Annotated in this window: 51 protein-coding genes and 1 tRNA gene (1 of these 52 running past the window's edge); 19 read left to right on the top strand and 33 right to left on the bottom strand. The window is 36.5% G+C overall.

The window, feature by feature from the left end; genetic code table 11:
- Positions 1–449: 449 nt before the first annotated feature.
- The 6 genes from GWJ05_RS06700 (at position 450) to GWJ05_RS06725 (ending at position 6,613) form a co-directional block, all read left to right on the top strand.
- On the top strand, positions 450–1,976 hold the full coding sequence (locus GWJ05_RS06700) for an L-lactate permease (RefSeq protein WP_036934847.1): 1,527 nt from the start codon (positions 450–452) through the stop codon (positions 1,974–1,976).
- A gap of 123 nt (positions 1,977–2,099) precedes the next feature.
- Positions 2,100–2,819 carry a (Fe-S)-binding protein gene (locus GWJ05_RS06705; RefSeq protein ID WP_036934849.1) on the top strand — a complete coding sequence of 240 codons (720 nt, stop codon included), beginning with the start codon at positions 2,100–2,102 and terminating at the stop codon, positions 2,817–2,819.
- A gap of 12 nt (positions 2,820–2,831) precedes the next feature.
- Positions 2,832–4,253 carry a LutB/LldF family L-lactate oxidation iron-sulfur protein gene (locus tag GWJ05_RS06710; protein WP_036934851.1) on the top strand — a complete coding sequence of 474 codons (1,422 nt, stop codon included), beginning with the start codon at positions 2,832–2,834 and terminating at the stop codon, positions 4,251–4,253.
- A 1-nt stretch (position 4,254) separates the two neighbouring features.
- On the top strand, positions 4,255–4,959 hold the full coding sequence (locus GWJ05_RS06715) for a LutC/YkgG family protein (protein WP_036934852.1): 705 nt from the start codon (positions 4,255–4,257) through the stop codon (positions 4,957–4,959).
- Positions 4,960–5,478: 519 nt separating this feature from the next.
- On the top strand, positions 5,479–5,823 hold the full coding sequence (locus tag GWJ05_RS06720; protein ID WP_036934853.1) for a DMT family protein: 345 nt from the start codon (positions 5,479–5,481) through the stop codon (positions 5,821–5,823).
- 406 nt (positions 5,824–6,229) lie between these two features.
- A complete protein-coding gene (locus tag GWJ05_RS06725; RefSeq protein ID WP_036934854.1) occupies positions 6,230–6,613 on the top strand; it encodes a YkgJ family cysteine cluster protein in 384 nt (127 codons plus the stop codon).
- Between the two features lie 476 nt (positions 6,614–7,089).
- On the opposite strand, the gene GWJ05_RS06730 is transcribed toward GWJ05_RS06725, so the two are convergent.
- The 10 genes from GWJ05_RS06730 to galE form a co-directional block, all read right to left on the bottom strand.
- The gene (locus GWJ05_RS06730; RefSeq protein WP_373364688.1) at positions 7,090–7,677 is read right to left on the bottom strand and encodes a DUF1287 domain-containing protein; all 588 of its coding nucleotides are present in this window, start codon (positions 7,675–7,677) and stop codon (positions 7,090–7,092) included.
- Between the two features lie 203 nt (positions 7,678–7,880).
- Positions 7,881–9,047 (bottom strand): MFS transporter, encoded by a 1,167-nt coding sequence (locus GWJ05_RS06735; protein ID WP_036934856.1) that lies wholly within the window; start codon positions 9,045–9,047, stop codon positions 7,881–7,883.
- Between the two features lie 399 nt (positions 9,048–9,446).
- Entirely contained in the window at positions 9,447–10,298 is an 852-nt protein-coding gene (locus GWJ05_RS06740; protein WP_036934857.1) for an alpha/beta hydrolase, read from the bottom strand.
- A 116-nt stretch (positions 10,299–10,414) separates the two neighbouring features.
- On the bottom strand, positions 10,415–12,454 hold the full coding sequence (locus GWJ05_RS06745) for an IreA family TonB-dependent siderophore receptor (protein ID WP_036934859.1): 2,040 nt from the start codon (positions 12,452–12,454) through the stop codon (positions 10,415–10,417).
- 256 nt (positions 12,455–12,710) lie between these two features.
- The gene (locus GWJ05_RS06750) at positions 12,711–14,345 is read right to left on the bottom strand and encodes a sodium/sugar symporter (protein ID WP_036934861.1); all 1,635 of its coding nucleotides are present in this window, start codon (positions 14,343–14,345) and stop codon (positions 12,711–12,713) included.
- A gap of 331 nt (positions 14,346–14,676) precedes the next feature.
- Positions 14,677–15,687 carry a substrate-binding domain-containing protein gene (locus GWJ05_RS06755; RefSeq protein ID WP_036938880.1) on the bottom strand — a complete coding sequence of 337 codons (1,011 nt, stop codon included), beginning with the start codon at positions 15,685–15,687 and terminating at the stop codon, positions 14,677–14,679.
- 181 nt (positions 15,688–15,868) lie between these two features.
- Positions 15,869–16,939, bottom strand: coding sequence for a galactose-1-epimerase (gene galM / locus GWJ05_RS06760; protein WP_036934863.1), 1,071 nt, complete (start codon positions 16,937–16,939; stop codon positions 15,869–15,871).
- On the bottom strand, positions 16,939–18,099 hold the full coding sequence (gene galK / locus GWJ05_RS06765; RefSeq protein ID WP_036934865.1) for a galactokinase: 1,161 nt from the start codon (positions 18,097–18,099) through the stop codon (positions 16,939–16,941). The genes galM and galK overlap by 1 nt, the downstream gene beginning before the upstream one ends.
- Before the next feature lie 131 nt (positions 18,100–18,230).
- Complete coding sequence (locus GWJ05_RS06770) at positions 18,231–19,286, bottom strand: UDP-glucose--hexose-1-phosphate uridylyltransferase (protein ID WP_036934867.1); 1,056 nt, start codon at positions 19,284–19,286, stop codon at positions 18,231–18,233.
- Positions 19,287–19,331: 45 nt separating this feature from the next.
- A complete protein-coding gene (galE, locus tag GWJ05_RS06775) occupies positions 19,332–20,348 on the bottom strand; it encodes a UDP-glucose 4-epimerase GalE (RefSeq protein WP_087803232.1) in 1,017 nt (338 codons plus the stop codon).
- Between the two features lie 567 nt (positions 20,349–20,915).
- Here galE and ghrB point away from each other — a divergent pair.
- Positions 20,916–21,875 (top strand): glyoxylate/hydroxypyruvate reductase GhrB, encoded by a 960-nt coding sequence (gene ghrB, locus GWJ05_RS06780; RefSeq protein ID WP_161681239.1) that lies wholly within the window; start codon positions 20,916–20,918, stop codon positions 21,873–21,875.
- Positions 21,876–21,957: 82 nt separating this feature from the next.
- Here the strand turns inward: ghrB and GWJ05_RS06785 are convergent, their stop codons facing one another.
- A complete protein-coding gene (locus GWJ05_RS06785; RefSeq protein ID WP_036934873.1) occupies positions 21,958–22,872 on the bottom strand; it encodes a cation diffusion facilitator family transporter in 915 nt (304 codons plus the stop codon).
- A 536-nt stretch (positions 22,873–23,408) separates the two neighbouring features.
- Here GWJ05_RS06785 and GWJ05_RS06790 point away from each other — a divergent pair.
- The gene (locus GWJ05_RS06790) at positions 23,409–23,846 is read left to right on the top strand and encodes a universal stress protein (RefSeq protein ID WP_036934874.1); all 438 of its coding nucleotides are present in this window, start codon (positions 23,409–23,411) and stop codon (positions 23,844–23,846) included.
- A gap of 78 nt (positions 23,847–23,924) precedes the next feature.
- Here GWJ05_RS06790 and eco read toward each other — a convergent pair whose 3' ends face one another.
- Entirely contained in the window at positions 23,925–24,404 is a 480-nt protein-coding gene (gene eco, locus GWJ05_RS06795; RefSeq protein ID WP_036934875.1) for a serine protease inhibitor ecotin, read from the bottom strand.
- 265 nt (positions 24,405–24,669) lie between these two features.
- Between eco and GWJ05_RS06800 the strand changes: the two genes are divergently transcribed.
- Both GWJ05_RS06800 and GWJ05_RS06805 read left to right on the top strand, forming a co-directional pair.
- Positions 24,670–24,885, top strand: a complete 216-nt coding sequence (locus tag GWJ05_RS06800) for a DUF465 domain-containing protein (protein WP_006533649.1) — start codon at positions 24,670–24,672, stop codon at positions 24,883–24,885.
- A gap of 111 nt (positions 24,886–24,996) precedes the next feature.
- A complete protein-coding gene (locus tag GWJ05_RS06805; RefSeq protein WP_023581559.1) occupies positions 24,997–25,236 on the top strand; it encodes a YecH family metal-binding protein in 240 nt (79 codons plus the stop codon).
- A gap of 132 nt (positions 25,237–25,368) precedes the next feature.
- Here GWJ05_RS06805 and GWJ05_RS06810 read toward each other — a convergent pair whose 3' ends face one another.
- The gene (locus GWJ05_RS06810) at positions 25,369–25,614 is read right to left on the bottom strand and encodes a DinI-like family protein (RefSeq protein ID WP_036934877.1); all 246 of its coding nucleotides are present in this window, start codon (positions 25,612–25,614) and stop codon (positions 25,369–25,371) included.
- Between the two features lie 179 nt (positions 25,615–25,793).
- Here GWJ05_RS06810 and GWJ05_RS06815 point away from each other — a divergent pair, with 179 nt between their 5' ends.
- A complete protein-coding gene (locus GWJ05_RS06815) occupies positions 25,794–26,144 on the top strand; it encodes a nitrous oxide-stimulated promoter family protein (protein ID WP_036934879.1) in 351 nt (116 codons plus the stop codon).
- Here the strand turns inward: GWJ05_RS06815 and GWJ05_RS06820 are convergent.
- Entirely contained in the window at positions 26,134–26,679 is a 546-nt protein-coding gene (locus GWJ05_RS06820) for a GNAT family N-acetyltransferase (RefSeq protein WP_036934881.1), read from the bottom strand. The genes GWJ05_RS06815 and GWJ05_RS06820 overlap by 11 nt on opposite strands.
- A gap of 82 nt (positions 26,680–26,761) precedes the next feature.
- Positions 26,762–27,277, bottom strand: a complete 516-nt coding sequence (locus tag GWJ05_RS06825; protein WP_224215365.1) for a bactofilin family protein — start codon at positions 27,275–27,277, stop codon at positions 26,762–26,764.
- A gap of 1,174 nt (positions 27,278–28,451) precedes the next feature.
- Between GWJ05_RS06825 and GWJ05_RS06830 the strand changes: the two genes are divergently transcribed.
- Both GWJ05_RS06830 and GWJ05_RS06835 read left to right on the top strand, forming a co-directional pair.
- Entirely contained in the window at positions 28,452–29,288 is an 837-nt protein-coding gene (locus tag GWJ05_RS06830) for a helix-turn-helix transcriptional regulator (RefSeq protein WP_161681240.1), read from the top strand.
- A gap of 84 nt (positions 29,289–29,372) precedes the next feature.
- Positions 29,373–30,248 (top strand): T3SS regulon anti-activator ExsD domain-containing protein, encoded by an 876-nt coding sequence (locus tag GWJ05_RS06835; RefSeq protein ID WP_226905381.1) that lies wholly within the window; start codon positions 29,373–29,375, stop codon positions 30,246–30,248.
- Between the two features lie 60 nt (positions 30,249–30,308).
- Here GWJ05_RS06835 and GWJ05_RS06840 read toward each other — a convergent pair whose 3' ends face one another.
- Positions 30,309–33,125 (bottom strand): sugar transporter, encoded by a 2,817-nt coding sequence (locus GWJ05_RS06840; RefSeq protein ID WP_123822343.1) that lies wholly within the window; start codon positions 33,123–33,125, stop codon positions 30,309–30,311.
- Positions 33,126–33,130: 5 nt separating this feature from the next.
- Positions 33,131–33,628, bottom strand: a complete 498-nt coding sequence (locus GWJ05_RS06845) for a hypothetical protein (RefSeq protein WP_224215367.1) — start codon at positions 33,626–33,628, stop codon at positions 33,131–33,133.
- 436 nt (positions 33,629–34,064) lie between these two features.
- Between GWJ05_RS06845 and GWJ05_RS06850 the strand changes: the two genes are divergently transcribed.
- From GWJ05_RS06850 to GWJ05_RS06860, 3 genes are all read left to right on the top strand, one after another.
- Positions 34,065–34,613, top strand: coding sequence for an NADPH-dependent FMN reductase (locus GWJ05_RS06850; protein WP_036934891.1), 549 nt, complete (start codon positions 34,065–34,067; stop codon positions 34,611–34,613).
- 490 nt (positions 34,614–35,103) lie between these two features.
- The gene (locus GWJ05_RS06855) at positions 35,104–35,313 is read left to right on the top strand and encodes a sigma-S stabilization anti-adapter protein IraP (RefSeq protein WP_036934892.1); all 210 of its coding nucleotides are present in this window, start codon (positions 35,104–35,106) and stop codon (positions 35,311–35,313) included.
- Between the two features lie 292 nt (positions 35,314–35,605).
- Positions 35,606–35,809, top strand: a complete 204-nt coding sequence (locus GWJ05_RS06860) for a hypothetical protein (protein WP_036934894.1) — start codon at positions 35,606–35,608, stop codon at positions 35,807–35,809.
- 393 nt (positions 35,810–36,202) lie between these two features.
- Here the strand turns inward: GWJ05_RS06860 and GWJ05_RS06865 are convergent, their stop codons facing one another.
- The 8 genes from GWJ05_RS06865 to xerD form a co-directional block, all read right to left on the bottom strand.
- Positions 36,203–37,753, bottom strand: coding sequence for a methyl-accepting chemotaxis protein (locus tag GWJ05_RS06865; protein WP_087803221.1), 1,551 nt, complete (start codon positions 37,751–37,753; stop codon positions 36,203–36,205).
- Positions 37,754–38,258: 505 nt separating this feature from the next.
- Positions 38,259–39,011 (bottom strand): hypothetical protein, encoded by a 753-nt coding sequence (locus tag GWJ05_RS06870; protein ID WP_231135620.1) that lies wholly within the window; start codon positions 39,009–39,011, stop codon positions 38,259–38,261.
- Between the two features lie 201 nt (positions 39,012–39,212).
- A tRNA-Gly gene (locus tag GWJ05_RS06875) sits at positions 39,213–39,286 on the bottom strand.
- A 168-nt stretch (positions 39,287–39,454) separates the two neighbouring features.
- Positions 39,455–40,969, bottom strand: a complete 1,515-nt coding sequence (lysS, locus tag GWJ05_RS06880) for a lysine--tRNA ligase (protein WP_036934900.1) — start codon at positions 40,967–40,969, stop codon at positions 39,455–39,457.
- 8 nt (positions 40,970–40,977) lie between these two features.
- A protein-coding gene (prfB, locus tag GWJ05_RS06885; protein ID WP_161681241.1) for a peptide chain release factor 2 occupies positions 40,978–42,076 on the bottom strand; the annotation gives its coding sequence in 2 pieces (ribosomal slippage) (positions 40,978–42,000 and positions 42,002–42,076; 1,098 coding nt in all).
- Positions 42,077–42,247: 171 nt separating this feature from the next.
- On the bottom strand, positions 42,248–43,981 hold the full coding sequence (recJ, locus tag GWJ05_RS06890; protein WP_161681242.1) for a single-stranded-DNA-specific exonuclease RecJ: 1,734 nt from the start codon (positions 43,979–43,981) through the stop codon (positions 42,248–42,250).
- Between the two features lie 9 nt (positions 43,982–43,990).
- Positions 43,991–44,698: a bifunctional protein-disulfide isomerase/oxidoreductase DsbC gene (gene dsbC / locus GWJ05_RS06895; protein WP_036934902.1), complete on the bottom strand. Its 708-nt coding sequence runs from the start codon at positions 44,696–44,698 to the stop codon at positions 43,991–43,993.
- Positions 44,699–44,731: 33 nt separating this feature from the next.
- Positions 44,732–45,670, bottom strand: coding sequence for a site-specific tyrosine recombinase XerD (gene xerD, locus GWJ05_RS06900; protein WP_036934903.1), 939 nt, complete (start codon positions 45,668–45,670; stop codon positions 44,732–44,734).
- Between the two features lie 108 nt (positions 45,671–45,778).
- On the opposite strand from xerD, the gene fldB reads away from it, so the two are divergent.
- Complete coding sequence (gene fldB, locus GWJ05_RS06905) at positions 45,779–46,297, top strand: flavodoxin FldB (protein ID WP_161681243.1); 519 nt, start codon at positions 45,779–45,781, stop codon at positions 46,295–46,297.
- Positions 46,298–46,313: 16 nt separating this feature from the next.
- On the opposite strand, the gene GWJ05_RS06910 is transcribed toward fldB, so the two are convergent.
- A complete protein-coding gene (locus GWJ05_RS06910; protein WP_161681244.1) occupies positions 46,314–46,721 on the bottom strand; it encodes a protein YgfX in 408 nt (135 codons plus the stop codon).
- Positions 46,722–47,178: 457 nt separating this feature from the next.
- The gene (gene sdhE / locus GWJ05_RS06915) at positions 47,179–47,454 is read right to left on the bottom strand and encodes an FAD assembly factor SdhE (protein ID WP_036938885.1); all 276 of its coding nucleotides are present in this window, start codon (positions 47,452–47,454) and stop codon (positions 47,179–47,181) included.
- 264 nt (positions 47,455–47,718) lie between these two features.
- Here sdhE and ygfZ point away from each other — a divergent pair, with 264 nt between their 5' ends.
- Together ygfZ and GWJ05_RS06925 are read left to right on the top strand one after the other, a co-directional pair.
- Positions 47,719–48,705, top strand: coding sequence for a tRNA-modifying protein YgfZ (gene ygfZ, locus GWJ05_RS06920; protein WP_036934908.1), 987 nt, complete (start codon positions 47,719–47,721; stop codon positions 48,703–48,705).
- Positions 48,706–48,732: 27 nt separating this feature from the next.
- Entirely contained in the window at positions 48,733–49,335 is a 603-nt protein-coding gene (locus GWJ05_RS06925) for an HD domain-containing protein (protein WP_036934909.1), read from the top strand.
- A 96-nt stretch (positions 49,336–49,431) separates the two neighbouring features.
- Here GWJ05_RS06925 and gcvP read toward each other — a convergent pair whose 3' ends face one another.
- From gcvP to pepP, 6 genes are all read right to left on the bottom strand, one after another.
- Positions 49,432–52,308, bottom strand: coding sequence for an aminomethyl-transferring glycine dehydrogenase (gene gcvP / locus GWJ05_RS06930; protein WP_161681245.1), 2,877 nt, complete (start codon positions 52,306–52,308; stop codon positions 49,432–49,434).
- A gap of 128 nt (positions 52,309–52,436) precedes the next feature.
- On the bottom strand, positions 52,437–52,829 hold the full coding sequence (gene gcvH, locus GWJ05_RS06935; RefSeq protein WP_036934911.1) for a glycine cleavage system protein GcvH: 393 nt from the start codon (positions 52,827–52,829) through the stop codon (positions 52,437–52,439).
- 34 nt (positions 52,830–52,863) lie between these two features.
- A complete protein-coding gene (gcvT, locus tag GWJ05_RS06940; protein ID WP_036934912.1) occupies positions 52,864–53,958 on the bottom strand; it encodes a glycine cleavage system aminomethyltransferase GcvT in 1,095 nt (364 codons plus the stop codon).
- Between the two features lie 414 nt (positions 53,959–54,372).
- Complete coding sequence (ubiI, locus tag GWJ05_RS06945; protein ID WP_087803217.1) at positions 54,373–55,608, bottom strand: FAD-dependent 2-octaprenylphenol hydroxylase; 1,236 nt, start codon at positions 55,606–55,608, stop codon at positions 54,373–54,375.
- Positions 55,609–55,809: 201 nt separating this feature from the next.
- Complete coding sequence (ubiH, locus tag GWJ05_RS06950) at positions 55,810–56,982, bottom strand: 2-octaprenyl-6-methoxyphenyl hydroxylase (RefSeq protein WP_161681246.1); 1,173 nt, start codon at positions 56,980–56,982, stop codon at positions 55,810–55,812.
- A gap of 13 nt (positions 56,983–56,995) precedes the next feature.
- On the bottom strand, positions 56,996–57,671 hold the 3' portion of the coding sequence (pepP, locus tag GWJ05_RS06955) for a Xaa-Pro aminopeptidase (RefSeq protein ID WP_036934916.1). The gene runs 635 nt beyond the window's last position; only the last 676 of its 1,311 coding nucleotides appear in the window; its start codon lies off the right edge, out of view; it ends in the stop codon at positions 56,996–56,998.

A 57,671-nucleotide genomic window follows, 5' to 3' on the forward strand; every position in this document is an offset into this window, starting at 1 on the left:
CATCATAAAGGGGATTTATAGTCCGCTATCACGCTTCTATTACATAGATAAAACCATCAAAAACGTTCTTTTTTTCACCAAAAACCAATTCAATAACAACATTAATAATTTAATTACATTGACGAGCATCAAAAAACACGAAAGTTAACAAGCAAATAATGAGAAAAAAGGAATTTTTTTATATTTGTCACACAATTGATTTTATTCTATTACATCTCAATAAATATTCCCTACAATAGCCAACCAATCTAACCTGACAATTTCCTAAGTGATGATATCTTTCATTGTTTAGGTTAGTAACTATCTTTTTTTATTTATGATTTATCGTTTCAGCAAAGCAGAGCATTAATAAAACCTAGTACCCTACACAATTATATAATGACCAACTTATCGGTTTGCCAACGCAGTTATAAACGATAAAAATTGCAAACTTAAGGATAAAAATAATCATGTCAGACTATCTCTCATTCTTATTAGGCATTGTGCCTTTAGCTGTGTTGATTTTTATGATCTTAAAAATGAAATCAGCCGTTCACCATGCCGTGCTGGTTTCTTTAGTGATAACTGTTGCACTTGCTATTTTTCATTGGAACAACACCATTCAATTTGCCTCTGTTTCTGTCCTTTATGGTGCAGTTAAAGGGTTGTGGCCAATCATCATTGTTATTCTTGCCGCTATTTATAGTTATAACTTAATGCTAAAAACGGGTGGCATGGATGTACTTAAAGATGTACTGGCTGGCATAAGTGATGATAAGCGCGTACAAGTTCTACTTATTTCGTGGTGTTTTGGGGGCTTTCTTGAAGCTGTTGCGGGCTATGGTACCGCGGTTGCCATTCCTATCGGCATTTTAATTGCTCTTGGATTTGATCCTTTTAAAGCTGCGGTTGCCTCTTTAGTCGCTAACACTGTTCCTACCGCTTTTGGTGCTGTTGGTATTCCAGTGTCTATTTTGGCGCAAAACACTGGACTTGACGTATTAGTGTTGAGTAAAACCATCATTATTCAGTTGGGATTATTTAACATCCTGTTACCTTTCGTCATTGTTGCCATTGCAGGTGGTGGCATTAAAGCCATTAAAGGTGTCGGATTTATTACTTTAATGTGTGGTATTAGTACACTTATTCCTCAATACATTGTTGCGGCTAATTTAGGTGCTGAATTACCTGCATTTGCCGGTAGCTTAGTCAGCTTAATTGTGGTTATTTTCCTTGCTAAACGCATGAAAAACAGTGGCGATAAGCAAAAAAATCTCAAAAAACACACTGGAAAAGAGTTGTTAGTGGCTAGCTCTATTTACCTGTTTACCTTTATCTTCATTTTAGCCTGCTCACCTTTATTCCCAGCGATCCAAAGCATGGCGGGCGCTATTTCCACTAAGATCCCATTTGTATTAAGTGAAACACAAACGGAATATCAAACCATTGCTTGGTTAAGTACACCAGGTGTATTAATTATACTTGCCAGCTTTGTAGGTGGCACAATTCAAGGTGCCAGTGTTTCCACGCTTATCTCTGTACTTGTTAAAACAACTATCCAACTGAAAAACTCCATTATTGCCATCACCGCAATCGTAGCAATGGCAACCGTCATGGATTTCAGTGGCATGATTGGTAGTATCGCTGAAACCTTGGTCGATTTCACCGGTGCCGGATTTATCTTTATTGCTCCCGTGATCGGAGCCTTAGGAACATTTGTAACCGGTAGCGACACTAACTCCAACGTGCTATTTGGTAAGTTACAAACCAGTGCTGCAGCTAAGCTTAATATCGACCCTTTCATTCTGGCTGCGGCTAATACCTCAGGTGCAACGGGCGGTAAGATGATCTCACCTCAAAGTATCGCCATTGCTGTTTCAGCCACAAAAATGGATGGACAAAGCAGTGCCATTATGCGTGAAACGTTAAAATATTGTATCGCCTATATTGTTATTCTTGGAGCGAAGATCGGCATTATTTATCACCTAATGAACTAATTAATAAGGGAAAGGGAGTGAGCTTATTCCATTCCCTTTCCCTCTTATAACAAAGCAATAAAAAAAAGAATTTTATCTTTAGTAAAAATGACAACATCTGAGCGATGTTTTGGAGTTCGATTAATGAAAGTTAATTTTTATGCGACCTGTCTTGGTGATGTGCTGAAAGCAGATTCAGCCAGAGACACCGTCTTGTTACTTGAGAAATTAGGTTGCGAAGTGCTATTTCAAGAGCGCCAAGGTTGCTGTGGTCAACCCGCACTTAATAGCGGTTATGTAAATAACGCCAAACCTGCTATGAAATCGTTAATTGAAACATTGGAAGTAAATGACTACCCGATTATTTCCCCAGCAGGCTCCTGTACTTATGCCATAAAAGGATACCCAACTTATCTTGCCGATGAGCCACAATGGGCATTACGAGCACAAGGTGTAGCAGATCGCCTTATTGATTTAACCAGTTTTATTGTCAATACCTTGGGCATTGTCGATGTTGGTGCCCGTCTCCCTGGTAAAGCTGTTTATCATCCATCATGCAGTTTAACCCGCAAACTGGGTGTTGTTAGTGAGCCTTTAACACTATTAAACCACGTTGAAGGTCTTGAAATGTTACCTTTTGCGAACTCAGAAACCTGTTGTGGTTTTGGTGGAACATTCTCTGTGAAAATGTCTGAAATTTCAGGCGAAATGGTGACCGAAAAAGTAAAACATATTATGGATGTGAGTCCTGATTATGTCATTGGTGCAGATACAAGTTGCTTAATAAACATACAAGGCCGTTTGAGCCGAGAAAAGCGCCCTGTAAAAGTGTTGCACATTGCACAAGTTTTAATGAGCCAATAAGGAAGCCTGCTTATGTCTATCAAAACCAGTGATATCGATTTCAGACCTCGCCTAGAACATGAAATGAAAGATACAATCATGCGTAATGCGGTTGTTATGGCGCAAGAACGCATTGGAGCTAATCGTCAAATCATGGTCAAAGAACTAGGTAATTGGGAAGAATGGCGTGATCGCGCTGAACAAATCCGTAACCATGTGCTTGAAAATTTAGATGCTTATCTCTATCAATTATCTGAAAAAGTAACAGAAAACGGAGGTCATGTTTATTTTGCTAAAACAGCAGAAGATGCCTCTCGTTATATTTGTGACGTTGCCAAAAAGAAAAACGCGAAGAAGATTGTAAAATCTAAATCGATGGTCACCGAAGAAATTGGGATGAATAAGGCCTTACAAAATGAAGGCATTGAAATCATCGAAACTGACCTTGGCGAATATATTCTTCAATTAGATAACGATCCACCATCTCATATCGTCGTTCCTGCTATCCACAAAGATCGTTATCAAATTCGTAAAGTCTTAAATGAAAAACTCAATTATGAAGGCAGTGAAACGCCTGAAGATATGACACTTTTCATTAGACAGCGTATAAGACAAGATTTTCTGTCTGCTGATATTGGCGTTACGGGTTGTAACTTTGCGGTAGCTGAAACCGGCACCGTCTGTTTAGTTACTAACGAAGGTAATGCAAGAATGACCACTACGTTACCTAAAACCCATATTGCAGTCATGGGTATGGAGCGTGTGGCACCAACATTTGAAGAAGTTGATCCATTAATCACTATGTTATGCCGTAGCGCAGTTGGCTCACGTTTAACTAGTTACAACACTTGGGTAACTGGTCCTCGTGAAGCGGGCAATGTCGATGGTCCTGAAGAGTTCCATTTAGTGATTGTGGATAATGGCCGTTCTGAAATTTTAGGTTCGCAATTTAAAGATATTTTACGCTGTATCCGTTGTGGTGCTTGTCTTAATACGTGCCCTGCTTACCGTAATATTGGTGGACATGCTTATGGCTCAATTTATCCAGGCCCAATTGGTGCGGTAATTTCACCACTGTTAGGGGGCTATAAAGATTTTCATGATCTCCCTTACGCTTGTTCATTATGTAATGCATGTAATGTGGTTTGCCCAGTCAAAATTCCTTTAGCTCAGTTGATTTTAAAACATCGTCGAGTAATGGCTGAAACTGGTTTAACACCAAAAGCAGAACGTCGAGTCACCGGTATGTTTAACTACCTCAATTCACACCCAGCTCTTTGGAAAGTGGGTATGAACGTTGGTGCAAAAATGGCGGGGTTAATGATCAAAAATGGGTCTACACCAATCAAAATCAGTGTGTTAAATGATTGGATGGAATCGCGAGATCTCCCTAAACCAGATGGTTATAGCTTCCGTAGTTGGTTTAAACGCCATAAAGCAGAAGGAAAAAAATAATATGTTAAACGAACAAAACCGTAATGAATTTCTGCAAACTATTGCTGAAAAATTAGGGCGTCCTATTGCGCATAAGCCACAGCCACAGCCTACACCGATTAATGATTTAGCGAAAACTCGCTTAACTAATTTGACTCAGGATGAACTATGTAAAGAATTTACTGACTTTGCACAGACTCAAATGGTGAAATGTGTTGTTAGCAAACCTGATGACGTTATCAATAGCCTAATTGAACTCTGCGAAAGTTATGATTGTAAAGGCTCGGTGGTAATAAGTGGAGATGAGCGCCTAGATGCACTGGGTGTAACTAAAGCTATCAGTGAAAAATACGAAACCTATATTTGGACCCCAGAACTTGGCCATGAAAATATTATTCATGCTGAACGCTCTCAAATTGGAATTGTATTTGCGGAAGCGGGCCTAACTGAATCTGGTGGGATTGTTTTATTTTCGTCTCCAGAAAAAGGACGTGCGGTAAGCTTATTACCTGAAACTTCTATTGTTATTCTACGTAAAAGCGATATTTTACCTCGAGTGGCTCAAATTGCTGAACGTTTACATAAAATGGCGCAAGAAGGTGTAAGAATGCCGTCTTGCATCAATTTAATTGGTGGTGCAAGTTCTACAGCAGACATTGAATTAATTAAAGTATGGGGGGTTCATGGCCCTGTTCATGCGGCGTATTTGATTATAGAAGATTGCTAATTCAATATTAATCAGCAATGAAAAGAACGATAACTAAATAACTTAAGGTCATGGTCAAAGGATTGACCAACATAAAGAAAGGTTATATAACACCTTCAACTTACTGATAAAGTTCCCACTTTTAGATGGGAACTTTGATCTACACAATCAATGCGAAAAACTTTGCTCAATTTTTCCAGATCAATACATAACCTTCGATGGGTTAATTCTCAAAATTTTTCAACAACAATTAAAAATAACGACAATTATTTTTATTAGACATTATTATAATGTTTCAATAAAGCAAGATTAATAACCTTTCTTTATTTTAAATAGTATTTAATAAATTAAATAACTACTTTACTATTTAATAGTTCAACTTGGCTTATCCTCGATATGTTTTCTTTACGATAAAATAGTCTCAATGTAAATTACACCATTATCCTTATCACACTGATAGAAAACCCACTTTTTTTGCAGTAATCTCATGCCATTCTTATTGGCAAAATCGCCAGAAAGCCACCCAATGGTATGAGTATAATGTTCTACAAATTTACACCAATCATTCTTCTGATAATTTCTAACGTTTTTATGACGTTCGCTTGGTATGGCCATTTAAAATACGGCAATAAACCGCTTATTATCGTCATTTTTTTAAGCTGGTTGATTGCATTTGTTGAATATTGTTTTGCTGTGCCTGCAAATAGAATTGGTCATCATTACTACAGTGCAGCAGAATTAAAGACCATACAAGAAGTGATAACATTAACAATTTTCGCTATTTTTTCTGTTACTTATTTAGGTGAAAACTTCACATTAAATCACTTTATTGGTTTCCTTTTAATTGGTGCTGGTGCCTTATTTATTTTTAAAGGTCCCTTTTAAACACCTCTATGACTAAATAAAACAGCTTGTTTTTTAATCGATCCTTTATCCTCTTCTTTATGGCCTTATCAGAAATGATAAGGCTTTTCTTTATTTACAAATTAAATATTTTGATTACATTTAATACGATTGATAATGTTGCTTTAACGGACTATAAAATAACACAATCACTTACCATTAAGTCATATAGTCCACTGAGATTATTTTTTACAAAACAATGCTCTATTTTGAAATAAATATATTCTATATACAGAAATATTTCTCTTGAAAAATATTTTTCATTCAGCGCATAATGATTGTTCTAAGAGAAGCATTGTTTCTCTACCTTTATTTTGCCTCTCTTAAATTACAGCACCCTTAAAACGTGCCTATTGTCATTTCAACGTCAGATAAAATGGTATCAGGTATGAGTAATCATTCTAACGATTTTGTTTATATGCAGGACAATCCCTGTATGCACTGTGGTGCATGTTGCGCCTATTTTAGAGTTTCGTTCTATTGGGCTGAAATGGTGAGTGGAGGTGGTGTGGTTCCAGATGAGTTAACAGAACCATTAACTCCTTTTCTCTCTTGTATGAAAGGAACTAATTCTAAAAAACCACGTTGTGATAAGCTTCTTGGTGAGGTTGGTGAGTGTGTAAGCTGTTCTATCTATGAACAACGCCCTTCTCCTTGCCGTGAGTTTGAACAATCTTGGGTAAATGGTGTTCCTAATGAGGCTTGTGATCGCGCTCGCGCAGCTTATGGTTTACCTCCACTAACTCACACTACTTTGCCTCACACCGCGTAAGACATCAGAGGGGTTAAGCCCCTCCTGATCATTTAATCATATCCAACATACTTATTTCATAAAATATGAAATCACAAAACAAAAAATCATTATTAAATAATATGTTAGTTTGACTTTATTTTAAAATCACCTAGTATATAAGGCAATGAATTAATAACGTGTCTTTTGTGAGGTTTTTTATTTAAAAATAGTAATAGATTTGGAGGGCATTATGATCGGTAGCTCTTTTTTTATCCTTTTCCTTTCTTTTATCTGTTCTACTGCTGTCGTTAGTATGTTACTCGGTGGCTTAGAGGAATAATCATGAATATTTCTGATGAAAATATTCTTCCCCAGAAATAGTGCCCATGCTTTATATAAAAATAGGTATGGGCATTATTTAATTTATCGCTTCAATCTTTCCTTTAATATTACTTTTTTATTTTTATGCTATTTTTATAAAAACTAAATGTTTCAATTCTCTCGAATACCTATATTTAATAGGTAAAATGCCCTGTTATTTTCCATGAAAATAAAACATCTTCAGCGACCTGCCCAAAACCAATATTGTGCATGATAAGATAGCGTTGGTTATCCCAACTTTTTTCATTTACCACGATACCAATATGAGGCCGACCATTGTCTAAACGCCAACTAACAATATCACCAGGCACATAATCTTCTGCATTTTTGGTAATAGGCTTTACTTTGCCTTTTCGTGAGAAAAAAACTTCCAAATTAGGCACTCTACGATGATCAATATTTGTATCTGGTTGATTCAACCCCCATATCTGTTTACTTGGGTAGGCTGAAAAGTTGGCTTTAATATCTTCATGCAGTAATTTTTGTAAATCGATATCAATCCCACGATAACTACGAATAATGACATCGCTACAAACCCCTTTATAAGCAGGAACATCACCATTTGGATAATCTATTTTGCGATAATTTGAGTCGTAAAATACGGCTCTTGGTAAATCAGCAGCATATTCCACCAGCTTTTTACTTTGCTCTGCCGTTATGGCTTGAACAGTTGAAAAGGGCATAAGCAATAAGAATAAAAAACTAGGTTTCATTATTTTCATTCTGTGATCTCCATGAAAAGTTAAATCCATTATCTTTAAAAAAGGAATTGAGTGATCTGTTTATACTGATAAAACGCAGTACAAAAATATAAGTGGAGTCTTAATTCATTTTTGAATATAACATAAAAAAACCGAGCTCCCTTTTACGGTAAGCTCGGCTGATAATAAAATGAAAAAGAAAGAGATCAAAGTAAGAGAAATAGTTAGTTCAACACAATATGGCTTTTACGTCGTAAACTGGCAAAAAGCATATAAATCGCCGTCACCAGTAACACAACAAAGAAGAAATTCATAATGCCATTATTGGCCTGTGCCATAAAAATACCCGCACCTAAAGGCCCAATGGCAGAACCAATGCTATAACTTAATAGCATGACTTGTGTAATGGCGACAATATAGCTCGCATTAACATGATCACATGCCAAAGTAATAGCGATAGGATAAAGTGCAAAAGAAGACATCCCCAATAACGCCAGTGCAACAATAAGCACCATATAATCGTTAGAGAGATAAGTCAGTCCCATGGCAAACACACCCACTAAACACATCATCGCTAATAACAGCGTTTTACTAATTACCACAGACAACTTGCTAATAATAGGCTGAACCACCATTCCACCTAAAATAATAGCCGCCATCAACACACCTATTTGGTCTGTGGTAAATTGACCTTGATTTAAGGCTAGTGGCATCATTCCATAAATACTGCCCATCACCACGCCAGATACCATACAGCCCACCAAAGCGGCTTTATTTAAACGACGCATTTGTTTAAGTGACAAACTTTTATGGTCATGCCCTTGGGGTTGCCCTTGTTTAAAAAACAGAGGCGGTAATACCGCAATTAATAACAAGGCCAATACCGCCATAAACGGAATAGCACCTTGTGTGCCAATTGCACCAATCGCCAACTGTCCTAATGTTGTGCCGCCATACAGCGAGGTCATATAAAAGCCTAAACGTTTAGCCCGCTCTTTAGGATTATCGCCAATTAACAGCCATGATTCGACCACAACAAAAATACCCGCGACCGCCATACCACCAATAAAACGAGAGACCATCCATGCTGATAAATAAGGCATTACAGGTAATATGCCAACAGTCACTGCCAGTAATAATAAAAACACGACGAAAGAAAGACGATGCCCTATTCTTGCAATAATAGGCTCTATCATCACTGAACCTATTAATAATCCGATAAAATAAATACTTGCTAACCAGCTAGCATAGAGCGTATCCATTCCAAAGCTGTCCATAGACAGTGGAATTAAACTCATTAAATAGCCTGACGCGATAGCAAATACCGTTAACCCAGCCACAGGTACTAATGTACTGTCGCCTTTGCGTACCAAAGTAGTGTTCTGTTTCACTACCCTCGTCTCCACAATCAAAACGGTTGAAAATGCGCTGTTTTCTCGATGCCTGATAGGGGCAATTCTTTTATCTAGGAAAGATAAAAGAACAAAGGTGAAAACAGTGGATGGCGTCCCTAAATTCAGGAGACGCGAATATAGCGCTTAAATTATGATAAATAAAATTATAAAAACTAATGTCAGAAAACAATTTTATTTATACCAATCATGATTATCGTCTTTTTCTACAAAAAGGGAATAGCCTTACTCAGATATTTATTTTTATAAAAAAGGTATTTTTCATTATGATGATTACGCAATAATACGTATGAAAATGATAGGTAAGTAAAAATACTTATTACTACCCTATCATCCTTTGATAAGGTAGTTTTTATTAAAAGAGTTACTCAGTTTATTTCATCTTATTTCTAAAGCAACATTAATAGCATCAGGAATAGAACCACCGTGGCCTTTACCTGCAAAGAGATAAAAATCGCACTGTTTTCCCTCATCTGTTAAATATTGGCATAACTGACGTTGCGTTAACCAACTACTACGCTCTTGATAATTTTTTTGTTGCTCTTCACTTAATTGGCTTAAATCTGGATTTTCTTCTTTTTCACCTAGCGTTATTGCAATGGAAATGTCATCAGGAATAGCCTGCCATTGCTCTTTTCTCACCCACTCACCTTTTCCCCACCATAAAGAAGGACTTGCTACAATATAACGCTGGAAAGTTTCTGGATGATTAAATAGAACATAGAGGGTAAATACACCACCAAAGGAGTGCCCAAAGAGAGATTGCTGGGTAACTGATATATTCTCTTTCGCGAGTTGTTCAAGCGCATAAGGCCTGACTTGCGTTAGGATAAACTGATAAAAATTTTCTGCATTTCCACCTCGGCTAAATGCCTCACCTTTTACACTAGGCGTATAATCATGCGTTCTTTCTGTAATAAAATAGGCTTTATCTCCCACATACCCCACGCTAATAATCGCTGGTAATGGACTATTTTTTTGTTTTATGGCTACATTAACCATCAATGGAAATTGCGCATTACCATCAACACCATAAATTAATGTCGTCTTTGTTGTATTTTTGGGTACAGCAAGAAAGAGGCGATATTGTTTGCCTTCATAAGCGACTTCTTTTTGTGTGATTTGATAATAAGATTGTGCTTGAGGTTCAATTTTAGGTACTTCTTGGTTAGGTCTGGCTTGAGCCACCGCAGATAACATAATCATTCCGCATAACATTCGTATTCGCATAAATCAGATACTCTGTCAGTAATATAAAAAGGTGAACAGTTAAATTGAAAATAATAGTAAGTGATAAAAAAATAAACCCCATATAAAATACGGGGTTTATTTCAATTTAGGCTCAATTAGAAACTATATTTAATGTTCGCCCAATAACGACGTCCCTCATCAACTACCCAGTTACCGCCTTTATCATTCACAGCAGGACCTGTTTCATCTGTAATATTTAATACCGCAAAGTTAAACATGGTATTTTTATTAAAGTTGTAGGTCATCCCTAAATCAAAGGTTGTGTAGCCACTACGATAACGCGCCCCTGAATGGCTATTTCGTTGTGCTGCCCAAATTTGTTTGCCCGTATAAGCCGTATTGGCATAAAAACTGGTCGCTTCATCAAACTGCCAATCCACACGCGCATTCGCACTGTGCTTTGGTGTCATATCAAGCGGGTAGCCTTTTAATGACTCACCAGAAGCTAACTTTTCATCATCACTTTTACGTTCTGAATCAATATAAGTGTAGTTAGCATTGACATGCCAGCTTTCCGTAATTGGGAAACCAACTGCCGTTTCAATCCCTTTGATATTGGCTTTACCGACATTATCGTATTGATAGAGTTTTAAACTTGTAATTGGATCTATTTCACCAGTGTCGAAATTGGTTAACTTATCTTTAAAATCGGTATTAAAGAAAGTCACACTTGCAGTCACACCATCCCCATTATCATAACCAATACCAATTTCTTGGCTGACTGATGTTTCCGGTTTTAAGTCACGATTACCATACATAATCGCACGACCTTTTTCTGTTGACGTGCCGTATTCAGGACTGATTTCACGCAGGCTTGGCGCTTTAAAAGCTTTCGCCACGCCCCCTTTTAAGGTGAATTCATCCGTTAAATGATAAACGGCATAGGCTCTTGGACTCCAGTGATTACCGTAATATTCGTGATCATCAAGACGCACACCACCGGTTAATGCGAGGTTGTCTGTTACGCTATATTCATCTTCGATGAATAAAGCTTTTTGATCAGCCGTAATTGTCGATTGTTTTATTTCTTTTCCACCAAGAGACGATTCATCTTTTAAACGTGAATATTGATATTGCCCCCCAAAAGTCATCACATTTGAAGGTAAAAAAGCGGTAAATTTTGCATCAAAAACAGTATTGGTAATTTCAGGACGGCGAGCTTCGTAATATTTATAGCTATTCCCTGTTGCCTTATCAACCGCTTCTGTTTTTTGAATACGCTTAGTTTGTTCTTGGTAGACACTTAATTCAGAATGCAGAATATCAAATTGATTTTTATAAGTTAATGCCCAATGATTACGATCATTATTAGTTTCTAGCATTTTATTTTTATCAAGGCGCCCACCACGATTGGTAAACTCACTCATTGATTTACCTGGTGTCGTTGTACGCTGTAACGTATTACGACCCGCTTCTAATAAAATGGTTTGATTATCTGTTGGTGTAAATGCCAATTTCGCCGTAATGTTTTTATTGTCATTACGACCTTGACCATAAGTGATTTTATCTTCTGCACGTAAGTAGCTACTGCCGTAAAGTTGTAAGCCTAATTTATCTTCAATTAAAGGCCCTGAAAGATAAAAATCACCATCAATAGAATCGCCAGCGTCACGGTTATGTTGCAACGTACCGCCAAGTGCAACAGAGCCATGCCACTCTTTTGTTACTGGTTTAGTAATGATATTGATAACACCACCCATTGCATCAGAGCCATATAGTGATGACATTGGCCCGCGGATAACTTCTATACGTTCAATTGCATCTGCAGGTGGAATAAAACCACCTTCATAACCACCACTCCCATTCGGGCGTGACTCACGACTATTTTGACGACGACCATCAACTAAAATAAGCGTGTATTCACCCGGCAAACCACGCATCGTAATTTCTTGTTTATTGGCATTACCATTAATGCTAACACCTTCAACACCTTTTACAGCATCCGCTAAATCATGAACTGGTTTCTTTGCAAGTTGTTCTTTGCTGATCACGGTAATACTTGCTGGTGCATCTGTAATTTGTTGAGCAAACCCTGACGCTGATACAACAAGTTTTTCTTCTGTGTTTTCTTGTGCATACAGCGGGTAAGAGGCAGATAAAATACAGGCAGTTAAAATACCCATTTTAAAGTTCATAGTGGTTCCCTGAATTAATAACAGTTATAGTAATGAGAATGATTAATATTATCTTAATCAAATATTCATGAGAATGATTTTCTTTTCATATTTGGTGTTTTTTTTTAATCTGCATCAAAGTAAATCAGGGCTATTTTCGCTAGGCCTCGTTAGAGCGCATTTCAAACATAAAAAAAGCAGATGGCATAAACCATCTGCTTTATTCTTTTGTAGGATATTTTTAGATTTAACGAATTAACAAATCATCACTTTGTTATTACCAGAACACGGCATAAAGTACACAGAGTATGACCATAATGGCATAGGAAGCGATGTTAAATCCGCTTTGTGTTTTAAAGGTTTTATCGGTTAAAGTAATCGCCCCTACGCTGTCATCCGTTGTCGTTGAAGTTAAGCTCACTAAACCAATCACGACAATAGTAAACATAAAGGTGTACATCATTTGATCAAGGAAAGGCATACCCAATGGCATTAATTTTAGGAATAAAGCAAACGGTATAGATAAGACCACACCAATAATTGCACCTTTTGCGTTTGTTTTTTTCCAGAATAAGCCTAATAGGAATACCGCTAAAATACCTGGGCTTACTAATCCAGTATATTCTTGAATATATTGGAATGCCTGATCGATACCACCTAATAATGGCGCAATAAAGCAAGCGATAATCAGGGCAACAACCGCACTAATACGTCCCACATTCACTAAACGTGTTTCAGAAGCTTTTGGCCCAACATATTCTTTATAAATATCCATCGTGAAAATAGTCGCGATAGAGTTAAGCATAGACGCCAAAGATGAAACTATTGCAGCTGCAAGTGCTGCAAAAACAACACCTTTTGCTCCTACTGGCAAGAACTGTGTTAACCAAGGATAGGCTTTGTCAGCTTGTGCCAGCGTTGGAATATGCTGTGGCGCCATAGCACCTAACCCGGCCATTAAGTCTGGATTAGTGGTAATTACAAATGCTGCAATCCCTGGAACAACCACCAGAATAGGGACAATTAATTTTAAGAATGCAGCAAACACTAGCCCTTTCTGTGCTTCATTGATAGATTTAGCAGCTAAAGCACGCTGAATAATATATTGATTAAAACCCCAGTAATAGAGGTTAGCAACCCATAAACCACCAATTAGCACAGCGATACCTGGTAAGTTCATAAATTGCGGATTATCTTTTTCTAAGATCATTTTAAAGTGATCGGGTGCAGCTTGCGTCATTTTGTTTAAGCCTTCCATAATCCCACCATCGCCACCGATATAGCTGACGGCTAATACTGTGGTAAATAAACCACCGAGAATAAGGAAGAAGACTTGCACCACGTCTGTCCACGCAACAGCAGAAAGCCCACCATAAAGCGAATAGATAACGGCAAATAACGCTAAACCAACAATGGCGTACATCATTGGTACACCTAAAATGGTTTCTAATGCTAATGAACCTAAATACAGCACAGATGTTAAGTTAACAAAGATAAATAATGCGAGCCAGAACACAGCAAGAATGGTTTTTAAATTACGACTTCTAAAACGATTCTCAACAAACTCAGGGATGGTATAAATACCTTTTTCGATAAAGACTGGTAAGAAATATTTAGCAACAATTATTAATGTCAGCGCGGCCATCCACTCATAAGAGGCGATAGCAAGGCCAATGGAGAAACCAGAGCCAGACATACCAATAAACTGTTCAGCTGAAATATTAGCGGCAATAAGCGAAGAACCAATTGCCCACCAAGGAAGAGTTTTACCTGCTAAGAAATAGTCCTTTGTTCCTTTTTTCTCACCATCCTTTGAACGAGAAACCCATAATCCTAGACTAATAATGATGACGACATAGAGGGCAAAAATTGCATAGTCTATTGTGCTTAATCCAACACCTTCTGTATGCATAATATTTTCCTTTCAGACCCATAGAGAGAATAGACATTTAATGTAAACGTTTTCACACCCTTTTTCCGTTACTCCCTTCACAATTTTGTTGCTTATGTTACGTAAATGCGTCTAAAAATAGAGAAACAAACGATTACTATAACGAGTAAAACCAGAATTAGACTAAAATCTCTAGTTCTATTTTATCTCACAAGAAAATACCTTTGAAGGAAAATACAAAACTCCTTTAAAAATGATAACGATTACACTTATTAAGAAAACATAGCCTTTTAAGGTGATGATGATGATCCCCATGAAGAGGATCGACTGTATTATAAAAAATAAAGGGGGATTAAGAGAGGTGACTAAGATTAAAAACCGAATTACGTTGAACTAAAGTAGGCGAAAAAATACGTTGTTTTTGTTCGAGAACTTCACCTTTAGACAGTCTGATAGCCAGTGTTGCGGCTTGCTCTGCCATCATTTGTACTGGATAACGCACAGTTGTTAAACGAGGATGAATATAACGCGCAATTAATACGTCATCAAATCCAATCACTGAGATTTTTTCAGGTACTGGGATCTCATTTTCATCGAGAACAGACAAAGCACCCGCTGCCATAAAATCGTTGTAAGTAACAACAGCGGTAAAATCAATAGATTTGGTTAATAAGTGCATCATTGCTTTCTCTCCACCTTCCCCTTCTGGTTCACCATGCTCAATATAACTTTCAGGTAATATTATGTTATTCGCTTCAAGAGCTGCCTTATAACCTGCAAGGCGTTGGGTGGTATCCTCAATATGATGAGTAGAAGAGATGTAAGCAATTTTGGTATGCCCTTGGCGAATAAGGTGCTCTGTCGCCATCCATGCCCCTTTGTAATTATCTAAAGCAACACAACGTTCCGCAATCTCCGGAATAAAGCGATTAATTAACACCATACTTTTGACTTCATGAGCATAAGCAAGCAGTTCTTCATCCGAGAGTGCTTTAGAGTGGATCACTAAACCATCACAGCGACTATTAATTAATAACTCGATAGATTGGCGTTCGTCTTGTGCATCATGATAGCCATTACACACCAAAATATGTTTTCCCGCTTGTCTAGCCACATTATCAACTGCTTTCACCAATGTACCAAAAAAAGGATCAGAAACATCATGGACTAAGACACCTAAAGTTTGTGTGCTTTGGCTAACCAATGCTCTAGCCGCAGCATTAGGTCGATAACCTAGCTTTTGCATTGCAACATTTACCGTCTCTATTGATGCCTTACTTGCTTTCGGCGAGTTATTAATGACTCGTGATACCGTAGCAACAGAAACCCCCGCTTCTTTTGCTACATCTTTGATAGTCGCCATATCCACCTCATGGGTCACCTTTATTCATAATCAAAAAATAACGGGCTGTTAATCTAAGAACAAAGAAAAAAGGGAATAATAAAATTTAAGTGGCTTGATTATCAGCGAAGAAGTGAAATTTAAAAAGTAAAAAGATCAAATAAATAGTGAAAAGGAAAGCGTTTACACTTTCCTTTTATTGCTAGGAGTAAAACTTATAGATAGTTTGGCTATTCCAGGGTGTATTTGCAGATAGAATGCCTCGATTTTCATGCCATTCAGGATGATTAGGCCCATCAGGAAAGTATTGTGTTTCTAACGCTAGCCCTGAATAATTACCATAACGACGACTTTTTCCTCTTGTACCCACTAAAAAGTTACCTGTATAGAATTGAACAGAAGGTAGTGTAGTAAACACATCCATTTTAAGTTCACCCTCAGGTGCGATGACTGTTACAACCGGTGCTTTATCGTCAATAGTTTTTTTATCTAAAATAAACGCATGATCATAACCCTTCGCCACTTTTTGGCACTCATCAACCATAAAATCAAGGCCGATACGTTTTAATTTACGAAAATCAAACCCTGTTCCTATCACACTCGCAAACTCCCCCGTAGGAATATTGCCTTCACCATTTTTTAAATAATGAGTCGCACAAATTTTCAAGTCGTGCTCAAGTGCTGTGCGTTCAGTATGTTCACCTGCAAGGTTAAAATAGGCATGATTAGTTAAACTGAGTGGCGTGGTTTTATCGCTTATTGCCTGATAATCAATACACACTTCATTATTATCGGTGAGTGTATAAGTCACGCTGACCTTAAGTGTACCGGGAAAACCTTGGTCACCATCCTTTGAGATCAATGAAAATGTCACCGATTGAGACGATTGTGCCGTGATCTCCCAGCGACGATGACTAAAGTTTTGTTTACCACCATGTAAGGTATTTTTACCTTCATTAGCACTGATTTGATATTCCAGCCCTTCTAATACAAATTTTGCACCAGCAATACGATTAGCAAAGCGCCCTACAGTAGCACCTAAATAGGCAGTTTGCTGTTTATGGGCATTCATATCTGCCGAGCCTAACAGCACATCTCGACGATATCCATTAACCGGTACAATGCAAGTTAACCAAGTCGCACCAATATCCATTAAAGAAATCGACATACCAAACCGATTTTTAAGCACAACTACTTGTGCAGGCTTTCCGTCTGATGCGGGTTGTGCTGTCATTTGTTCTGGCTCGAGAAAGCGGAGCTCATTAATCGCCATTATTTTGCCTCCGAATAGCCCGCTCCTTGGCTTGCAGAGCAGACATAGATAGTTTCTTTCAACCCTGTTTTGGCTTCATATTGTGTCTTCACCGAATCAACAACTTTATCAACTAAATCAGGTGTCACTAATGCTACGACACAACCGCCAAATCCACCACCCGTCATTCTTACACCACCACGATCACCAATCGTTGATTTTACGATTTCAACCAATGAATCAATCTCTTTGACAGTAATTTCAAAATCATCACGCATTGAATGATGTGATTGCATCATTAATTGGCTTAATGTGGTTAAATCCCCCTTGCGCAATGCCTCCGCAGCCTCCTGTGTGCGATTATTTTCAGTTATAACATGGCGAGCTCGACGATAAACCACCTCACTCATTAATGTTTTTTTAGCCAGCAGATCATCTAATGTAGCATCTCTTAATGCTTTGATATTTAAAATTTTTGCCGCTTCTTCGCATTGCTGACGACGGGTATTGTATTCACTGTCCACTAACCCGCGTTTTTTATTAGAGTTGATTATCATCACAACCATATTTTCAGGCATTGTCACGGCGAACGTATCTAAAGAACGGCAATCAATTAATAAAGCATGATTTTCTTCACCACAAGCAGAAATCAGTTGATCCATAATGCCACAGTTACAACCAACAAATTGGTTTTCAGCTTTTTGACCGTTTAACGCAATCTCTTTTTGACTAATAGGCAATTGATAGAGTGCTTTAATTGTTTGACCGATAGCCACTTCTAAGGCAGCTGAGGAACTTAACCCTGCACCTTGAGGGACATTACCCGATATTGCGATATCCATACCATGGAAAGAATAATTATCTTTTTGTAGAAAATAGATAACACCACGAACGTAATTTGCCCACATTTTATTAGGTAAAAACTCAATCGTGTTATCAAGACTAAATTCATCAACTTCATTTTGGTAATCAACTGCAATCACACGAATAATATTATCTTCCCGTTTTGCTGCTGCAACGATCATTTGATAATTAATCGCACAAGGTAAAACAAATCCATCATTATAATCAGTGTGTTCACCAATAAGATTTACTCTTCCTGGCGCTTGAATAAAATGTGTCGGCGCGTAACCAAAAATAGATGTGAATGAACGAGTCACATTATTAATAAGTGCCTGCATAATAAATCCTTAGCTTAAAATTAAGTAATAAAATCCCACCACATCATTATGTAAATAATGCGATATTTGGTTTAATTTATTTCGTGCGCAAAAAGCAGATTAACTAAAATACCTTGCCATATTGAAGGTCATTAAGGTTGCTCTTTATAATGAATGTCACTTAATTGACGTAAATTATTTGCCGCTTGTTCTGGCGTTAGATCCCTTTGCGATTCCGCTAGCATTTCGTATCCCACCATAAATTTACGCACAGTAGCTGAACGTAATAATGGCGGATAATAAAGCGCATGTAATTGCCAATGGTCTATATTTCTGTTGTCTTTAAAAGACGGTGCAAAATGCCACCCCATTGAATAAGGGAAAGAGCAATGAAATAAGTTGTCATAACGACTGGTTAATTTTTTCATTGCAACAGCTAGATCATCGCGTTGAGTACCATTTAACTCACTCATTCGGCGAATATGGGTTTTAGGCAATAACATTGTTTCATAAGGCCAAGCAGCCCAATAAGGCACTATTGCCAACCAATGTTCTGTTTCAACAACCGTTCGACTTGCGTCTTTACATTCGGCATCAACATAATCCATTAATAAATTACGCCCATATTTTTCAAAATATGCTTTTAAATGCGTATCTTTTCTCGCTAATTCATTCGGTAAAAAATCACTCGCCCAAATTTGCCCATGAGGATGGGGTTGGGAACATCCCATTGTTTCCCCCTTGTTCTCGAACACTTGAACCCAAAGGTATTCTTTACTGAGCTCTTCTATTTGGTTATCCCAAGTATCAACAATTTTACGTAAGCTACTTAAAGGCAATTCAGGTATTGTTTTTCCATGGTCGGGCGAAAAACAGATAACGCGACTAATTCCTCTTACTGCTTGAGTTTGAAATAAAGGATTTGATGAAGGATCAACATCATATTCATCTTGTAATAACGCAGAGTGATCGTTATTAAAGACATACGTTCCGGTGTAATCTGGGTTTTGATCACCAGAAACACGCGTATTGTTTGGGCACAAATAACAATGCGGATCATAAGAGGGAAGAGTCGCAAGCTGAGGTTTTTCATCTTTACCATTCCAAGGTCGTTTCGCTCTATGAGGTGAAACCAAAATCCACTGACCAGTGAGCGGATTATAGCGACGATGAGGATGTTCAACAGGATCAAAAATCAGTTTTGACATAACCTTCTCTCTTATTTATTCAAGATTATCTGAATACTTTAAACTTTATTTCAGATAACCATTTGGGTTTTGTAACTGCCAACGCCAAGCATCAGCGGCCATATCATCAATTGAACGAATTGCTTTCCAGTGCAAATCTTTCTCTGCTTTTGCGGGGCTTGACCAACATTCAGCAATATCACCAGGGCGACGAGCTTGTAATTGATAAGGGATAGGTTTACCACTGGCTTTACGAAATGCTTCAATCATTTCAATCACACTCGTACCATTACCCGTTCCTAAATTATAAATATGTAGACCCGCTTTTTTGCCTAATACATTTAATGCTGCGATGTGGCCATCAGCCAGATCCATAACATGAATATAATCACGAACACCTGTACCGTCTTTTGTTGGGTAGTCATTACCAAACACAGCAACGTGTTCACGACGGCCAATAGCGACTTGAGAAATATATGGCGTTAAATTGTTAGGAATACCTTTAGGATCTTCTCCCATTGTGCCTGATGGATGGGCACCAACAGGATTAAAGTAACGTAGTAAACTGATAGACCAGCTTTCATCAGCAACATATAAGTCAGATAAAATGCGCTCAACCATATATTTACTAGTACCATAAGGATTGGTTGTGCCACCAACAGGTGAATCTTCTGTAATAGGTACAGATTGCGGATCGCCATAAACCGTTGCTGACGAGCTAAAAATAAGACTTTTTACACCTGCATCTCGCATGCAACGGACTAACACCAATGTGCCATTAACATTGTTGTCATAATATTCAATCGGCTTTTGAACAGATTCACCGACTGCTTTCAATCCCGCAAAATGAATAACAGATTGAATAGTATGTTTAGCAAAAATTGATGCTAATAATTGATCATCACGAATATCACCGTTATAGAACAGTGGACGTTTACCGGTTAATGCCTCAACACGGTTAAGTACTTCTTCATTCGCATTGCTAAGATTATCTAAAATAATCGGGGTCATACCAGCATCAATCATTTGTACGCACGTATGACTACCGATATATCCCATACCACCTGTCACTAAAATTTCCACATTCACCTCTTTTGATTCAATCCAAAGGAAAAGCGCAAGACGGTTTCTGTTCACTGACACAGAGTTTAACAAGATCAACAAAATGATTTCGTGATCAAACCGACATTTAGTGTAAACGTTTACACTCTTTTCGCACACACTTATATTTTATAAAAATCTTAGTTTAGAACTGTATTACAGCAAGTTAATAAAATGCGTAATACATTCCACCTCGTTACGACAAAAAACAACACCCATTCAAAGTAAACGATTACATTCAAATTAATCCGTTAATTGCATGATAAAACTGACATTCAATACGTTTTATCATACCTTATTAGGGTCGCCACTAATATGTTTAAGCGGAGGAAGAACACTCTCCTCTAAATAATTCTAGGAAAAAATAATCAACAATTACATATAATAAGTACTATTAATAAACACCATGAATATGTACTCTAAATAATTCAAGTCACAGCTAGGCGACAAGTGAATGAGTCACTAGAAGCACACATGAATATGTGACTGGTGCGAGTGAACGCAGTCAACAAGGCGGAGGTTTGAAATATGACGAGTATGGAGAACATTATGAAACCGATTGTCTTGCTCTACCAAGATCTTCCCGAAAAACTGTATAAAAAACTCTCTAACTTTGCTGACATCAAACAATTTAACAGACTCTCTTTAGACTCTAATGATTTCCGTTCAGCACTTTCCAATGCTTCTGGATTACTCGGTGCTGGTGGCAATATTGATAAAAACTTTATAGACCATGCCCCTCATTTAAAAGTTGTTTCAACGGTTTCGGTTGGCTATGACAATGTTGATGTTAACGCATTAACCGCGCGCAATATTAAGTTAATGCACACACCGACAGTTTTAACAGATACCGTTGCCGACACCATGATGGCATTAGTGCTCGCAGTCTCAAGACGTATCCCTGAACTCGCAGATAATATTAAAAAAGGTTTATGGATTAAAAGTATCACACCAGACTGGTACGGTATTGATGTTCATCACAAAACCATGGGTATTATTGGAATGGGGCGAATTGGTAACGCATTAGCACAGCGCGCACACTTCGGTTTTAACATGAATATTCTTTATCACTCACGGACAGAATATACTGATATTAATGATCGTTTTGATGCCCAATATTGCGATTTAGATACATTACTACAGCAATCTGATTTTGTGTGTATCACCTTACCATTAACACCTGAAACACATCATTTAATCAGTCAAAATCAATTATCAATGATGAAATCCGATGCTTATTTAATTAATGCCGGCAGAGGCGCTGTCGTTGACGAAATTGCATTAATTAATGCATTAGAACAAAAAGAGATTGCAGGCGCTGGGCTTGACGTTTTTGAAACAGAGCCTCTATCTTCATCGTCACCTTTATTGGCTATGAAAAATGTGGTTGCCGTTCCACATATTGGTTCTGCAACAAAAGAGACTCGCTACGCTATGGCTGAATGTGCGGTAGATAATCTGATCGCAGCACTGTGTGATAACGTAAAAGTAAACTGCGTTAATTTCTAAAGTAATAAGCTGTTCTTTTTGAAGTACAAAAAAAGGTAATGAAAATCTATCATTACCTTTTTTATTGTATTCTCAAATTCATTTAAGCTGGATCGACATGTGCCATCACACTTAATATCTGTTTATTTTGTAAAACATTATTACGAGCACTGACTACAATGTCATGACTTTCACTAACAGTGAGTTCACCTTTTATTTCAAGGTGCACATCAACCAATAAGTAATCCCCTGAACGACGCGTTTTTAAATCATGCACGCCTTGCACACCTGGTGTTGAAATAAGAATCTGTTTAATTTCTTCCAGTGTTTCTTCATCCGCTCCTCTATCCATTAAATCTTGCAATGCTTGATAAGTAAAACGCCATCCCATACGCCCTACAAATAAACCTACGATTAGCGCAGCAAGAGGGTCAAAGAATTTAAATCCGGCAAGGCTACCAATAATACCAATCGCAACAACCAGTGAAGAGGCAGCATCCGAGCGCGCATGCCAAGCATTCGCGGCTAACATATTCGAATCCACTTTTTTCGCGACACTCAGCATATAACGAAATAGCCCTTCTTTGGTAGCTAAGGCTAATAAAGCGACATACAATGCGACACGATGAACTTCAGGAATAGTTGATGGATCTAAAATTTTATGGATTGCAGAAACCACCATACCTAAACCAACAATTAATAAAATAGTCCCAAGAATAAGCGAAGCCGCATTTTCATAACGAAAATGACCATAGGGGTGATCGGCATCAGGTTGTTTCTGACTGCCTTTATTGGCAATTAAAACAACAAAGTCAGCAATAAGATCAGAAAGTGAGTGAATACCATCAGCAATTAAACCTTGTGAGTGTGAAAAAAAGCCCACGGTAATTTGCCAAATAGATAAAACGATATTAACAAAAACACTTACTAACGTGCTTTTTTTAGCTGCTTTGAATTTTTCAGACTGTATATTATCAGCCTGCTCCAACTCAATATCATCAATGTGATTATGTGTCATAATAATAATCTTATTTGGTTTTAAATAGCCTACTCTATTTATAATAGATAAATAGAGTTCCACAGGTTATTTCAGGTTCCATAACTCATTGGTGAGGATAAAGAACGACTCTGAATAACAATCCAGTTTAGGGACTAAGATTGCTGTCCAGACATCATATTGAGATGTCATTGCCTATCAATATGCCATATTTTACTCTTTATGTCTCTTATTTTTATCAATAAAATCTTATAGATACAGAACAATAATATAATTGATAATCATTCTTTTATGCATTTTCTATCTTTAATAAGAAAGAAGGATCTTATTTTTTTAATACGGTATTATTAATTTCTTTTCTGTCAGTGAGTTAAAGTGTATAACTTATTTTAATTATATTATTAATATTATTTCATCCTGTTCTTACTTTTTAATGATTAAGAATATAAAGTAGTAAATAATCATTCTCACTCTTATTTAGAACACAGATCACAGCTATTTTTTACGATTAAGCGATAATAGTAAATATTTTAAACTAACGCTAAGTGAGGTTTGTAATGTATAAGAAAATCCTAGTTCCCATTGATATTTTAGAAGATGAACTTTCTCAGGAACTGATCGCTCACATTGAACAAATTGCAAAGGTGGGTAAACCAGAGATCCACTTCCTCACCGTTATCCCTAACGCTGAACTTTTCTTTGGTATTGAGTTTGCGGCTATTCCTGAAAAATTCAAAGATTCATCTGAACGCACTCGCCTTGCTTTTGTAGCACTACAAGAAATGATTAAAGATGCAAAAATTCCAGATGAACAAATTGTATGTAATGTGGGTGTCGGTAATGCAAAAGATGAAATTTTAGAATATGCCCGTCACATTGATGCTGATTTAATCGCTATTGCTTCGCATCGACCTAATGTTTCCTCTTACTTATTGGGCTCAACTGCGTCATCTATTGTGCGCCATGCAAAAATGTCAGTTTTAGTTATCCGTTAATCTTTATTAGCTTAAATAACAACAAAGCCCTTAGTCTTAACAACAAAGGGCTTTTTAATGACCTAAATATACAGACCGTTATTTTTTAACTGAATTTTGAATAGTATCAGCAGCAGACCAAACACGGTATTTCACATCAACATCTTTCGGCGCATAAACGACTATAGGTAATTTGCTGTTATAACGAATAAAGGCATCAGAACCTAAATTAGCCTGTACAAAAGCCTCTTTTTTCGTATTATCTGGACATCCCATCATGGTAGACATTGGGCCATTTAAATCTCCCACAACATAATAACTATAGCCCCAACCTTCTAAATTCTTTTCATCAAGCTCAGCACCAAACCACTGATGGTTACAATCTACTTTTTGCTCTTTACCAACAATTAGCTCAACTTGATAATTGCTTTCATTATCTTTTTTCTCTAACTCGATAACATGACGAACTTGATTTTCTTGAGCCTTAGGATAAGGTGCAACTTTATCTAAACTGTCGGTAGCTTGTGCACACGCAGATAAAGACATTGCGGCTACTAAAGATAATATTACTTTGTTCATCACTCTCTCCATATTTACAGCGAACACTTCGCCGTTAACAAAATTATTCAGATGTTTTATATTACTCGTTATCCGAATACTAATATTTTTAGTGTTTGAATGCTAACATCTTAGTAAATAATACTATGAGTGGATAATTCTGAATGTTTTAAAAAGAAAAATCACGTTTTTTCATGAAATGTAAATTTGTGATGCTCTACCATGCAGATAACCAATCTATGATTATACTGAAATAGAGACCCAATTTCTTTTCATAGGAGGTTATATGTTCTCAGATCAACAATCCCTTGTTTCTCAATTAAGAAATAGTGATCCCCGCTTTGAAGCTCTCTACGATAAACATCATCGACTCGATCAAGAAATTGCTAAACTAGAAGGTCCAAACGGAGCTGGCTATAACGACGAAGTTGCCAAACTAAAAAAAGAAAAGCTTCACCTTAAAGATGAAATGCAAAAAATACTTCAGCGAAGTGAAAAATAAGGCTCTTTTTAAGCGATGATATAATGTCATCGCTTTTTATGATTAAAAACAAAGATACCCTCTCATAAAGATGCATAATTAATGTATCTTTTATTTTTTAGGGTACTCAATATGTCATCAATACATGGTCATGAAGTTTTACAAATGATCCTTTCTTCAGAGACTGCATTTACTAAAACATCGCTAATTGATGCTATCCATAAACAATTCGGCAATGACTCACGTTTTCATACGTGCTCAGCTGAAAATATGACAGCGACTGAATTAGTTGATTTCTTAGAAAGGAAAGGTAAATTTATTCCAGCAGAGGGTGGATTTACAACGAGTGAAAATAAGATTTGTCATCATTGATAGATATACAGTTTTAAAACCCGATTGCCAGTGATTTCCTTTTCTATGTCATTGGCTTTTTATATAAACAAGTAAAAAGCCAATTCATTCTGACAATCGTAATTACTTTATTTACTAAATTTTTGCTGCACTTTATTCATCGTCTGTTTGCAACCAACCATCATCTTCCCAAACACTTTGAATAAGTTCCATAATATGTTCATGCTTAGTTTCATCTTTTATGCCTGTGACTTGAATTGAGTTCATGCTACTAAAGGCAATACGAAACTGCATATCTGGATATTCTGGAATGATCTTTTTTCTCAGTTCGTGTTCTAAGAGCGGAAATAATGAGTCAGTTATCTTAGATTGTTTATTAAATAAAATTTCCACACGCATTGGTTTCACCATTTAAAGGCAAATAGACTGTATATAAATACAGTATTATATTCTAAGAAAAAAGAAAAGGCTTTTTGACAAAATTTTTTATGATCACGCATTAAATAATATTTTAGCGTCTCTATCAGCTTAATGGTAAGATGTATAATAAATGCAACTTATTGCTAAGAGAGAAGAATATGTCAGGTAAAAGAATATATCGTGAGAAAAAAACCATTCAAAAGATGGTTTCTCTTTATGCCAATTCACACCCTGAGGCCACTCCTGATTACTATCAAAAATTAGTCGATTACGCCTATAACCGATTAGATAAATGTCGTTATGGTGAAGATAAACCAGCCTGTAAACAGTGCCCTATCCATTGTTATCAACCCATAAAAAGAGAAGCAATGAAACAAATCATGCGTTGGGCTGGCCCTAGGATGTTAATTTATCACCCAATTTTAGCAATACGTCATCTTATTGATGATAAAAAGCCTGTGCCTCCACTTCCTGAAAAAAAACGCACTATTCGTTCAACTAAAAAGTGAAATCAGATTTTTTCAATCGATATAAAACATGTTCAGCTAAAGGGTGGGTTTGATCTAATTCAGGATGAAAGAAGTTATCAGATTGATGCATACCTAATTTTTGCATCACTCCTTGAGAAGGGAGATTCAAAACGGCGGTAAAAGCAACAACCTCCTCTAATCTCAGCGTCTCAAACGCAAATTTAAATACCGCTAAAGCAGCTTCATAGGTATATCCCTTACGCCAATACTTTTTCGCAAGACGCCAACCTATTTCTACACAAGGGCTAAAAGGCAAAGATGCTATTGGAATATTTAGTCCTACAAAACCAATAAACTCTTGTGTCTCTTTTAATTCAACAGCCCACATTCCCCAACCATTTTGCTGAATAAATTTTTCACGGATAGTCTCAACCATATTATCACTTTCTGATTGAGATAATATACGTGGGAAATAGCGCATTACTTCAGGAGAAGAGTTAATTTCAGAAAAAAATGGCGCTTTATCACTTTCACGCCATTCTCTTAGATGTAGTCTGGGAGTCTCTAAATTCATCGTTATTCTCTATTCATATAAAACTAAAACCATAACGATAAAATAGAATAATAAACGAACAATAAAAAGAAAAATAATAACTTTATTTTTTGTTTTCTTTTTGTAGATTTTCTACTGGAGCAGTTACTTTATCTTTATTTGTGTTAGCGCTTTCTTTTATTGAAACAACGCGTTGTTGAGCCACCGATTTAGCTTGATGTTCAACTTGCTCTGATTGTCCAGTGAAAATACCGCCACGTTTAATAGACATACTTCCACAACGGCTAGTACCTCGTAGCTCACCGTGTTCTAATATATCTAGATTATTTGCTGCACAAATGCCTTTTACAAAACCGTCAATAATAATATCTGGCGCTGTTAATTCACCTTCTACTTGCCCGGCATGCATAACACGGATAACGCCATCTTTGACATTAATATTTCCTGATACTTTACCCCAAATTTGGATGTCACCTTCAACATTAATATCGCCTTGAAATACCGTTCCTTTCGCAATAATAGTGTACAACTTTTGCTCTGGCATCGGTTTTTTCTCTTCTGTTATTACTGGTGCAACAGGTTCTGCAGTTTTTGGTGTTTCAGTTTTACGACTAAACATAGCAACTTTCTTTAACCTCAACGTCATAGAATAAATAATAATACTAAAAATTAGGATAAGGATAATCAAAAACTCGCCAGCCATCTTAGAGCGCCAAAAGGCTATTAATGCAAGAGTCCACATTATCCATATCCCGCTAAATATAATATTTCGCAGTGTTCGCTTATTCTCCATAATGAGCTATATTCTTACCTCCCTGACAATGAATACACTTATGCATTCACCATTCTAATAAATGGATGACAAGCATAATGCTAGTAATAAGCCTATTATTACCTTTTAGTTTGTTGATTTGCGCCTTAGGAGAAATAATATTTAATTAAATAAAATGATAAGATTATTCATTTTATAATTCAGGATTGATGTCAATGATTTGTAAAATTTAAACATCTAATTTATATGGATGTTTTTATTAGAAATTAACATTTTTCACAGGTCTTCAGTTTTCATACATTTTTACTTAAAAGTATTGACCTTCTATTCATAAAATAATTTATTTTTGATGGATAAATAAGAGATCTCTATTACAATAAAAATCAAAAAGTAGAAGCAACAACTCACAAGGTTGTTTTTTTGTTACAAGATGTTAATTTAGTTATTTTAACATTGTTTCAATATTATTAACAATGATTTTTATAAGCAAATATCACTAGTGAAATTATTTTTCATCCTTCACTTAATCTTCTTTATATTTATCTTTCATTCTGATTGTTTAATAAAAAATAACACTAAAAAATCACAAACATCACAATAAAGAAATAACATTCATTCTTTCACCTTAAATACATCTATTACTGATTTACACTGTAAAGGAAAGGAGATGTGTTTAAGTATATGTTATATATAAGTTTTAATAAAATTAAGATAAAATGTAAATTATTAATTACACAAATATACTTACTCTTTTTTATTGTCTATAATAAAATTTTTATCTAATTTAAATTTTTTTTGCAATTCATAATAAATGCCATTAAATTAACAAAATTACTTATCTTAAATTAGAAAAACAAAATGCAATGTCTAATATCTAAAAAAAAACCACATCAAATTAAAGAAAATAGTCTCTTTTTTATTTTTAATAGCACTCAATAATAAAGAAGTGTTTTTATAAATACTCTTATATTTATCTTTATAAAAATACAGTGATACTTATATAATATATTTTGGGCGAAAAATGAATACAATACAATGTAACAAAACCGAGCAATATGATTGTGCTATTCAAAAAAAATCTTATCTTTATCCACAATATCAAGTATTAGAAAATGAACAAAAAGCCCTCTTTCTTATTCGAAAAAACACACTTATATTACAAAACTGCACTGATACAGTGACAGCTATTGAAGATCAAGTTCTTTTTCTGCAACAAGGTAACTATACAATAAAAACACAAGGTGTAGAACCTACAGATATTATCTATATCCCACTTTCTGATGATTTCTTAAGAAACTTCATGTCTAAGTACAATGATATCCTGTGCCAAATAGACAGAGATGAGGAATTTACTAGTGCTTTTATTCTATTTCAAAACTCACCTCTTATTCAATTTTGTAGTAATGGCTTTGAATATCTTACTCTCCAGTCTTGTCCTGAAACATTCACACAATTACGTATTGAAGAGCTTTTGATTTTATTGCTTTCAACTGAACAAGGTTCAGATTTAATGGCATTATTGCGCCAACTTAGTCATCGCCAAGTTGATCGCTTAAAGATTTTTATGGAAAAAAATCATTTAAAAAATTGGAAATTAAAGCAATTTGCTCGTGAATTTGGGATGGGGTTAACAACTTTTAAAGAGCTTTTTAGCCATGTTTATGGCACCTCACCAAGAACATGGATCTGTGAAAGACGAATTATTTATGCACACCAACTGCTATTGACAACTGAAATGAGTATTGTTGATATTTCAATGGAATCTGGCTTTTCAAGTCAATCTTACTTTACACAAAGTTACCACCGTCGTTTTAATATGACGCCAAGTAAAGCAAGAAATCTCAGATCAAAATTATAAAAAAACCGACCGAATATCATAATATCCAAAAGTCATTCATAGTTAGAATACTTGAAATTTATTCTTATGAGTGAGTTGTATATCGTGATAAAAGAAAATACATATAGTATCCAACCCCATTATTATAACTATTTAGCATTGCTAAAAAAAATAATGGTAACCAACGATAAGAAAACTGTAGATAGATTGTTTAGCCTACAGTTTTCTTTACATTCTAATGGGAAAATCGTTACCGCATATGATATTAACGAACAACAAATAAAGATATTATCTCGTATTTTATGCCGTGAAAGCTTAGACAGTTTATTACAGTCCACTTGGTTTTTACGAAAGAAATACTGTTTCGTGGCCATATCTAAAGAAGAAATACGTGACATTATCAGTTTTGCACGTTCTTTTCATGCAGAGAAATCACCTTCTACGATAACGCCAACAGATTGGGATAAATCATTAAAGGCTACCGTCAATATCAATGAACATATGCGTTTAATTCAAGCCGTAATAAAGCCTCTTTTTATTTGGTGGGTTCAACATATTACCCCTCAGCTTTTTATACTTTATAACACCAAAAGAGAACTTGAACTTCAAATTAAACAGTGTGAAAACATTAAATCATTTGAAGAAAAACAACTATCAAATAAAAGTGATTCTTTTTTATCTTTAGATGATATTAATATTAAACTTGATGCTGATAAAGTCAGATTAATTGTTATTAATGACTTATTGCAAAAAGATATTCAGTTGCTCATTAATCATTGGAATAATGAACCTATCTTTAATGTTGAAATTAATAATACTTTAAATTACATCAAAAATGTAACGCCATCTTCTGAATTAATAAAACCGTTATGGGATATCTTAAATAGTATTCCCGAACATCCGGAAAATTGTCAAATTTTAAAAGATTGGCTGTTAGAAAGAGAACTTTGTTTAAAGAACGATAATTTTTTATGGCAATAAGTAAAGTATCAGCTCTTCTCTCAATAAAAAGAGAAGAGCTGATGTTAACTTTTAATCACTTTATTTAATATCTAAGATCTCAATGGTTACGATAGACATGGATTCTGGCGGTACTTGTCCCGGAACACCATTTTTCCCATAACCACCACCAGGTTTTATATAAATTTTAGCTTTACCATTGATGCCAGCTTTAGCAATAAAGGTGTTCAATGGTAAGGGGAGTTGACGATAAGGTAGAATAAGTGGCTTAGACTTATCATAATTGAGTGTCACAGTGCCATCTGTCAGCTCTTCATGCATAGTAAAAACAACCGTTTTACCTGTAATTGAAGCGACAGGCTTACCCTGTTTTAAGATTTTAAAATAGGTATCATCATCATACTGTATGTAATTTTGTTTTTGAATTTCAGATAAAATAGATTTATTCCGTTGGGCATTATCTTTACCAATGATTGAATAAGCATAAGCGAGTTGCCCTGCGATCATTTGCCCTTCACTTGCCATTTTTTCAATTTGTTCTTTCAGTGTTTTATTTTCTTTTAACACATTGGTTTTTTCAGTATTTGCCTTTACTAATTCAGCTTCTTTTTCTTTAACTTGCTCATTTAACTGAGACCCTTTATCTTCTAAGGTTTTAGTCAACTCTCGTTGAGCTTCAAGTTGTTTGGTCATTTCATCTAGTGCTTTTTGAACATCAGATAATGTACTTTCTTGCTGTTTAGCTTGTGCAATAGATTCTGTCTGCTGTTGCTTTAATGCACTAATTTGTTGTGCACTTTCTGTATTTTGTTTTTCTAATTGAGCTTTCGCTTCAGCTAATTGAGCATTTAATTTATCCGTAGTATTCTGTTTTTCAGTAAGCTGTTTTTCTAGTAATGATCGTGTTTTCTCACTTTCTGTTTTACTTGTAGTTAATTGCGCTAACGCGATATTACTCTCTTTAAATTGGATATCTAATGCTTGATATTTAGCTGATAGCTCATTTTGAGCTTTTTCTAACTTAGCAATTACATTATTTTTATCTGTAATTAAATTATCAACCGCTTTTTCACCCGCAGATAAACTTTTTTTCAGATCACTCAACTCCGTTATTTTATTATCTAACTGTAGTTTTAGTTCTGGTACCACTTTGAGTTTTTCATCTGCTTGCTCTTTTTGCTGCTGAACAGCTAAAAGTGATTTATTAAGCTGAATTTGTTCCTGGTTGCTTTTTTCAATTTGTGTTTTTAGTTGTGCTATCTCTTGTCGCTGGCTATCAACAAACTTATCATTAGCTTCTTGTAGCTTTTCAGCTTCTGTGATTTTTAATGCAAGCGATTTAGATAACTCTTCACGTTCTGATGTCATCTTCAACAATGCACTTTTTAGCTTTTCTATCTCGTTCTTCGCGGTGTTATCTTTTAATAATAGTTGTGCCTGTACAAGCTGAGTTTGAATGCCTTCTTTTTCTTCTTTCATTGTTGCTAATTGGCTCTGTGTATCAGCCAATTGCTTCACCAAATGAGTTTGTTCATTCGTCAATGTTGATAGCGATTTTTCCAATGTTGCTATTTCTTTATTTTTTACGGCTTCTAACTTAGCTAACTCTTGTTCTTTTTGTTCATGAGTTCCCTTGAGTAGTTGTTGAGCTTGAGCATATTGAACCTGAATATTTTCTTTTTCTTGCTCAATTTTAGTCAGTAATGTTTGTTTTTCATTTAATTGATTCAGTAACTTTTCTTGCTCAGCTTCCGTACTCTCAAGTGAGTTTTGTAACTTATCAAGTTCTTTTTTAGCGCTATCATCTTTTAGTCGTGCTTGAGCCTGCAAGTACTGGGTTTGTAATTGCTCTTTTTCTTGCTCAAGTTGGATAAACTTAGCCTCTAAACTTTTAAGTATTCCTGATTGTTTTTCAAAATCTTGTAGCTGTTTTACTAGTTCTTTATTTTTTTCTGTTGTCGCGCTTAATATATTTTCTTTATCAGCCAATTGCTGAATTAATAAATCACGTTCTTCTTTTGTTGTTCCCAGATCTTTTTGTAATTTAGCAACAGCTTGTTCCAATGTATCATCATTGAGTAAGTTATTTGCCGTCGCTAATTTTTCTTCTGTTTCCGCCAGCGACAGTTCCAATTGTTTAATTTGGTTATTCGCATTTTGAAGTTTTTCTAAATGTTCCTTTAACGCCACTGTTTGCTCAGTATATTTCTGATACAGCGCTTGATATTTATTTCTTGTATCGGTTAAACGATTCAACAGCGTTTTATCAAAAAGAGGTTGCTGATGATCAAGCACAGAACGATTAAATTGATAGGCAAAATGAAAAGGAATTGCGGTCACAGAATAAAATGTGCCAGGAATAATATCTAATAAGAAATTTTCATTTTTTTGCGATTTTGAATAATTTTCTTTTGAATAAAGTACTAATGGGTTATAAACCGTAGCATTATTTCTATACTGATATCGATTAAGATCCTCAGGTGTAAATTGAGGTTTAATTGGAACAAATGAAAGTAGTGGTGTTAAATAACGAGTATAATCACTCTTAAATTTAGAATCATTCTCAGGTAATACAGGGCAACTTTCCACTCGCGTGATATCAGGCGTCTCCACAAACTCGACGGCCTGATTATCTGTTTTTGCTGGTGTAGAAGGTTTAACTCGTTGCTCTGGCTTAGTTTGTTGGGTCACCGTTGTTGTACGGCTTCCCCCACGATTAGCCTGACCGGTTCTTGTTGACAATGAAATTGTAGCAGATGTTTTAGGCTCAATTTTTATTGGCTCCTGCGTTTCAAAATAACGGTCAAAATCCTCAATAACAGAATTAAACTCATTATTGGCAAACGACAGTGTTGGAAACAACATAAAAGCGAGACAAACACTCTGCTTTAATTTCATAGTAATTATTCACCTAATTTTTTCAATGTCGAATTAACTGACATAATCGACAGATAGCGAACTTTTGCACACAAAACTTCTGTTTTTGATTCAATACTCATTTTTAGCAAATCTAAACTATCTTTACTTGCGGTACCTTGAACACTGCGGTACATCGCATTAATTTCACTAATTTCTTTAAATGAACTCATCATGGATTGATAGTCAGATGGAGAAAAGGTTTTTAGAGAATCAAGTTGTTTTATACAAGCGCTTTGTGGTGCTAACCCTAATTTTCGAGCCTCTACACCACTATCAACAGATTCTGCTGTTGGTGTCATGGTAAGTGGCTGTGCCGTTGCTACTGACTGCGTTGTGGCAACAGGCTGAATCGCTTGTGTTGGCACCGGTGTAGGTGTCTCAACTGGACGTGTTTGATCAGACCAAACACACCCAGACAAAGCGAGAATGCTGGTTGTTATAAATACAGCAAGGACATTCTTTTTATTTTGTAATAAGGACATCATTTTTCCTTAATTCCGATCAGGCTTAAATAAGAGCATATGAATTGTCGCATTTTAAGCCATTTTATTATAATTTTCTATTACCTACCGCATACTAAATAAATAGGCTAACACTCGAGGTTGTAATGAGTGTGCTTATCATTTCATTTATTTTTATTAAAACACTACCTGCATCACACTAAAGATGTCATTTTTTGAATATCGGATTTATTCAGTAAAATGCTGTCATGTAAATTGATTACTTTTTATTTCAGTAAAATAATACCAGATAATAATAAAAATAATAATACTAATTTTATCATTTATTTACGCTAATTACGTGTGAGAAGTGGACTTATATTTTGTTGTTGTTTTTTAAGACTAAGATAAAATCAAGAAATGAATATCAGATATTGTCACTGATATTTATTCTATCCTTCCAAATAGGAGAACTAAGATGAATCATTTTAAAATCGGTATCGTTGTCGGAAGTTTAAGAAAAGATTCGTATAACAAACAAACAGCAAATGCATTAACTAAGTTATTTCCTAAAGAGTTTGCTCATCAATTTATCGATATCAGCAATCTTCCTCTCTATAACCAAGATGATGACAATCATACTCCTTCTGCCGTTATCAAATTCAAACAACACATAAGCGAATGTCAAGGCATTATTTTTGTCACACCTGAATATAATCGCTCCATTCCAGGTGTACTTAAAAACGCACTAGACCAAGCTTCTCGTCCATATGGGACAAATGCTTGGAACAAAATTCCTGCTGGTATTATTGGGGTTTCAATCGGTAATATTAGTACAGCAATAGCACAACAACATCTGCGTAACTCATTAGCATTCCTGAATATGCCAACCTTAAACCAACCTGAATGCTATCTAAAATGGTATGACGGAATGGTTGAGAATGAACATTTTGCAGAAAAAACAGCACACTTTATGCAAAGTTGGGTTGATGCTTATGTTGCTTTTGTAAAGCAAAATAACCAATAATCAACACACTAAAAAGAGCTTTGTTTTTTATACATAGCTCTTTTTATTTTTCACTCTTAAAAATAAAATGTATTATTTTCTTCTAATGAAAATATTAGTAGTGGATAAAAAAGCTTAATATTTGGTAACTAATACATAAAAGTATCATCGTCTCATTTAAATAATAATCAGACTAAATTCGATTGTCATTAAAAGACATCTCTTATTATTATAAGAAAAATATTTATTATATAAGCAATAATTAAATAAAACGGATACAAGATCAAAATGCATGGTGTCGCTCAGTATCTCTAAAACCTGAAATCATCAATAAACCTCCATCTATATTTAGAGATAAAATTTAGAATTCAATAATTATTTTTAACAATTGATATTAAATTAGAATATTGAGCAGAATGTGCGATATATATCTAAATAATATACTTCTATAATTGTGATAGACAAAAAAATTACCTATATTATTCACCCATTAAATACTGGCAGGTAAATCATGGATAAAAATTTAAAAGAAATTGAGTGTGAAATTGCGGCTCTAAAAATTGTTATCAAATCTTTACTTTCCTCGCTAAATGATAGACAACGAAGAGATATGCTGGGGAATATATCTATAGTAATTGAAGATACATCAAACCGATACCCTCAACTTAATGAAGTTATAAACTTGACAGAGCAATATGTAAAAAAACTGACTCAAGCTTAGTAAAGTGTGTTATTAAATTTGCTGATCGACAAAAATATTATAGGGTGCATATTGCATCCTACTTATTCCTATAGGATATACTTTCGTTCCACTCTATTAATTCAACCTTAAGCTAAATTCATTAAGTCATTATTCCCTAGCTCAAATATCCTCACTTTTACTTTTTTAATACAAGATACCATAAATTTTTTGCTTTTTTATTGATTTAATTTCTTCTTGGTTTTACCTAAATAATTAATTAATATAAAAATAATCAGCCACACAATAATATAACATCGTTTCTGAGGATCTTATGGAAAAAAAAGTTGTCAATATAGAGTATGAAATTGCAGCATTAAAAGTAGTTTTAAAAGCGTTATTATTAACTTTAACAGATAAACAAAAAGAAGTCGCAATTCAAGATATAAGCGAAACCGTCAACAATGCATATACCAATCATCCTCAATACAAAGATGTTATAACTAAAACAGAACAATATATAAAAAAAATGCTCTAAAAATTTGGCGCTATATCATATATATATCTCTTTATTATCGTTTATTTTAAGATCATTTATATTAGCGCCTTTAGAAAATTAAAATTATACAAAAGAAAAGCATAATCAATGATTGATTGATTTTTTATCAAAAAATTTAAAAAAGAGATAATTTTCCAATCCATAAAAAACAAATAGATTATTTATAAATAATCTCATTTAGATAATAAAAGTTTACTTTTTGCTAGTGTAAAAATTATTACCCTTTTAGTACTTAATCAGTGACTAACTAAATTTTATATCAATGTTAAATAAATCTAGCATATAATATGTATTCATTATGTCTTCTATGCGCCTAACGAGTAAGAACTTACCACCTTAGACACATATTTTATGGCTTTTTCTATATCAATATCAATGATGAATAAGATTAAATTTTTGTACAGACAACTGTAACTCTTCTGTTTGTCTTTCCAGTGAAATAGCCGCTGCTGAAACTTGCTCAACTAAAGAAGCATTTTGTTGTGTTACACTGTCCATTTGAGTAATAGCGATACTCACTTGACTAATGCCTTTACTTTGTCCTTCAGAGGCAATAGTGATTTCTTTCATAATCGAAGTAACCTGTTTAACTCCAGTGAGAATATCTTCCATTGTTTTTTCCATATCATTCACTAAACTAGCGCCTTTTTTCACTCGCGTCGTTGAATTAGCAATAAGTCCTTCAATCTCTTTGGCTGCTTTTGCACTGTCTCCTGCTAAATTGCGCACTTCATTTGCCACTACCATGAAACCTCGCCCATGAGTGCCTGCTCTGGCAGCTTCTACTGATGCATTTAGTGCAAGGATATTGGTTTGGAATGCAATATTATTAATAACATTAATAATATCAGCAATTTTACTTGAGCTATCAGTGATCTCATCCATCGTCGTGACAACAGATTCAGCTATCACATTACCTTTTTCAACCGTGACTGATGCAACTTCTGCTAACGCTCTTGCTTGGTAAGCATGTTCCATATTTTGGTTAACAGCAGCTGTTATTTCCTCCATACTTGTCGCTGTTTGCTCTAGTGCCGTCGCTTGCTCTTCTGTACGAGAAGCCAAATCATTATTCCCTTTTGCAATTTCAGATGCACCTCGATAAATACTGTCACTGCCTTGTCGAATAATACTTACTGCCTCATGTAAACTATTTTGCATACTATTCAATAACGGTATTAATCGTCCAGCACAATTATTACCAAAAGGTTCTAATGGTTGGCTAAGATCACCCTCTGCCATTCTTACAAAATGTCGGCGAATATTTTCTAATGGTTTTTGTAGCATAGACACTAAGTAACGGTCAGTAAGAATAAGAATAATACCACCTACAATGGCACTGATAATGATAACAACCTGCGTGATGTCAATAAGTTCATCAACTTCTTCTATCGTTCTATCAATTTTTATATTAGCAACTTGATTAAATTTCTCAGTAACGTTACCAAATTCACGGCTTAAAACAGGTGTGACATTTCTAGCATGATGCTCATATTGCTCTATAGTACCATTGAGAGCTAACTCCATCTGTGGCTTCACTCCTTGCTCAAAAAGGGCTAGCCAAATTGTCATTAATTCTTGAGAGACTTCAGCATTCATTGGTCCTGGAGAAACCGATTTCATATATTCAATCTGCTTTTCCATATTTTCCATTGCAATTTGAGCTTGTGTAAAATCAACGTCTTTACCTTCTGCTTTTTGTTCCACTATACGATTAAGCCGTGAAGTAAAACGAAAATATTGGTCATTTCCCTGACTGAGTGCCGCCATCTGTTTTATTATTTGATTATCAGCCTGATTACCTTTAGAAATTTGTGATAATGACCATGCGCTATAAAGGCTCACGCTACCAAATAACATACATAAAGTACCCAGTATTACTACCATCATCAAACGAATAGTAATGTTACGAAGTTTCTGCATCGAATTTCTCAACTAACAAGATAAAGTAATCCCAGTAGGGCGTAATGTACTCTTATCGACAGTTTTTCAATTTATTTTAATTTTTTACTAATTTTTTTTATAAATTGATTCTTTATTTTCTATACATAAAAAGAGTTAGTTAAGAGAAGCAAAAATGTTACTTATCTATCATTTTTTATAATTTAGTATAAAAATAAGAAAAATACTAAAAATCAATAGATTACAATTTTTGTAACGCAAAAAACAAATAAGAAGCACTTGAGGAATAAAAATGTAACTTGAGGAAATAATAAAATTATAGTTATCTCAATAGATGTTTACTTCAAAGAAAGAAGTACTCTCTTTTTAGAGCGTTTACTTTTATTCAAAAATGGCTAAAGGTAGGAAATCAAACTGATTAGCGAGTTTCTAATATTCTTTGCATTCAGATTAAAAGCGCTAAACCTTTTACGCATTAAGCTTAACGCTACCATAGAAACAAAAAATATTTTTCGATAGAACTTTATTAATTATCAGAAAAATTGCTAATAACTTCATAGGTCAATGAATTATCAGTACTATCTATCACTTTTAATTTAACGTTTTTATAAGAAATGATATTGCTTTCTTTTAGGTTATATTGGATATTATTTCCGAATCCTTGTTCCTCTATATTCGAGCCTATTTTTCGATAACTCACATCAACAACTTTATCATTTATTGCATTAAAAATGAGCGCCTGCTCAAAAGAATTACCCTCCGAATTATTTAATTTTAAATGTTCAATTTGAGCATCATCACGACAAACAACGACATTTACATCCGTAACGATACAAATTTCATTCGGTTTACCTCCTTTCTTTAATAAAATTGAGCTCCATGGTTGGCCTAAGACTTCAACAGTAATAGTTCCAGAATCTATGGTTTGCGTTGGCATATAAAAATCACCTTTATCGCTTGAGCCCACTTTTTTAAATACACCAGGAATAATTTTATAAGCTAGATCTATTTGTACTGGATTTAATACTTTAATGCCATCTAACTCACTAATATCACCTTCTTTTACTAAAGCTTGCCCTATTATAACGCGATTAATACTCCCTACTTTTGGTTCATTGATTTTATGTGGATCTGGTGTGTAATTATATTCAGTGACAGCACATCCAGATAAAGAGAAAATACAAACAATTGGAATCAATACATTTTTCATTTTTATAATACCTGTAGCATAACATACTTTTAAATTTTCAAGTTTATGTTCATAAATAAATGCTAACAAGTCACTGTCAGCGTATTTATACGATAATATCTGATTAAAGTATTTATTATAATCGATTTTTAGCAACTCTATTAGGCGTAAATACTACTCATTTTAATGAAAGAGATTATAAAGAATGCGCTTATCGCTTAAAAATAGGAGGGCAGATAAAGGACAATAGGTATTGAGTGTATAGCTAGGATTGATTTAAAAAGGATGGAGTGGAGCGGGCGAAGGGAATCGAACCCTCGTATAGAGCTTGGGAAGCTCTCGTTCTACCATTGAACTACGCCCGCAATTGATTTTACCAATTATACGCCCCCTTAATCGAACAGCAATCCCCTTCTTATTCAAGTGATTATTTTACCATCATAAAAAGTATAATATACGGTTATTAAAAATAAAAAAAGCCACCTTTCTGGTGGCTTTATCAATTAATTGCGATATGTTAATTAAAATAACAACTATTTATTCGGACGCATTGCTGGGAATAAAATCACATCACGGATAGTATGGCTGTCAGTAAATAACATCACCATACGGTCAATACCAATACCTAAACCCGCGGTTGGTGGCAACCCATGTTCTAATGCTGTGATGTAGTCATGGTCAAAGAACATGGCTTCTGCATCACCGGCTTCTTTTTGACGAACTTGATCTTCAAAGCGCTCAGCTTGATCTTGTGCATCATTAAGTTCTGAGAAACCATTACCAATCTCACGACCACCAATAAAGAATTCAAAACGGTCAGTGATAAATGGGTTATCATCATTACGACGAGCTAATGGCGAAACTTCTGCTGGGTATTCAATGATAAACGTCGGCTGAATTAAGTGACTTTCTGCCACTTCTTCAAAAATTTCACATTGAACACGCCCTAAGCCCCAGCTATTCTCAATCTTAATACCAATAGACTGAGCAATGGCAACCGCTTTATCCATATCATCAAGATCAGCCATTACGGTTTCTGGGCGGTATTTACAGATAGCTTCTTTCATGGTTAATTTGGCAAATGGTTTGCCAAAATCAAACTCTTGATCGCCATATTTCACTAATGATGAGCCTAAAACATCTTGAGTTAATGTGCGGAACAACTCTTCAGTTAATTCAATCAGATCACGATAATCCGCATACGCCATATAAAGTTCCATCATAGTGAACTCAGGATTATGGCGTGGTGATACACCTTCGTTACGGAAGTTACGGTTGATTTCAAATACGCGATCAAATCCCCCGACAACTAAACGTTTTAAATATAACTCAGGTGCAATACGTAGATACATATCAATATCTAACGCATTATGGTGTGTAATAAACGGACGCGCACTTGCTCCACCAGGGATAGTTTGCATCATCGGCGTTTCAACTTCCATAAAACCTTTGTTCACCATAAATTGACGTATACCCGCCATGACTTGTGAACGAATTTTGAAAGTTTTACGTGATTCTTCGTTAGAAATGAGATCTAAATAACGCTGACGATAACGCATTTCTTGGTCTGCTAAACCGTGGAATTTATCTGGTAAAGGACGCAACGCTTTTGTCAGTAAACGCACTTCAGTGCAGTGAACACTTAATTCGCCAGTTTTGGTTTTAAAAACGCGACCACGAGCACCTAAGATATCGCCAAGATCCCATTTTTTAAATTGCTCGTTATAAATGCCTTCTGGTAAATCATCACGAGAAACATAAAGCTGAATACGGCCACCCATGTCTTGCAATGTAGCGAAAGATGCCTTGCCCATAATGCGACGAGTCATCATACGACCTGCAATAGAGACTTCCACATTAGCAGTTTCTAACTCTTCTGCACTCATTGCATCATACTTTTGATGTAATTCGTCAGACAGCGCATCTCTGCGGAAATCATTTGGGAATGCGTTACCATTATCACGTAAAGCAGATAATTTTTCGCGACGTGTTTGCAGTTCGTTATTTAAATCAGGTGCCTGCTCCGCACCTTGTTGCTGTTGCGACATGTTTTTCCTCACAGGCCCGCTTTTAAGCTAGCTTCAATAAATTTATCAAGATCACCATCTAATACTACTTGTGTATTACGTGTTTCCACACCAGTACGTAAATCTTTAATGCGTGAATCATCCAGAACATAAGAACGAATTTGACTACCCCAGCCAATATCGGACTTATTATCTTCCATTACTTGCTTGTCTGCATTTTTCTTCTGCATTTCCAGCTCGTATAATTTCGCTTTCATCTGCTTCATTGCCTGATCTTTGTTCTTATGCTGAGAGCGATCGTTTTGGCATTGAGTGACAAGACCTGTTGGAACGTGGGTAATACGCACCGCAGATTCTGTTTTGTTAACGTGCTGTCCACCCGCACCTGAAGCACGATAAACGTCAATACGTAAATCAGCTGGGTTGATTTCAATATCAATATTGTCATCAACTTCAGGGTAAATAAAGGCAGAGCTAAATGAGGTATGGCGACGACCACCGGAGTCAAATGGACTTTTACGAACTAAGCGATGAACACCTGTTTCTGTACGTAACCAACCATAAGCGTACTCACCAATAATTTTGATAGTCGCTGATTTTAATCCTGCAACATCACCGTCAGATTCTTCAATAATCTCTGTTTTAAAGCCTCTTGACTCAGCCCAACGTAAGTACATACGCATCAGCATACTTGCCCAATCCTGCGCCTCTGTACCCCCTGAGCCTGCTTGTAAATCAAGGTAGCAATCCGCACTGTCATATTCACCAGAGAACATACGACGGAATTCTAATTGCTCAAGCTTTTTATTTAATACATCTAATTCAGCAATGGCTTCGTTAAATGTTTCTTCGTCATCAGCTTCAACCGCTAATTCAAGTAAGCCAGAAACATCTTCTAGTCCTTGATCTAACTGGTCAATTGTTTCTACGATAGCCTCAAGAGATGAACGCTCTTTACCTAATGCTTGTGCCCTTTCTGGCTCATTCCATACATCAGGTTGTTCTAATTCAGCGTTAACTTCTTCTAAACGCTCTTTCTTGGCATCATAGTCAAAGATACCCCCTGAGAACATTTGTTCTTTCAGAGACTTCTTCTATTTGGTGTTTTACTGGATTGATTTCAAACATACTTTTTCGTCTTTATGTTGTTTTCAAAAACAATTGGAATAAATTTTGAACCGCATATTGTAACGGATATATCTGCGGGTTTATAGCATTTATATACAATTGTCTATTCAATCGTTGTTGCCATAACAACGTTGTCCTTTATATCACAATAAATTGCTTAAATGTTCCGTATCAACAAGGCCAAATATGCTCAACAAGCAGTTGCGCATTACGTTGCCCTCGAAACTCATTTACATCTAATCGATAAGCTAATTCAACCGTTTTAATACTGTTATCAGGCCACATATTGATATCAACATTAAAGGCAATTGCATCAATCATAAGATGGCTATTTACTGGCTGAAGCATCATTTTTAAATGCTTACTACCCACAATACGTTGTTGTAGCAGCGTAAACTTACCGTCAAATAAAGGTTCCGGAAATGCCTGTCCCCAAGGCCCTGCTTCTCTTAGCATTTCGGCGATAGGCAATGAAAGTTGATTATCGGTTAGTTCACCATCCGATAAAATTACGCCTTGCAACTGTTCATCGGAAACCAACTCTGCCATTAAAGACGAAAAATGACGTTGAAATAGCGGGAATTTATCTTCTTCAAGTGAAAGTCCTGCCGCCATTGCATGCCCACCAAACTTCACCATCAAACCTGGGTTTAACGTATTTAATCGTTCTAAGGCATCTCGAAGGTGAACACCACTAATTGAACGACCAGAGCCTTTTAACAGACCATCGCCACTAGGTGCAAAAGCAATCACAGGACGATGCAATTTTTCTTTAATGCGAGAAGCTAAAATACCCACAACACCTTGGTGCCACTCAGGATGGTAAATAGCTAAACCATTTGGTAAATCATGTTGAGTGCCCATAAATTGGCGGAAAATGGTTGAGGCTTCTTCTTGCATACCCGCTTCAATTTCACGCCGAGTTTGATTTAAGCCATCAAGTTCATTAGCAATTTCACGCGCAGAACCAATATTATCGGTTAAAAGTAGAGCAACACCAACAGACATATCATCAAGGCGTCCAGCTGCGTTTAAGCGAGGTCCTAAAGAGAAACCTAAGTCACTACTGACTAATTGAGATAACTCTTTACGAGAAACCTCAGTAAGCGCTTTTATCCCCACACAACAGCGCCCCGCTCGAATACGACGTAATCCCTCATAAACAAAAATACGGTTATTCTCATCAAGCGGAACAACATCAGCGACTGTACCCAGTGCAACTAAATCGAGAAAGTCAGCCATATTAGGGCGTACTAAACGTTGTTGCTCAAACCAACCTTGTTTTTCTAATTCAGCTCTTAATGCCGTCATTAAATAAAAAGTAACACCAACGCCAGCTAATGATTTCGATAAGAAATCGCAATCAATCAGATTAGGGTTAATAATCGCATCAGCAGCAGGTAAGGTTTGTCCCGGTAAATGGTGATCTGTTATGAGGACTCGAATATCATATTCATGGGCAGTCTCCACGCCTTCAAAAGAGGAAATACCATTATCAACGGTGATAATCAGTTCAACCCCTTTTTTTGCAACATCATGTACAACTTGAGGGCTTAAACCATAACCATCATCAAAGCGATTGGGAATATGATAACTTACTTGCTTAAACCCCATTTGGCGTAATGCCTTTATAGCCAACGCAGTACTGGTTGCGCCATCGGCATCAAAATCACCAACAATCACAATGCGAGATTGTTGCTTTAAAGCTTCAATGAGCAATGAAATCGCCGTTTCTATTCCAGTTAATGCTTGATAATGAAGTAAGCCTTTTAACGACCGTTCTAGTTGAACTTCAGATGTTATTCCACGGTTAGCATAAATTTGTCGCAATAAGGGATCTAAGTTATCCGGTAATTGAGTTGCCTGCGCAATTCGACGACGCAGTGTCGGTTCAATAGTGACCATAAAACGTAATTACTTCTCTTTTTTATCTAATAATTCAACAAGGTTTTGAGCAGAAATATATCCACCGTAAATACTGGCATTAGGTAATACAATAGCTGGCGTGCCTTGGATCCCCATCATAGTGCCTAATTTAAAGTGTTCATTGATATTGATTTTTGTACATTCATCAATGGGAATAATTTTGTCACCTTTAAATGCACTGTCTAATGATTTATTAGGAAAACCGCTACACCACACGGCGTTCATTTCTTTACTCACAATATTATTGCCAACACCGTTACGAGGAAAGGCTAAATAACGTACCGTTACACCCTGTTTATTCAGTTCAGAAACTTCTTGATGAAGTTTTTGGCAATAAGGGCAACTAATATCAGTAAAAATGGTGATCACATGGCGCTCATTACGCGCTTTATAAACGATCATTTCATTTTTCAGTGAATCGACTTTTTTCATGATAACTTGATTAGCAATACTGACAGGCTCACCACTGCTAATATTATAAATAGGACCTGCTGTTAGATATTTACCATCGTCAGTAATATAAAAAATACCTTTATCTGATAACACGGCATTTAATCCAACAATGGGAGTGGGTTGGATACTTTCTGCTTTAATTTGCATTTTAGCCAGTTGTGCTTCAATAGAAGCATTGTCAGCAAGCACAGGTATTGACACCATGCTTAATAATATTGGCAACCAAAGTAATCTCTTTTTCATTTGAATTCCTATTTAACGCCTACTATGTAGTGGCTATCCCCTTGGATGGTGTTGCTGGTGAAGCACTTTCAAGCGCTCTGTTGCAACATGGGTATAAATCTGTGTTGTAGAGAGGTCACTGTGCCCCAATAACATCTGTACAACACGCAAGTCTGCTCCATGATTTAAAAGATGTGTTGCAAATGCATGGCGCAACACATGGGGTGATAACTTTTCAGTATCAATGCCTGCGATCACCGCATAATGTTTTATCCGATGCCAGAAAGTTTGTCGTGTCATTTTCTGCCCTCTTAAGCTAGGAAAAACGATATCATCTGTTTTCCCTTGCATTAAAGAGGGTCTTCCATATTGCAGATATTGTTCTAACCAGTAAATAGCTTCTTCACCTAAAGGGACTAATCGTTCTTTATCTCCCTTACCAATCACTCGTAATACACCTTGTCGTAAACTGATATCAGAAAGAGATAATCCGACTAATTCAGAAACACGAAGCCCACAGGCATAAAGCACCTCAAGCATCGCTTTATCGCGTAATTCAAGTGGCTCATCAACACAAGGTGCATTAAGTAAATCATCCACTTGCCGTTCGCTTAAATCTTTAGGTAAACGTTTTGGCAGTTTTGGCGTTGAGAGTAATGCACTAGGATCATCTAAGCGTAATTTTTCACGATAAAGATATTGAAATAATCGACGCATCGTACTGAGTAAACGAGCCGCACTACTGGCTTTATAACCTTCATCTAAACGTGTCGCGAGAAAGGATTGTAAATCCAACGTAGTCACTGATACCCAATCCAATTGATGATGTATAAGCCATTGACCTAATGCTTGTAAATCTAAACGATAAGAACTGAGTGTATTGGCTGATAATCCTTGTTCTAACCAAATATTGTCGAGAAATTGCTCAATGATAATATCTGTATCTTCATGAGTCTGCGTTGTTTTTTTTGTCGATAATTTGGTTTGTGACACAGCCTTACTCTCCTGCTCTTTAGTTTATTGCCTTTACATTATGCCTTATAAAACTTTTTTTCTGATACAATAGTGACCTTTATTGGCAAAAATATCCTAAAAATCTTTATGAAAATTGGTCTATTTTACGGTTCTAGCACTTGTTACACCGAAATGGCAGCAGAAAAAATTCGTGATATTCTCGGTGAAGAGTTCGTTGATCTTCATAATGTTCAAGAGTGTGATATCACGCTTATGGAGCAATACGACATTCTTATTTTAGGTATTCCCACTTGGGATTTTGGCGAAATTCAAGAAGACTGGCTCAATATTTGGGAAACTTTGCCAACATTAAATTTAAAAAATAAACTTATTGCAATGTATGGAATGGGCGATCAAGTCGATTACAGCGAATGGTTTCTTGATGCACTAGGTATGCTTTACCATCATTTATTACCAAGTGGCGTGAGATTTATTGGATTTTGGCCTGTTGATGGGTATGAGTTTGTTAGTCCAAAACCATTATCAGATGATGGTAATCATTTTGTAGGACTTGCATTAGATGACGTTAATCAATTTGAAGAAACTGATGAGCGTATATCCCAATGGTGTATGCAAATTTTACGTGAAATAGAAGAAAACTTATAAAGATAATGCCCAGAAATTAAATATCTGGGTATTGCATTAATAGTTGTGAAAAATTACGCCATTCAATTTCGCTCATACTATCAAAAGCAACCCATAGCGTGATTTGTTTTTTATTCAAAATAGAAGTCAGGGTTATTCGAGTTCCAAAGCGACTAATCCAAGGGCGTTTTGTTATTTGCCACTCATGAAGCTTCCATTGCACTCGATTGCCGTTTAGTAAAATAAAATCACCTTTGATTCGACTAATATTTTTTTGTGTAAGATACCACCCACCGATCAAAAGCAATAACAAAGGTACCCAAATATAAATAAAATCAGGAGGCCATGGATAAAGCAGTAAGCCTATTTCGAAAGCAACATAAATTGCCGTTGAAAAGAGTTGTGTAAACCATGACACTGTAAGATGCGATTTCCATAATATCACGAGTTATATTAACCCCTGTTTTAGTTTTATATCAATATAAATAATGTTAAAAATAACCTATTTATAATGTAACTTCTTTCTCAACCTTGCAAATGATTTATCTCTATTTTAGATTTAATTTTTTATTACTTTTGGCTATTTTATACTTAATCAAAAAACAATTTAATAATAAATACGTAATATTTATTCTTCTTTAATTGCTGTTTTAATAAAATCAGCATACCTAATTAATTAAATACTCAGAAGATAATAGTGAGAAAAGAACATTTAAATCATCATTTATAGAGATAACACGCATTTCTGTCGCAAATTCGTTCTTTATTTCATCAAATTTTAGAGTTTGATTAATATCATTCATTTTTATATAAAAATATAAACGCCTTTATTAGATAATAAAAGCGTTACTCATAATCAATCAAAATTATTATTAGTCTATCGCTAATCTCATACTTTTTTATTAATATTTATCAACGATCTCTGCCATTCTTGCCCGATTACGCTCTTGAATTAATTTCACCATATAATAGAGCGATTCATCATCGGGGCGACCATGGTTCATTAGCCAGTTAAATAAATCAGGATCTGCACATTCGAGTAAACGAACAAAAAGCGCTTTATCATTATCAGATAACGTATCGTACTCATTTTCGAAAAAAGGCATGATAGAAATATCTAGCTCGCGCATTCCACGACGACATGCCCAGTTAATTCGTGCTTTATTCTCTATATCGATAGTCATACTCTGCTCTTTACATTGTTCAAATCAAGAAACACGACGATTTCTTCCTGCCTTTGATGATAGTCTTATCACAGAATTTTTAACATCAAAATGATCACAGTTTGCAGGGTTCGTCTCATAGATAACATGTTGAACACCTGTTTATTTGTCATTTATCAGATTCATTTTCTGTGCGTTATAAATAATAATGACTTGCATTGTCTTGTGACTCTTTTACCATAACTGATGTATCTGATTAATTTAATCGCTGGTGACATCATGACTCAAAATTCGACTCAAGCTAAACGCCCTCATACGGCAATCAATTTACCGTTAACACTGGTTTCTTTAGATGAATGGTCACTGATAACAGCAACCGGTGCTGATAGTGAAAAATATCTACAAGGCCAATTAACAACCGATATTACAGCACTTCCTGTAACCACACATACGCTATCGGCACACTGTGAAGCAAAAGGAAAAATGTGGAGCACATTACGTTTTTTCCATATGCAAGACGGTTTTGCTTATATTTTGCGTAAGAATGTCGCACAAAAACAACTGACTGAATTAAAGAAATACGCCGTATTTTCAAAAATAACTTTAGCTGAAAATACGCAAGCCGTATTATTAGGATTAGCAGGACAAGGCGCAGCTCAGGCTTTAGCTGACTATTTCCCTAATATTCCTCGCAAAGCGAATGAAGTCATTTATCACGACAATACTTATATTCTTCAATTACCTTTGCCTGCTGAACGTTTTTTAATTGTCACTGACGAAGAAACAGCAAAAAATTTAGCTACAACCTTAAAAGCAGAAACGCGCAATAGTGAACAATGGTTAGCATTAGATATTGAGGCTGGATACCCTATTATTGATACCCCAAATATTGAACAATTCTTACCTCAAGCAACAAACCTACAAGCATTACCACTGAGTATTTGCTTTAAAAAAGGCTGTTATACCGGGCAAGAAATGGTTTCTCGTGCAAAATTCAGAGGTGCCAATAAACGTGCTATGTATCTATTATCAGGCGGTGGCACTGAATTACCCGAAATTGGTGGTAGCATTGAGTGGCAACTAGGTGAAGATAAATGGCGTAAAACAGGCACTGTATTAAGTGCTGTACGTATGGCTGATAATACTATTCTTGCCGAAGTTATTATGAATAACGATATGGAAACGGATAGTGTATTTCGTGTTCAAGGCGATAACACCAGCCGCTTATCCATTAAACCTCTCCCTTACTCTTTAGAAGAAGAGTAACGCTTATTTAAATCAGAATGGATGTTTATGACACAACAACCTAATGGGGCTTTTGGCCCCTTTTCAGAGACGATCAATTTCATTATGGAATTAGATAAACTTAAGCGTGTTTATCGTAAAAATAATGTATTAGACAATAGTCGTTCTGAAAATACAGCAGAACATAGCTGGCATTTTGCCGTTGCCGCTATGAGCTTCCAACCTTATGCGGGCGACATTGATATGGGACGTGCTATTCAATTAGCGTTAGTCCACGATATCGTTGAGATCGATGCTGGTGACGTTATGGTGTATGACGTAGCTGCACGCGAAGCAATCAAAGAACACGAGCAAAAAGCGGCAAGGCGTATTTTTGCGTTATTGCCGTCTCCACAAAGTGAATATTTCCTTAATTTATGGTTGGAATATGATGCGGCTGAAACACCAGAATCTCAGTTTGCTAATATTCTTGATCGCACTATGCCAATGTTGATGAATCTACACAATGAAGGTCAAAGTTGGGTTGAAAATAATATCCGCTTAGAACAAGTGTTGGCACGCAATCTGTTTATTGAAAAACAGTGGCCAGAATTTTGGCAATATCTCTACCCTCAATTATTAGAGGCGCAAAAAAAAGGCTGGCTGAAGTAATTTAGTCAATATTGTATAAAATACTGCACATAAAAAAATACCGAAGGTTAACTTAGCCCTCGGTATTTAAATTTAAGAATATGGCTAGATTAAAGCTTATTCATAGTCACTCACTGGCGCACATGAACAATGTAAATGACGGTCGCCATACACATCATCAAGGCGTTTAACCGCTGGCCAATATTTGCTTTGTTTCGTTGCTTCACTTGGGAATACCGCACATTCACGGCTATAACTATGTGACCACTCTTGCACTAATTCATATTGTGTATGAGGCGCATTAACTAATGGGTTATCGTCAATTGGCCATACGCCGTTATTTACCTGCGCAATTTCAGCACGAATAGAAAGCAGAGCTTCAATAAAGCGATCAATTTCAACTTTACTTTCAGACTCTGTAGGTTCAATCATTAATGTACCCGCAACAGGGAATGACATCGTCGGTGCGTGGAACCCATAGTCAATTAAACGCTTAGCCACATCCATCTCACTAATACCGTAATTCGCTTTTAATGGGCGAATGTCGATAATACATTCATGGGCAACATAGCCATCGGCCCCTGCGTAAAGAATGTCATAATCATCTTTCAAGCGCTGTGCAATATAATTCGCATTTAAGATTGCCACTTGACTTGCTTTTTTAAGCCCTTGCGCACCCATCATACGAATATACATCCAACTAATGGGTAATATTGAAGCACTACCAAACTGGGCCGCAGAAACAGCGCCTTGTGTAGTGACATTCTCCATTTCAACAACAGAATGACCTGGTACAAACGGCGCTAAGTGTGATTTCACACCAATAGGTCCCATACCTGGCCCACCACCACCATGAGGAATACAGAAGGTTTTATGTAAATTTAAGTGAGAGACATCAGAACCAATAAAGCCTGGTGTTGTTATCCCTACTTGCGCATTCATATTGGCGCCATCAAGATAAACTTGTCCACCATATTGATGAATGATTTCACAAACTTCACGAATACCTTCTTCGTAAACACCATGTGTTGATGGGTATGTCACCATTACACAAGAGAGTTCCGCTTGATGTTTTTCTGCTTTAGCTTTTAAATCGGCAATATCGATATTGCCGTTATCATCACAACCAACCACCACCACCGTCATTCCTGCCATATGAGCAGAGGCCGGGTTAGTCCCGTGTGCGGAGCTTGGAATTAAACAGATATGACGAGCATCTTCACCACGACTTTGGTGATAACGACGGATAGCTAACAGCCCAGCGTATTCACCTTGGGCACCTGAGTTTGGTTGCATACACATCTCATCATAACCCGTTAATGCAGCAAGCCAACTGGATAGTTGCCCAATCATCACTTGATAACCTTTCGCTTGATAGGCTGGGCAGAATGGATGTAACTCTGTAAATTCAGGCCATGTAATTGGGATCATTTCAGCGGCAGCATTAAGTTTCATGGTACATGAACCTAATGGGATCATCGCTTGATTTAAGGCTAAATCTTTATTTTCTAAACGATGCATATAACGCATCATTTCTGTTTCACTGTGATATTGATGAAAATTTTCATGTGTTAGCACAGTGTCTTTACGTAACATTGATACGGGAATAGATGTTGATGATGAAGCGATTTGTTTATCGAGTGCATTAATATCACCCACTAATGCTTTACCACTGATGATCTCAATAAGCTTTAATACGTCTTCACGCGTTGTGATCTCACTTAATGTGATACCAACCGCGCCCACAATATCAGTACGTAAGTTAATTTCAGCATCTTTAGCACGTTGTAAAACTGTTGCTTTATCTGCTGTTTCAACCGTTAAGGTATCAAACCAAGTTTGATGACGTAATGCCATACCATTTTGCTTTAAACCGACCGCTAAAATATCTGTTAAACGATGGATTCGTTGAGCGATGGTTTTTAACCCTTCAGGCCCATGGTAAACCGCATACATAGCAGCAATATTGGCAAGTAAAACTTGAGATGTACAAATATTAGAGTTAGCTTTTTCACGTCGAATATGTTGTTCACGCGTTTGCATTGCCATACGTAATGCACGATTACCCGCTGCGTCACGAGACACTCCAATGATGCGACCTGGCATTGCGCGTTTATATTCATCACGACAAGCAAAGAATGCCGCATGAGGGCCACCATATCCCATCGGTACACCAAAACGTTGTGCTGAACCTAATACAATATCAGCACCCTGATGACCCGGCGCTGTTAATACTACCAGCGCCATTAAATCGGCAGCAACACTAGTAATGATTTTGCGCTCTTTCAGTGCAACCAATAACTTACTGTAATCATGAACTTCACCTGTTGTGCCAACTTGTTGTAATAGCACACCAAAAACACCTTCAAGCTCTAATACTTTTTCTGCTTTATCAACGATCACTTCAAAACCAAAAGTATCGGCGCGTGTTTTTACTACATCTAAGGTTTGGGGATGAATATCATCAGCGACAAAGAAACGATCTGCGTTTTTTAGTTTGCTTACACGTTTTGCCATCGCCATTGCTTCAGCTGCAGCTGTTGCTTCATCGAGTAACGATGCAGAAGCAAGATCCATTCCCGTATAATCAATAGTGACTTGTTGGAAATTCAGCAGTGATTCAAGGCGACCTTGAGACACTTCTGGCTGATACGGTGTATAAGCGGTATACCAACCCGGATTTTCTAATAAATTACGCAAAATCACCGGAGGTAATACAGAAGGCGCATACCCCATACCAATATAAGAGGTAAAACGCTTATTTTGGCTGGCTATGGCTTTTAGTTCAGCCAAAGCTTCTTGCTCTGTTGCTCCTTCCCCCACATTGGGTGGAGTATCTAGTTGAATATTATCCGGAACAATTTTTTGGGTTAATTCATTTAATGAGGAGACGCCAACAGCACTGAGCATCTCTTTAATCTGTTCTGGTGATGAACCAATATGGCGACGAATAAATTCATCACGATACTCTAACTGATTTAAAGTCTGTGTCATTGCAAGTAATTTCCTGAATTCACGATGAATGGATAGGTAATAGCCACGGCTTAAAAAACGTAGTAATAGCAATAGATAACAAGCTAACAAATAAAAACGCCCCGGCATGGTTTGACGGGGCGCTCGTTTTACTCTTCGCTATCTACCAATTCTTGATAACCAGCAGCATCAAGTAGGCCATCTAATTCGCTTTCATTATTTGCTTTTATGCGAAATAGCCAACCCTCTCCGTAAGGTGCGCTGTTTACCAGCTCTGGGGACCCCTCTAATTCTTCATTTACTGCGATAATCTCACCCGATAATGGTGCATAAATATCTGATGCTGCTTTTACAGATTCAGCAACCGCACAATCATCACCAGCGGTCACTTCTCGACCCACATCAGGCAAATCAACAAACACCATATCACCTAACAGTTCTTGTGCATGTTCAGTAATACCAATTGTGTATTCACCATTACCTTCAGAACGGATCCACTCATGAGACTGCGCGTATTTTAATTCACTTGGTATTTGACTCATTGACCTTACTCTCCATTTAAAATAATTGTGCGTGTTATACCAATGCTTTACCTGAACGAACGAATCCAGGTTTAACCACTTCTACTGGCATTTCACGATTACGCATTAATACAATTGCGCTATCTTTAATACCTGCGGGAACTCTTGCTAATGCAATACTAAAGCCTAATGTGGGCGAAAAAGTACCACTTGTAATCACACCTTCTCTTAATTCACCCAAATCATCAGTAAAGTGTACGGCAGTACCTGCACGTAGCACACCTTTCTCTCGCATAACAAGGCCAACAAGTTTATCTGTGCCTGTTGCGCGTAATTTTTCTAATGCTTCTCGACCAATAAATTGACGATCTTCAGGTGCCCATGCAATCGTCCATCCCATATTTGCCTCAAGCGGATTAATGGTTTCATCCATCTCTTGGCTGTAAAGATTCATTCCAGCCTCTAGGCGTAATGTATCTCTTGCACCTAACCCGGCAGGTTTAACCCCCACCGCTAATAATTTTTTCCAGAAATCGACCGCTTGCTCTTTTGGCATCGCAATTTCATAGCCCGCTTCACCAGTATAGCCAGTCGTTGCGATAAACAAGTCATCAAGCTCTATGCCATAAAAAGGTTTCATAGCAGAAACAACTTGGCGTTGCTGTTGAGTTAATAGACTTTGAACCTTTTCTTGTGCATGAGGGCCTTGAACAGCGATTAATGCCAAGTCATCGCGAACAGTAATATCAACCACGTAATCTGAAGCATGTTGCTCAATCCATGCCAGATCTTTTTCACGAGTCGCGGAATTCACCACAAGGCGATAAAAAGAGTCATCAAAGTAATAGACGATAAGGTCATCAATTACACCACCTGACGCATTAAGCATACCGGTATAAAGCGCCTTACCTTTTTCGGTGAGTTTAGCGATATCATTCGCTAATAAATAACGTAGAAAATCTTTAACTTGTGAGCCATGTAAGTCAACAATGGTCATATGAGAAACATCAAACATACCAGCATCACGACGTACAATATGATGTTCATCTATTTGAGAGCCATAATGCAACGGCATCATCCAACCATGAAAATCGACCATACGAGCACCGCAGGCTACGTGCTCATCATACAACGGAGTCTGTTTTGCCATTCTTCCCTCTTTCTACTTTTACTTTAGATTATTCAGAGAACGCAATTTGTTAAATATAAAATTAAACTTGATTCAAAATCAGCGTGTTAATCACGAGCTTAAGTTTATTTTTAAACATGGATTTAACAAATACGAGCAATTAACGTACAACGCAAACGATACCATCCCCTTGAACTTAGCATTGTGAGAAAAAATAAACCATAAGTTAAAATAGGGTATTGTGTCTCTCAATCATAATAGAGAGATATGAGTATGCAGAACTAATGATTGCAATTATGCGTATCAGCGCTCATTTTTAACGAGTAATTGCTGTAAAAAAGGGATTAGTACAAAGAATAGACTGAAAAAATAGATTTTTTTAGTTCTATTTCTTCAGTCAGATATAAATAAAAGTAATGTGAAATAAGAGAGGAATTAGATTTTTTCAACTGAAGCGAAATTTTTATCACTTAGCCATTCGGGTAAATCAGAAAGCCCCATTGCTTGTTCGAGTAACTTCGGTTTTACGCCCGGTAAACTATCCGCTAACGAAAGGCCAATGTCGCGAACCCATTTTTTGACAGGATTGTTGCCTGCAAAAAGTTCGCGAAATCCTTGCATACTAGCCAACATTATCGCAGCCGCATGTTTGCGACGACGCTCAAATCGTCTCAAATAGAGATACTCACCAAAATCTTTCCCTTCTGCTTTTAAGCGTCTTATTTCACCGATAAGTTCAGCGACATCCATAAATCCTAGATTGACACCTTGCCCAGCTAAAGGATGAATTGTATGTGCAGCATCACCTAATAACGCTAAACGAGGGGCGGCAAATTGACGCGCATAACGACCAATTAGCGGTATTGTCATACGATCACTGAGTAATTCACATTGGCCTAAACGCATATCAAAGGTTACACCTAATGTACGCTCAAATAAGGTTTTATCTGCATTTTTGTAGCTTTCGGCAAGGTGGCTTGGTAAAGACCAAACAATAGAGCAAGTATGAGGATCAGAAAGAGGTAGAAATGCCAAAATACCCTCACCATGAAAGACTTGGCGAGCAACATTATCGTGGGGTTGTTCAGTACGAATAGTGGCGACTAATGCATGATGTTCATAGTCCCAAAAAGTCAGCGGAATATCAGCATGTTTGCGTAACCATGAATTTGCGCCATCAGCGCCTACGACCAATCTCGCTGTTAACATTTCACCATCACTAAGTGTAATAAATGCATCATTTTCCCCCCAAACAACACGTTCAATTTGTGTCGATGAATAGAAGGTAATATCACTGTGGCTTTCGCATTTTTGCCACAATACCTCTCGAATAAGGTTATTTTCGATGATAGAGCCTAAATGGCTGAATCCTTCTTTTTGTGCTGAAAATTCAATTCGACCAAAACTATCTTGATCCCAGACTTCCATACCTTGGTAAGGCGTTGCTCGTAAAGCAATTAGATTTTCCCAAACACCTAATTTTTTCAGCAACATTTCACTGGCAGTATTAATAGCGGATACCCGTAATGAAAAATCATCTTGCGGGTGAAAATGTTTTGTTACTGGGTGATTTTCTATTATCGCTATACGTAATCCACACCCGTGTAATCCGCTGGCTAATGCAAGCCCAACCATTCCACCACCAGCAATAACAACATCAAATGATTTCATAATAAAATATCCTAAAAAGCGATTATTTTAGAGCGTGCTGTTCTTTTCTGCTTATTTTTACAACAAAAAAAATTTATAAAGCAAACTATTTACTATTTTAGGTGTTGATTGATATTAACAATGACCACTTAAAATAAAAATAGGCATTAAAAACAGCTGTATAGGTCCGATTTAAAATTGACTACCAAAGATCAACACGCTCTAGTCTGTCCAGCCCAGTGTTTGATGCGCCAATTTATTTCTCATCATTGGGAGCAATTCCATCGTCATTAACCCTAAGTTGCGAGAAACAACCAGTGGCACACAACGATTAGCAAACACTTTCACCAATCCATCTGTAATGGAAATGGTTTTTTCTCTATCTTGTTGGCGAAGTTGCTGATATTGAGAGAGCACTCGATAACTACCAATATCTTTATCGGTATTAATCGCTTGAGTAATCGTATTTGCCAACGTCATCACATCGCGTAAACCGAGGTTAAAACCTTGTCCTGCAATAGGATGGAGTGTTTGTGATGCATTGCCCACTAAGGCTAAACGATGGCTAATAATTTGGTTGGCTTTTTGCAGTGCTAAAGGATAGCAATTTCGTTTACCGATATGCTCCATTTTTCCTAACCGCCAGCCAAAATCACGCTGTAAATGTGCAATGGTCGTTTCATCATTCCACTGTGAAATTTCATCCCATTTATCAATGGGGTGACACCACACTAATGAACTACGCCCTTCACTCATCGGTAACATTGCTAATGGGCCAAACTCCGTAAAACGCTCAAAGGCTTTTCCCTCTGGGTCTATTTCTGTTTTGACATTAGCAATCACGGCAACTTGATGATAAGGCTCACGTTGCCATTGAATATGGCATTGATGACCAATTGGCGAGTTAGTACCGTCCGCAGCAATCAGTAAATTCCCCGTTAATTGCATACCATTATCAAGTGTAACCTCAACGCAGTCTATATTACGTTGAACGTGTTCAACTTTAGTGGGGCAATAAAGCGTGATATTAGATTGTTTTTTTAATTTAGCAAAAAGTTGCCTTCCAGCGTCATGCAACTCAATCACATAACCCAGTGCGGATATATCATAGTCTTGTGCATAAATATTAACAAAACCACTGTGGCCTCTATCTGAGACATGAACATGATTAATGGGAGTAACAAAAGGTTTTAATATTGACCAAAGCCCAATCTGTGATAAACGCTTTGCTGTTCCATGGGCTAATGCAATCGCTCTTGCATCAAATCCAGGATGCCCATGATCAGGCTCTCTTGCTTCAATTAACGAAATTGAAATATTGCCTTTGTTTAATGCAGAAAGTGCCAGTGCTAATGTTGCACCCGCCATTCCACCACCCACAATAATCACATTCATGCTGATTTTAGCCTTAAATTTTTCCTGCCATCAGAGCTTCAATTTCATCAGGATCTTTGACGACAGATGCCGTTAAGTTTTCGTTACCAGTTTCCGTAATCACAATGTCATCTTCAATACGAATACCAATACCACGATACTCTTGTGGCACATCGGCATCTGGCGCGATATACAGTCCTGGTTCGATAGTCAGTACCATGCCTGGTTCTAAAATGCGGTCACGGTCTGCGCCATAATGTCCAACATCATGAACATCAAGGCCTAACCAGTGGCTTAGGCTATGCATAAAGAAACGCTGATAGGCTTTTGTTTCAATAAGATGTTCGATTTCACCGTGCATAATGCCCAGTTTAACCAGTCCTTCGACCATGATATACACGACATGCTCAGTGACTTCTTTGATGCTTGTCCCCGGTTTATACAATTCCAAAGACACATTGATAGATTTTAAGACAATGTCATAAATTTCACGTTGTTGACGGCTAAATTTCCCATTCACAGGAAAAGTTCGGGTGATATCACCTGCATAACCTTCATATTCACATCCTGCATCAATGAGTACTAAATCCCCATCGCGCATTTTGGTTTCATTTTCGGTATAGTGCAAAATACAACCATTTTCACCACTACCTACAATACTGTTATACGAAGGGAAACGGGCACCATGAGAAACAAATTCATGCTCAATT

It is taken from the genome of Proteus sp. G2626 (assembly GCF_009915985.1).
In the GTDB taxonomy this organism is placed as follows: domain Bacteria; phylum Pseudomonadota; class Gammaproteobacteria; order Enterobacterales; family Enterobacteriaceae; genus Proteus; species Proteus vulgaris.

Bases quoted from the DNA above. Each gene is read 5' to 3' on its own strand.
- GWJ05_RS06700 (WP_036934847.1), top strand. From the start codon at position 450: ATGTCAGACTATCTCTCATTCTTATTAGGCATTGTGCCTTTAGCTGTG.
- GWJ05_RS06705 (WP_036934849.1), top strand. From the start codon at position 2,100: ATGAAAGTTAATTTTTATGCGACCTGTCTTGGTGATGTGCTGAAAGCA.
- GWJ05_RS06710 (WP_036934851.1), top strand. From the start codon at position 2,832: ATGTCTATCAAAACCAGTGATATCGATTTCAGACCTCGCCTAGAACAT.
- GWJ05_RS06715 (WP_036934852.1), top strand. From the start codon at position 4,255: ATGTTAAACGAACAAAACCGTAATGAATTTCTGCAAACTATTGCTGAA.
- GWJ05_RS06720 (WP_036934853.1), top strand. From the start codon at position 5,479: ATGTTCTACAAATTTACACCAATCATTCTTCTGATAATTTCTAACGTT.
- GWJ05_RS06725 (WP_036934854.1), top strand. From the start codon at position 6,230: ATGAGTAATCATTCTAACGATTTTGTTTATATGCAGGACAATCCCTGT.
- GWJ05_RS06730 (WP_373364688.1), bottom strand. From the start codon at position 7,677: ATGAAAATAATGAAACCTAGTTTTTTATTCTTATTGCTTATGCCCTTT.
- GWJ05_RS06740 (WP_036934857.1), bottom strand. From the start codon at position 10,298: ATGCGAATACGAATGTTATGCGGAATGATTATGTTATCTGCGGTGGCT.
- GWJ05_RS06745 (WP_036934859.1), bottom strand. From the start codon at position 12,454: ATGAACTTTAAAATGGGTATTTTAACTGCCTGTATTTTATCTGCCTCT.
- GWJ05_RS06750 (WP_036934861.1), bottom strand. From the start codon at position 14,345: ATGCATACAGAAGGTGTTGGATTAAGCACAATAGACTATGCAATTTTT.
- GWJ05_RS06755 (WP_036938880.1), bottom strand. From the start codon at position 15,687: ATGGCGACTATCAAAGATGTAGCAAAAGAAGCGGGGGTTTCTGTTGCT.
- galM (WP_036934863.1), bottom strand. From the start codon at position 16,939: ATGGCGATTAATGAGCTCCGCTTTCTCGAGCCAGAACAAATGACAGCA.
- galK (WP_036934865.1), bottom strand. From the start codon at position 18,099: ATGCAGGCACTTATTAATAATGTGACTCGTTCATTCACATCTATTTTT.
- GWJ05_RS06770 (WP_036934867.1), bottom strand. From the start codon at position 19,286: ATGTCAAAACTGATTTTTGATCCTGTTGAACATCCTCATCGTCGCTAT.
- ghrB (WP_161681239.1), top strand. From the start codon at position 20,916: ATGAAACCGATTGTCTTGCTCTACCAAGATCTTCCCGAAAAACTGTAT.
- GWJ05_RS06785 (WP_036934873.1), bottom strand. From the start codon at position 22,872: ATGACACATAATCACATTGATGATATTGAGTTGGAGCAGGCTGATAAT.
- GWJ05_RS06790 (WP_036934874.1), top strand. From the start codon at position 23,409: ATGTATAAGAAAATCCTAGTTCCCATTGATATTTTAGAAGATGAACTT.
- eco (WP_036934875.1), bottom strand. From the start codon at position 24,404: ATGAACAAAGTAATATTATCTTTAGTAGCCGCAATGTCTTTATCTGCG.
- GWJ05_RS06800 (WP_006533649.1), top strand. From the start codon at position 24,670: ATGTTCTCAGATCAACAATCCCTTGTTTCTCAATTAAGAAATAGTGAT.
- GWJ05_RS06805 (WP_023581559.1), top strand. From the start codon at position 24,997: ATGTCATCAATACATGGTCATGAAGTTTTACAAATGATCCTTTCTTCA.
- GWJ05_RS06810 (WP_036934877.1), bottom strand. From the start codon at position 25,614: ATGCGTGTGGAAATTTTATTTAATAAACAATCTAAGATAACTGACTCA.
- GWJ05_RS06815 (WP_036934879.1), top strand. From the start codon at position 25,794: ATGTCAGGTAAAAGAATATATCGTGAGAAAAAAACCATTCAAAAGATG.
- GWJ05_RS06820 (WP_036934881.1), bottom strand. From the start codon at position 26,679: ATGAATTTAGAGACTCCCAGACTACATCTAAGAGAATGGCGTGAAAGT.
- GWJ05_RS06825 (WP_224215365.1), bottom strand. From the start codon at position 27,277: ATGTTTAGTCGTAAAACTGAAACACCAAAAACTGCAGAACCTGTTGCA.
- GWJ05_RS06830 (WP_161681240.1), top strand. From the start codon at position 28,452: ATGAATACAATACAATGTAACAAAACCGAGCAATATGATTGTGCTATT.
- GWJ05_RS06840 (WP_123822343.1), bottom strand. From the start codon at position 33,125: ATGAAATTAAAGCAGAGTGTTTGTCTCGCTTTTATGTTGTTTCCAACA.
- GWJ05_RS06845 (WP_224215367.1), bottom strand. From the start codon at position 33,628: ATGTCCTTATTACAAAATAAAAAGAATGTCCTTGCTGTATTTATAACA.
- GWJ05_RS06850 (WP_036934891.1), top strand. From the start codon at position 34,065: ATGAATCATTTTAAAATCGGTATCGTTGTCGGAAGTTTAAGAAAAGAT.
- GWJ05_RS06855 (WP_036934892.1), top strand. From the start codon at position 35,104: ATGGATAAAAATTTAAAAGAAATTGAGTGTGAAATTGCGGCTCTAAAA.
- GWJ05_RS06860 (WP_036934894.1), top strand. From the start codon at position 35,606: ATGGAAAAAAAAGTTGTCAATATAGAGTATGAAATTGCAGCATTAAAA.
- GWJ05_RS06865 (WP_087803221.1), bottom strand. From the start codon at position 37,753: ATGCAGAAACTTCGTAACATTACTATTCGTTTGATGATGGTAGTAATA.
- lysS (WP_036934900.1), bottom strand. From the start codon at position 40,969: ATGTCGCAACAGCAACAAGGTGCGGAGCAGGCACCTGATTTAAATAAC.
- recJ (WP_161681242.1), bottom strand. From the start codon at position 43,981: ATGGTCACTATTGAACCGACACTGCGTCGTCGAATTGCGCAGGCAACT.
- dsbC (WP_036934902.1), bottom strand. From the start codon at position 44,698: ATGAAAAAGAGATTACTTTGGTTGCCAATATTATTAAGCATGGTGTCA.
- fldB (WP_161681243.1), top strand. From the start codon at position 45,779: ATGAAAATTGGTCTATTTTACGGTTCTAGCACTTGTTACACCGAAATG.
- ygfZ (WP_036934908.1), top strand. From the start codon at position 47,719: ATGACTCAAAATTCGACTCAAGCTAAACGCCCTCATACGGCAATCAAT.
- GWJ05_RS06925 (WP_036934909.1), top strand. From the start codon at position 48,733: ATGACACAACAACCTAATGGGGCTTTTGGCCCCTTTTCAGAGACGATC.
- gcvP (WP_161681245.1), bottom strand. From the start codon at position 52,308: ATGACACAGACTTTAAATCAGTTAGAGTATCGTGATGAATTTATTCGT.
- gcvH (WP_036934911.1), bottom strand. From the start codon at position 52,829: ATGAGTCAAATACCAAGTGAATTAAAATACGCGCAGTCTCATGAGTGG.
- gcvT (WP_036934912.1), bottom strand. From the start codon at position 53,958: ATGGCAAAACAGACTCCGTTGTATGATGAGCACGTAGCCTGCGGTGCT.
- ubiI (WP_087803217.1), bottom strand. From the start codon at position 55,608: ATGAAATCATTTGATGTTGTTATTGCTGGTGGTGGAATGGTTGGGCTT.
- ubiH (WP_161681246.1), bottom strand. From the start codon at position 56,982: ATGAATGTGATTATTGTGGGTGGTGGAATGGCGGGTGCAACATTAGCA.